Origin of the sequence: Roseicella frigidaeris, from assembly GCF_003258945.1 — a bacterium.
GTDB classification, from domain to species: Bacteria; Pseudomonadota; Alphaproteobacteria; order Acetobacterales; family Acetobacteraceae; genus Paracraurococcus; species Paracraurococcus frigidaeris.
In genome coordinates, this window is the sequence record NZ_QLIX01000027.1 from 1 (window position 1) to 54,517 (window position 54,517).

Sequence of the window (54,517 nt, forward strand, 5' to 3'; positions counted from 1 at the left end):
CACAACTCACCTGACCAGACCGAAAACCCCGCTCCTCCATCCACAACCCGGGTCAATTCCTCATGGCAATCCCGGGTCAGCTCTCACTGGCATTCAACAGCGGGTGAAGATGTCCCAGCCGTTCACGAGCGCGGCCTCCGCGCCTCGGCCTCGGCGGCGCGCGCGGCGTCGCAGTAGAAGCGGGCCTGCTGCTCGGCCGTCATGCGGCCGCAGTAGCTGAGCTGGCGCGCCCGCTCGACCGGCCGGGTAGCCCAGTAGCGCGGGCTCGTCGGCGAGGTGAGGTCGCCCTGGTTGCGGCGGGCCTCGGCCTCCGCTCGGCGCGTCCGCTCCGCGTCGGGCGTGGCCGCAGGCGCCTCGGGCCGCATCCCGGCGCGGGCCCGCGCCTCGCGCTCGGCGACGACGATCCGGGCCTGGTCGGCGTTCACGCAGTCCGGGGTGCCGCGCAGCCGGCCTGGATCGTCCCGGCAGGCACGCGTGACGGCCTCCAGCGCCCAGGGGTTGGCGACGTACCAGGAGACCGTCCGCCGCTCCTGCGGCGGCAGCGGCTGCGCCACCCCGAGCGCCGAGCTCAGCGCCAGGAAGGCGAGCGTCCACAGCAGCAGCCCCAGCCCCCCGAGCAGGTCAGGGTCGAGCAGCCGCGGTGCCTGGCACCGCGGCACGAAGCACCCGCGCCGGATCATCGCCACCACCCCCGGCCGCGCGCCTCCTCGAGGATCTCGTCGATGCTCTGCTGGAGGCGCTCCTCGCGCTGCTGCTCGCGCACCTGCGTCTGCGCGATGAGGTAGGTCTGGATGTTCTGCGCCTGGACCTGCTGGTTCTGGATGTAGGCCTGCTCGACGCCGAGCCGGGCGATCAGCGCCTCGCGCTCCGACGGGTCCGGCGCGCCGTCGATGCGGCCTTGCAACTCCGCGAGGCCGGCGACGCGCTCCGCCGCCGACTGGTAGAGCTGGAGGGCGAGCGCCTGCGCGCCGGCCAAGCCGCCGCCGTTGGCGGCGATCTGGCGCGTGGTCCAGGTGTCGTCGCGCGGCGCGTAGACGGTGTTGCCGTTCAGCGTGCCCGTGTAGAGGCCAGACAGCGAGTTCAGCATGCCGCCCGCGCCGCCCGTGCCGTTCATCAGGCTCTGCGCGGCGTAGGGGTTGATCGGCAGCGGGTTGCGGATGCCGAGCATGTTCAGCGCCGAGACGGCGCTGCCGAGGTCTGTGACCCGCGTGATGGCCTGGTAGGTCATCACGAGCTGGTCGTACTGCTGCTTCATCTGCTGAAGCTGGCGGACCATGTCGGCCGCCTGCTGCGCCCAGGCGAGATTGTCGGTCAGCTCCTGCCGGCAGGTCGGGCAGACGACGGTCCACTGCGCGCGGGCCGGCGGGGCTGCCGCGGCGGAGAGGACAGCGAGCGCGGCGGCCACGGCCGCCCTGGTGGGGACGCGCGTCATGCGGGGACCTCCTCCTCCGTGGCGGCACGGCGCCGCCGGAACTCGTGCTCGAGCCGGCGCGGGTCGGCCCGCACCTCCTCGGGGAGCGCCTCGTAGGCGCGAAGCGCGGCCTCGCCGGCCGAGAGCGCGGCGAGCTGCGGCAGGCCGCGCAGGCGCAGCTCCGCGACGAGGCTCTCGCGCCCCTTGCACACGAGGAACTGGCCGGAGCCCTTCCCGAGCGCCCGCAGCGCGGCGAACTCACCCGGCGTGCGCTTCAGCCGGCCGACGTAGTCCTCCTCCGAGGCGCGCGGGTTCGGCAGGTGGATCTGGTTCGGGCACTGCTCCAGCAGCTCGGCGGCGATCGCGCTGTTCGCCGCGTCCGAGGGCGACTGCGTGATGAACACGACGACGCCGTTCTTCGAGCGGATGGTGCGCAGCTGCGCCGCGATCGGCCGGTAGAAGGCCGGGTCCTCCAGCACCCGCCAGCCCTCGTCCACGGGCAGCAGCAGGCGCCGGCGGCCGTCGAGGTGCAGGCCGATGCGGTGGAAGAGGTAGAGCAGGGTGGGCGCCGCCGCGCGGCCGTTCTTCAGGACGTCGGTGGCGTCGAGGCCGACCGTGCCACCCGAGAGGTCGAGCGCGTCGCGCGGCGCGTCCAGCACCCAGCCGAGCTCGCCGCCCCAGCACCACTTCAGGAGGCGCGCCCCGGCGCCGTCCACGTCCACGTCGGGGGCGAGGAAGGCCGCCACCTCCGCGAGCCGCCGGTGCTCGGGCGGGTTCTCCATGACGGTGCGGATGCCGAGCGCCAGCAGCCGCTCCTCCTCCGGCGTCAGGTCGCGCCAGCCGCCCTGGAGGATGCAGCCGCGCAGGAGGTCGAGGAGGAAGTCGAGGTTCGCCGGGGTCGGCTCCAGCCCCTTGAGCGGCGCGAACATCGGGTTGCCGCCGCCCATCACCGCGTAGGGCGCGCCGAGGTGCCCGAACAGCACCCGCCAACCCTGCTTGTGGTCGAGCCCGACGACGTCCGCCCGCCCCGCCGTGCAGGCGATGAGCGCGCCGACGAGCGTCGTCTTGCCAGAGCCGGTCTCCCCGGTGATGAGGGTGTTGCCGACGGCGTCGTCGCCCTCCCCGTCGTGCCAGTGGAAGGGGTAGGCCGTGCCGGCCGTGGTGCGAAGGGTGAGGATCGGCGCGCCCCAGCGCGAGCGCGGCACGCCGCGCGCCGGCCCGTGCAGCGGCGCCATGGCGGCGAGGTTGCGGGTGGACAGCGCCCCGGGCCGGGCGCGCAGGCGGTGGTTGCCCGCGAGCTGCGACAGCCAAGCCGCCATCAGCGCCTTGTTCTCGCGCGCGACCGCCGCCCCGCAGTTGGCGAGCGTCTTCCAGGCCGCGTTCACCACGTCGTCGAGCGGGTTCCGGCCTGGCCCGCCGGTCGCGTCGTCCAGCGCCGCCTCGACCCGAGCCGCGGCGACGGAGCCGAGGCCGGCGCCCCGCAGCGCCGCCGCGAAGCGCCGGTACCACGGCAGCGCGCCGCCGGCGCGGTCCGAGAAGACGGCGAGCGAGACGCTGTGCGCCCCCATGGCCATCCGCCCGGAGGCGACGCGGTCCGCGGCCTCGTCGAGCTCGGCGATCTGGCTGCGCGCCTTGTCGCCGGCCCAGACCATCTTGTTCTGCTGGCGGGTGAGCAGGCCGATCCCGCCCGAGCGGGTCAGCGGCTCGAAGTGGTGGAGGAGGGTGCAGCGGAACGGGGCCCGCTCGACCTCACCGAGCATCCCGGGGAAGGTGAGCGAGGGGTAGCCCTTGAAGGTGAGGATAGCGGCGAACTGGGTGTAGCCGGGGCCGCGCAGTTCCACCGTCTCGTAGTGGAACGCCACCTCCTCGGCGAACATTGCCTCGGCGAGCCGGCCCGTGGTGAGCGGGACGGGGCGCCAGACGCCGGTCGCCGCGAAGGCGAGGGCCTCCCCGATCTCGCTGAAGACCTGCCGGCCCCGCTCCGCCAGGCCGAGCGGCCGGGGGCCGTAGTCGGCCAGTTCCGAGAGGAGCCAGTCGCAGACCCGCTCAAGGTGGCGGGCGCGGTCGATCGCCCGCTCGCCGGCGGCGTCCGCGCCGCGCTTCCGTGCCCTGCGCCGCGCCCACCACTCCGCTCCGGCGCCGGCGGCGGGCCGCAGGTGGAGCCCGAGGAAGAGCCGGTTCTCGTAGAGGAGGCCGTCCAGCAGGCGTTCGCGGTAGCCGGCGGCGAAGGCCCGCGCGAAGGGGGTGAGCCGCGGGTCGGGCTCCGGGACGGTGTCGGGATCGGCGAGGCTGCGGCAGAGGTAGACCGAGACCACGAGCCGGTCGCCGGCGGGCACGTTGAGCAGGGTGCCGTTGAGGCGCTCCACCCGCTCGAGCAGGTCGGCGTCGCTCGCCGTCTCGGCCGACAGGCCATCGAGCGCGAGCATGGCGTAGGCGCCGTCGTCGGAGAGCCGCAGCACGCGGTCGGTGAGGTGGCCCTCGATCGGGACGTGCTCGCCGAGCGTCGGCGCACGGGGCGCGAAGCGGCTAGACACCGGACACCAGGTCCTTCGCGCGCCGCGGCGCGCGGTCCGGCAGGGCACGCAGCACGCCGCCGATCGTCTGGCCGCGCGTGACGTACCACATGCGCAGCTCGTGGAAGAAGTGCGGGTTGCGGTTCGTCAGCGCCACCATCGGCAGGTGCCAGACGAAGAAGGTGGCCCACCAGAGCGGGCTGCCGAGCACCATGCCGAGGAGCCAGGTGCCGAAGAGGTTGAGGTAGTAGCCCTCCATCGGCACGCCCCACCGCATCGCCGGGCGCGTCGCGGCGAGGAACAGCGTGTCGCGGCTGGCGGCGGGGGACATCGCTCAGCTGCCGATGAAGGTGTTGACGAAATAGGCGCCGGTGAAGGCGGCGGCGCCGAAGAACATCGCGACGAAGCCGGCCGAGGGCGGCGCCATGCGCGCAGCGGCGGCGAGGAAGGCGATGACGACGCAGGCGATGATGAAGGCGATCCCGAAGGGACCGACGAGGAACTGCGCGAGGGCCGTCAGCGCGCGGGTCAGGACGTCTCCGCCACCCATGGGCGATCTCCTACCGGCCGGTCACGAGGTCCCGTCCCGGGCGGCCGCGACCCAGGTCGGGGAGGAGGGGAGGGGGGACCGGCGCCTGGCTGGCGCCGGCGAGCCCGTCGGGGCCGGCGGCGAGCGCCGCCGCGTGCTGCCCGACGCGGCGGGCGACCGCGGCGGCGTAGCCCGGCGCGCCGCCGACGCGGCCGCTGTTGTAGAGTTGGAAGGCGGCGTCCCGCAGGTTGCCGGCCAGGTGCGCCGCGCCCGCGCGCATGTTCTCGCAGGGGTCCAGCGCCGTCTCGACGGTGAGGCCGTGGCGGCGCCAGTTGGCGCGGTGCGTGATCTGGAACCAGCCGAGCCCGAGCGTGCTGCCCGCCGCGTCGCGCGCGGCGGCGACCGCCACGGCCTCGGCCCGCGTGGTCGGGAACAGGCTCTCGCCCGTCGCCTCGTCGCGGATGGCGAAGGGGCGAAAGCCGGATTCCCGCTCGGCGACGGCCGCGAGCTCGGGCAACAGACGCCGGTGCTCCTCGGGCAGGCAGCGCGGGTCGCGCGCGACGCACAGGAACAGCGCCAGGCCGGCGAGCGCCTCGCAGCCGGTCACCGCGCACCGCCGGCGCGGCGCGGGTCGCTACTCGGGCGGCGGCGGGTCGGGGACGTCCACGCCGGCCGGCAACGGGCTGTCGTTGGCCTTGACGTGTTTCGTGGTGGCGCCGCGCGGCAGGACCGAGCGCAGCCGCGCGAGGCGGGGGCAGTCCTCCTCGTGGAGCGAGACGGGCAGCTTGTAGGACATGTCGTCGCGGAGGAAGCGCAGGAGCCGGTCGAGGTCGCGCCAGCCGCGCACGCCGGGGCCGCGGAAGAGCGCGATGGCGACGTAGCCGCGCCGCCAGGAGGGCAGGAGGTAGGGCACGTGGTCCACGCCGCCGTCCGGGTCGCGGCGCGCGACCACGACGGCGGCCTCGATCCGGCCGCCGCGGAGCAATCCCTCGCGCAGATCCGCTTCGCCGAGCGTGTCGCCCAACCCCCGACCGCTCCTCCGATTCGTGCCGGCGGGAGGCTAGCGAATTCCGCAATCCGGGCGAGGCCCTGGCTGGGCGGGGAGAGGGACGCGGCGGGGGCGCAAACTACCGAAAGCTGCACTGTGGTCCGGCTCCGAAGGGGCGGAGACGGGCGATGCTACCGATGGTGGTAGAGCGCATACAAGATGCAATCCGATCCAAGTTCGGCCCGAGAGGTAGGACTTTTCTTCACTCTGCCGTGAAGAACAAAACTGGACTCGAAAGAACGGTCAGAAAGTCGAGACGGGACTCAGCCGCCGCGCCGGGTCAGTGCAGCAGCCAGTGGGGGTGCCAGTCCAGCCCCGGCGTTCCGTCGGGCTGGAGATGACAAGTCCGCGTTATCGAGCGGGACCGGCCAGAAACACTCCACCTGGCCCTCCTCGCCGCGGAGCGCGAGGAAGACGACCCGCGTCACCTCGCCGTCCTCGCCCGTCTCGACGGCGAGGCGGAACATCAGCCCCTCCGACCCGCCCGCGTCGCCGAGGGCCAGCGCCAGTTGCTGCGCCTCGCTCTCCTGCTGGCGGAGCGTGCGCTTCGAGGGCTCCTCCGCGTCGCCGCGGAAGAAGCGCACCGGCACGCCGTCGATGAGGAAGACGAAGTGGTGCGTGTGATCCAGCACGCCGAGCCAGCGGTAGCGCCCGCCCTCGGCCGCCTGGCGCAGCCGGTTGCGTGAGAAGGAGTAGGCTCGGCAGCCGATGGACCAGGCGTCGTCGCCGGCCCAGGGATCGGCCATGGCGACGGCGTCGGCGCGACCGCGGGCCAGCAGGCGCGCGCAGGCCGAGAGGCGCTCCTCGGTCAGCGCCGGGTGCAGGTCCCAGGGCGTCCGCTGCCCACCTCCTGTCGTGGCGTCCTCTGGCTTGTCCATGCCCGCGCAGTATCGGCTCCGTCGGCCCTGCGTCCAAGCGGCCTTTGGGCGTCTCCCCCGCTTCCGGGGGCCGCACCCTACTCGCAGCCGCCGGCCGCTCCCGGAGCCATGCCGGGCATGTCTCCGCCCTCCGGGTCACGGCCGCTGACGCAGGACATTGGCCGCGGACGCGGCCCGCGCGGGGCACCACGGGGCGCCGCCCCAAGGTGCCCCTCGGCACGCGGTCTACGGCGCGGCAGGACCCCTCGCTCGCATGGCCCAAAGGGCCACGCTCCCTCCGGGGCCCGGCCGCGCCCGCCCGCATGCCACCCCTCCTTCCCCGGTCTCGGCGACGCCAGGGAAGCAGCGGGGCTGCTTCCCGCTGCGCAGGAAGAGAAAGGGTTGGCACCAATGTCTTTCATCGGTCGCACCACGATCCTCCGCCCGAACGGCGTCACCCCGCTGTCGGACGAGGACATCCGCAAGCTCGCGCCCTCCGCCTTTGCCACGGAGGCGCACGAGAGCCGCAGCGCGCGCTACGCCTACATCCCGACCTCCGAGGTCATCCGCGGCATGCGCGAGGGCGGTTTCCTGCCGATGGCCGCCGGGCATCCTGAAGGCGCTCGGGGTGGTGTTGGTGATCGCCGGCGTGAAGCTGATCGGCGTCTATTGACCGGCCCGACGGTGCAACAGGCCGACCCGTGCGGCGGCGCCTTGACCTTCCCCCCATGGAAAGGGCCAGGCTTGCGCTATGGCAGCGCCGCAACCCAAAGGACCGATAACGGCTGAAGGGATCAACTGGATCGGCCTCTGGACCCTCTATCGCCGCGAGGTGCGCCGCTTCCTGGCGGTAGCGGCGCAAACGGTGGCCGGGCCGGTGGTGACCACGCTCCTCTTTCTCGCCGTCTTTGCCGTTGTCATGAGCCGGCGCGGTCCGCCGCAGCCGATCGGGGATGTATCCTATCTGGAGTTCCTGGCAGCGGGGTTGGTCGTCATGACCATGGCGCAGAATGCGTTCGCCAACACCTCCTCCTCGCTCCTGATCGCCAAGGTCCAGGGCAACATCGTCGATCTTCTGGTGGCGCCCCTCTCGCCGATGGAGCTCGTCGCCGGCTTCGCCCTGGGCGCGGTGACGCGTGGCCTGCTGGTCGGTGCGGCCGTCGCCCTCGCCATGGGGCCGTTCGTCTCTTTCCGTGTCGCGCACCCGGGCTTCGTCGTTTTCCACGCGTTGGCGGCCTGCCTGCTGCTCGGGCTGCTCGGCATCCTCGGCGGGCTGTGGGCACAGAAGATGGACCACCTTGGCGCGGTGACCAGCTTCGTCGTGACGCCGCTTACCTTCCTGTCCGGCACCTTCTACTCGGTCGCCGACCTGCCACCGTCCTTCCAGGCGGTGGCGCATGCCAATCCGTTCTTCTACATGATCGACGGCTTCCGCTACGGCATCACCGGCCATGCTGATGGCTCGCTGGCCGTCGGGCTGGCGGTCATGGCCGGCGCCAATCTTCTCCTGGCCGTGGTGAGCTGGCGGCTCATGACGGCCGGTTGGCGGCTGACCGCCTGATGGACGGAATCTCCGGCGTCCTCTTGCCCCTGGGCCTGGGGCTGCTCGGCTTCATCGAGCCCTGCTCCATCGGCTCCAGCCTGCTGTTCCTGCAGCTGGTGGAGGGCCGCCCGGCTGCCACGAAGGTGATGCAGGCGGTGGTGTTCACGCTCACCCGCGCCGTCATGGTTGGCCTGCTCGGCGCAGCGGCCGCGCTCGTCGGCACTGCGTTCCTCGGCTTCCAGCGGGCTGCCTGGGTGGGGCTGGGCGCGCTCTATGTCGTGCTCGGCCTGGTCTATCTCACCGGCCATGCCGGGCGGCTCATGCGCCCCCTCGGGCCAAGTCTGGGACGCCTGTCGGGCACCGGCGGGGCGGCGGCGCTGGCGGTGCTGTTCGGCCTGAACATCCCGGCCTGCGCCGCGCCCCTGCTGGCTGTGGTGCTCGGATCGGCGGCAGTCGGTGGGTCGGCGCAGGTGGCCCAGGGATTCTTCATGCTGGCGCTGTTCGGCCTGGCGCTGTCGCTGCCGCTGACCCTGGCGCTGCTCTGGGCACCCGCGCGCCGCGCGATCGACCAGCTGATGGGGCTGTCCGCCCGCGTGCCGGTCGCCATCGGCCTTCTGCTCGCCCTGTTCGGCGCCTGGTCGATCTATCTCGGCCTGAAAGGCTGACCGATGGGGGAAGGCGCACCGGCCGCCGCCATCGAGATCGCAGGCCTCGAAAAAGTCTATTCCGGGAGTGGTGGACGGGCCGGCAAGCACGCCCTGAAGGGCGTGAGCCTGACCATCCCACGGGGCAGCATCTTCGGCCTGCTCGGGCCGAATGGGGCCGGCAAATCGACCCTCATCAACATCCTGGCCGGGCTGGTCCGCAAATCGAGCGGCCAGGTGCGGGTCTGGGACATTGATCCCGACGTGGCGCCCCGAGCAGTGCGCGCATCCATTGGCGTCGTGCCCCAGGAACTGACCCTCGATCCGTACTTCCCGGCGCGCGCGGCGCTCGAACTGCAGGCCGGCCTCTTCGGCATCCCCAAGTTGGCGCGACGCACCGACGAGCTACTCGCAGCGCTCGGCCTGGCGGACAAGGCAGACGCGCCCGCCCGCAGCCTGTCCGGGGGCATGCGCCGGCGGCTCATGGTCGCCAAGGCGCTGGTCCACCATCCGCCGGTTCTCGTGCTCGACGAGCCGACCGCCGGCGTCGATGTCGCGCTGCGCCAGCAGCTCTGGGCCTATGTCCAGGACCTCAACCGCGCCGGCACGACCGTGCTGCTGACAACGCACTACCTCCACGAAGCCGAAGCCTTGTGCGACCGCATCGCGGTGCTGGCCGATGGCGAGATTCGGGCGAACGACACGACCGACGCCCTGCTGCGGCGGGTGGAGGACAAGGCACTGACCATCGAGCTGGCCGTCCCCCTGGCGGAGGTGCCCGAGGCGCTTTGCCGCTTCCATCCGGTACTGGCGGGGCCGCAGGCGCTGGTCTTCCGCTACGGGCGAAGCAGCGGCGCGGCGGACGAAATCCTTGCGGCCGTCCAGTCCGCCGGACTGGTCGTGCGCGACCTCACGACCAGCCAGGCGGACCTGGAGCAGGTCTTCCTCGATCTCTTTCGCCGGAGCTGATGGGCTTCCGAGCGCAACGGAATTCGAGGAAAAGCCTATGATTTCCTACAGTTAGCCGAGGATTTGGTGTATAATCAGCTCCAGGATCAACCCCTTCAGGAGCTCTCCGATGAAGCCGAAGAAAAATTTTCGTACCCGCAACCAAAACAAGGCTTTGCCAAACGGCAAAAAAGCCTTTAAGATCAGTGGTTTGCGTCGCTTTTTCCTGGCACTGCCCTTCAGTGCAGCGGGAAAGGCCGCTGCACTGAAGGGCAGTGCCATATAGCACATTTTGCGGCAAAAGTCAATCTTGAATACCACATATTGTGTCGATATGCTGCACTCCAGCGCAGTAGGGCATAGCCCGCTTTCCCATAAAATCTGATACTGGCGTCTGGCCTCAGACCGTTCGCTCAGTGACGGAGGGGCGAACAGGCCGAAGCGCCATCAAGGCGATGAAGGCACTCAAGCAGCACGCGGCCGAGACGGCGACCGACGCCGCGCCGTACCAGTCGATCAGCAGCCCCAACAGGAACGGCGCACAAGCCTGGATGAAGCGCGACGGCGCGCCGAGCAGCCCCTGGCGCAGGCCGTAGCCCTCCGGGCCGAAGATGGCGAGCGGCAGCGTGCCCTTCACGATGGTCAGCACGCCGTTGCCGGCACCGTGCAGCAGCACGAACGCTGCCGCCGCCGGCGCGCCGATGAAGAACAGGGCCGCCGCGCCGATCGGATGCGCGATGCAGGCCAGGCGCGCTGAGATCAGCGGATGCGCCTTTCGCAGCAGGCCGAACTCTGCCACGTGCGCATCGCCCGGCGGACCCGGGGCTGGTATGAGGCCGGGATGTCCCAATAGCGCTCGAGACCGTAAGGCCATCATTTCGCCGTTGCTGTCGGCCAATGGCGAAGTGTGTGCCATGGGCGTAGTCTTCGGCAGCGCAGGGAGCTAACGGCCTCTCGGCGGTCGGTCAAAGTAGCGGTGCAGGTCGTCAAAGATCTCCGCGCCACGCCGCAGCCGCTCCTCGTCGTCCGAGGTCGCGGCGCAGAGGCCCCCAATCAGGGTGCGGACGCCGTCGGCCTCAGGCCGGCCGAACTTGCCGTCTTTGAGATCGATGTCGTGCACGATCTCCGCCACTGCCGCGAGCGCCCGGTCGCCTGAAAGGCCAGCACGGCCGAGCAGCACCTCAAAGGTGCAGCGGTCGCCCTCGTGGGTGACCTCAGCCTCCGCCATGTCGAAGCGGACCTCGCCCGGGCCTAGCTCGGCGGCCTTGCCGGGGACGAAGCGGAAGCGCGCTTCTGGGTCGATGAAGCGACGCACCAGCCAGGCCGAGGCGATGCGGTCCACGTGCACGCCGGCACGGGTGACCCATATCAGGCCTCTCAAGGCTTCGGCCGGCGCCGCCGTCGCCTGCGGGGGAGGGGCCGCCTGGGCCTCGTCCTGCGCGGCCAAGCGCGCCGTCAAGCTGGCGAGCAAGCCCTCGACCGCCTGCCGCCCGTGCGCGCCGAAGAAGTCGATGGCCGCGACCTGGTCCAGCCGCGAGCGGAGCCGGCTGAGCCGGGAGCGGGCATCGCTGCCGGGAGCCTCCCCGGCCTTGCCCGCCTCCTCGGCCTCGGCGGCGAGCTGGCGGGCCTCCTCGGCCAGCGCCTCGTAGTCGGCGTCGCGGGCACGGTCGAAGAGGGCACGCACGTCGGCATCAGTCATGCCCTCCACCAGCCGCGCCTCGCAGACCAGCGGCTCGCCGCCGGCCTCGGTGATCTCCTTGGCCAGCCAGCCGAAATCCTCCTGCGCCTCGGCGGTGGCGGGCAGGGCGTAGGCCGCGTTCTTCACCGCCACCGCGCCCAGCGCCTGCAGGCGGCGCCAGACCTTGACCCGCAGGTAGGCCGGCTTGGCCGGCAGCTGGAACACCAGCAGGAGCCAGCGTTCGCCCGTCCCGCTCTCGGCGGAGATCGCCGCGGCAGGGTCGGGCGGTCGCGGGGCCTTGGACTTGGAGCTCATCCCGACCGAGTATCCTCCATCCGCGCCGGGACGGCACCCGGTGGCGGCGTGACGCTGCTCCCGCGCAGCCTGGCTGTGGCCCGGGCGGTCTCCTCGGGCGGCCTCACCCGCGCAAAGGCCCGCAGCAGCAGCAGGTCGTAGGTGATCTTCACGGCTCCGGCGAGGACGAGCGGCCAGCCGAAGGCGCTCAGCCCCATCAGCCAGCCCGACAGGAGGGGGGAGGCGGCGGAGGCGAGCCCCCGCGGCACGGCGGTGACACTGGCCGCCGCCGGCCGCTCATGCGGCTCGACCACCGCCATCACGTAGGAGGAGCGGGTCGGCACGTCCATCTGCGACAGCAGCGCGCGCAGGACCAGCAGGGCGAAGGCCAGGAACGCCGTCGGCGCGAAGGCGGTGGCGATCAGGAACACGCTCGAGGGCAGGTGGGTGAAGACCATGGTGTTCACCAGGCCGAAGCGGCGGGCGAGTGGCACGGCGGCGAAGTAGGACACGGCCGAGCAGAGCCCCGTGGCGAAGAAGACCGCGCCCACGGTCGCGACCTCAAGACCGAAGCGCTCGGAGAGCCACAGGGCGAGCAGGGAGTTGACGACGAAGCCGCCGCCGAAGCTGTCCAGCGCGAAGAGGGCCGCCAAGCCGTAGACGCGGCGGCGCGACGGCCCGAGGGGCGCCGGCGGCGCCTCGCCCGTGGCCTCGGCGCGCGGAGACAAGCCGCGGTAGAGGAGGAAGCTCACCAAGCCCAGCACGCCGTAGAAGGCGAAGAGGGCATCGGTGACGGCGGCCGGGCCCAACCACGGGCCCAGCCAGTCCACCAGCCCGGCCGCGAGGGCGCCGGCGGCCCCGACGACGGAGCCCACGAAGGCGTAGCGCGCGAAGGCCGCCGTCCGGTCGGCCTCGGCCACGGACTGGGCGAGCACCGTGTGCTCGAGCGGCAGGAAGACGCCGGTATCCCCGCCGGTCGGGCTGATCGTGCCGACGAAGGCGATCAGCAGCAGCGGCCAGAAGCCCTCCACCCCAGCGAAGGCGAGGCCGGTGGCGGCCATCAGCAGGCTGGCGGCGAGCAAGGCGGGACGCCGGCGGATGCGGTGGCCCACCGCCCCGAGCGCCAGCGTCAGCAGCGACGAGCCCAGCAGGGTGGCGGTGGAGATCGCCCCGACCGCGAGCGCGTCCAGCCCGAGCGCGGCTAGGTGGACCGGCAGCAGGATGGCGACGTAGCCGTCGCCGAAGGCGCGCAGCGCCCGGGCCCACAGGATGCGGCGGATATCGCCCGTGGCGGCGTCCATGCCGTGGTGTTCCTCCCTGCGACGTCCGGGCGGGCCTGCCCGGTGCGGTCACTTCGCAACCGATATGGCATATGTATCTCATATCAGTAAACATGAAACACTTGTATCTTGATCAATTTTCTGCCTACCCTCCGCGGCAACCGACCGATCACCCCGGAGGAAGCGCCCGTGCCGCACACCGTGACGCCGCTGCCGTTCAAGCCCCCGCGGCTGCAGGGCCTCTCCGAGCGGCTGCTCGCCAGCCACTACGAGAACAACTACGGCGGGGCGCTGCGACGGCTGAACGCGATCGAGCGGCGCCTGGGCGAACTCGACTGGGGATCGGCGCCCGTCTTCGAGATCAATGGACTGAAACGCGAAGAACTGATCGCCGCCGGCTCCGTCATCCTGCACGAGGTCTACTTCGACGGCCTCGGCGGCGAGGGCGGCGACCCCGCCGGGGACCTCGCCGCGGCACTCGAGCGCGATTTCGGTTCAGTCGGGCGATGGCGGACGGAGTTCACCGCTATGAGCAAGGCGCTCGCCGGCGGCTCGGGCTGGGTGGTGCTGGCCTGGTCGCCGCGCCTGGGCCGGCTGGTGAACCATTGGGCGGCCGACCACGCGCACGGCCTGGCCGGCGGCGTGCCGGTCCTCGCGCTCGACATGTACGAGCACTCCTACCACCTCGACTTCGGCGCCCGCGCCGGCGACTACGTGGACGCGGTGATGCGCAACCTGCACTGGGAGCGCTTAGGCCGGCGCCACCAGGCCGCCGTGAGCACCCCTGCCGCCTCGGGCGAGAACCACGGCGGCAGCGATGCCATCGCACCCGAGCGTGTGCGCGACATGCTGGCGAGCGGCGAGCCCGTGACGGTGCTCGACGTGCGCAAGCCGGAGGATCTGACCCGCGCCGCCGACCGGATCGCCGGGTCCAGCTGGCGCGATCCCGAGGCCATCGCATCCTGGGCGGAGGCCCTGCCGCACGACCGGCCTATCGTCGCCTACTGCGTCTACGGCTTTCAGGTCAGCGGCGATGTGGCCGCCGCGCTGCGCCGGCGCGGCCTCAACGCCCGCGTCCTCGCCGGGGGCATCGCCGCTTGGCACGCCATCGGGGCGCCGGCCGCGCCTCTGCCCCCCAACGTCACACAGGGAGCCTGACGCCATGGCCACGTGGATCACCCGCGAGCGCCCGAAGATCGACCGCATCGCCTGCCCCTGGCTGATTCGGCGCTTCGTCGACCCGGCCGCCGAGTTCCTCTACGTACCGACCGACCGAGTCTTTGCCGTGGCGAAGGAGACCGGCGCGACGCCGTACGACATTCCGGGCGCCGATCCCTTCTCGCACGACGGCGAGCTCTGCACCTTCGATGCCTTCCTGCAGCACTACCGGCTGGACGACCCGGCGCTGCATCGGCTGGCGGTGATCGTGCGCGGCGCCGACACGGCGCGGCACGACCTCGCCCCGGAGGCCTCCGGCCTGCATGCGATCTCGATGGGCCTGTCGGCGATCATCCCCGATGACCACGCCATGCTGGAGCAGGGCATGGTGATCTACGACGCCCTCTACGCCTGGTGCCGCGGCGACGCCGGCGAGGTGCACAATTGGACGCCGCCGAAGGCCGCCGCATCCGCCGAAGGGCCGGTGAACGCAGTGGGCCAGGACGTCGTCGAGGAGGCGTCGGAGGAGTCCTTTCCGGCGAGCGATCCGCCCTCCCACACGCCGATAGCCAGGCCCGGCGCGCCCAAGAGCCGGTGAAGCCAAGGCAGATGGGGCACCTGCGTTCGCAGAACGAGAATCCGGTAGCACGACAGCGGCGGACCCACAGATGAAGACCGACGCGTCCGCGTCCACCGCCGAGGGCGGGGCGGAGGCCGCTCCCCCGCGGCTCTCGCAGGCGCAGATCTTCTGGCGCTTCCTGCACTTCGGTTTCCTCGCCTGGGGAGGACCGGTGGCGCAGATCGCGATGATCCGGCGCGAGCTCGTCGAGGAGGAGCGGTGGGTCTCGAGCCCGAGGTTCAACCGGCTGCTCGCGGTCTACCAGGTCCTCCCGGGCCCGGAGGCGCACGAGCTGTGCGTCTTCCTCGGGACGCTCCCGGGCGGGCGGCTGGGCGGCTTCCTCGCGGGCCTCGGCTTCATGCTGCCGGGCTTCGTGCTGATGTTCGCCCTCTCCTGGCTCTACTTCTCGACCGACCTCGCCCGGACGGCACTCGGCGCCGCCTTCCTGGGCGTGCAGCCGGCGGTGATCGCGCTGATCGTGGCGGCCGTGCACAGAATTGGCAGCCACATCGTCGTCGACGGATGGCTGTGGGGGATTGCGATCGCCACGGGACTCGCCGCCTTCGGCGGCACGCCGTTCTGGATCGCGCTGCCCGCCGCCGGCCTGTTCTACGTCCTGGCGGCTAGCGGCCGGCGCGCCCTGGCCGTTCTTCTGGCCGTGGCGTTCGCCGCCGTGGCGCTGTACTACGCCTGGCTCCTGCTGGGTGCCCCGGCGCAGCCTGCCGGAGGCACGGCCGCGCCGGCCGAGTCTGTTGGCCAGGGCGCATCGCTCATCGGCCTGTTCCTCTCTGGTCTGAAGGCGGGCCTGCTGACCTTCGGCGGTGCCTATACCGTCATTCCGTTCCTGCGCGACGACGCGGTCGGCAACGGCTGGATGACCGACGCGCAGTTCCTCGACGGCCTCGCGCTCTCGGGCATCCTGCCGGCGCCGCTGATCATCTTCTCCACCTTCGTCGGCTACTTCGGCGGAGGGCCGCTCGGCGCCGTCGCGATGACGGTCGGCATCTTCCTGCCGGCCTTCAGCTTCTCGCTCCTCTTCCATGACCAGCTCGAGCGGCTCGTCGAGAACAAGGCGATGCGGACCTTCCTGGAGGGGGTGTCGGCGGGCGTGGTGGGCCTCATCGCGGCCACGACGGTCGAGCTCGCCCACAAGACGCTCGGGAACGTGCCGGGCGTGCTGCCCGCCGTCGCGATCTTCGGCGCGGCGCTGGCCGTCCTCTATCTCTGGAAGGCGAAGACGAACGTGGTCTTCGTCGTCCTCAGCGCCGGCCTCGCCGGGTGGCTGCTGTTCGGGGGCCAGGGATGAGCGAGGGAGGTCCGCGATGAACAGAAGGCCCGCCGGATCCCACGCGTGTCGCCGGGGGTGGATCGGGGCGGGCGGCGGCGCGGCGCGGTTCGGCCGCCTCGAGATCAGGACCCTGCAGCGAAACGGGAGGCCCGAATGCTCTACGCCATGAAGCCGCTCGCCTGCGATCCCGCACGGATCAAGGGCATGTCGGAGCGGCTCATCGTCAGCCACTACGAGAACAACTACGGCGGCGCGGTGAAGCGCCTCAATTCGATCGCCGACCAGCTCGCCTCGCTGGACTTCGACGGCGCGCCGGGCTTCGTGGTCAACGGGCTCAAGCGCGAGCAGCTGATCGCGATGAACTCCATGATCCTGCACGAGGTGTTCTTCGCCTCGCTCGGGGAGGAGAGCGGGCCGGACGATGTCCTCCAGGAGGCGCTCGCGCGGGACTTCGGCTCCGTCGAGCGCTGGCGGTCCGAGTTCGTGGCCATGGGCAAGGCGCAGGCCGGGGGCTCGGGCTGGGTGCTGCTGACCTGGTCGAAGCGCGACCGGCGGCTCGTGAACGCCTGGGCCGCGGACCACACGACGACCGTGGCGGACAGCACGCCGGTCCTGGCGCTCGACATGTACGAGCACTCCTACCACATGGACTACGGCGCCAAGGCCGGCGACTACGTCGGTGCCTTCATGGCCGCGATCAACTGGGGCAGCGTCAGGCGCCTCCTCGACGAGGCGCGCGGGCCATGAGCCGCGCGGCCCTCAGAGTGCCGAGGAGGGCCGGCACGGTCGCGCTCCGCGCCGTCCGGGTGGCCATGGGGGTGTTTCTCCTGCTGGCCGGCGGCGGGGCGGCGGCCGCCCGCGCGCCGGACGGCCGCACGACGCTCGCGCTCGAGCGTGCCTGCCAGGCCGAGAACGGCGAGGCGGGGAGCTGGTGCGCCGCGTACCTGATGGGCGTCGCCGACACGCTCACCGCCTTCGGAAAGGGGGGGCACCGGGGCGGATTGTGCAATCCGAACTACGACCCGGAGACCCTCGCGCGCGCCTTCGTCGCGTGGGCCCAGCGGCACTCGGAACTCCGTAACCTCGACATGCTGGCCGGCGCCACGGCAGCGCTCCGGGAGCGCTGGCCGTGCGCCTGAGCCGGCGAACGTGGTGCGGCCCGCATGGGGCCGCACCACGCCCGGTCGGCCGGGCGTCAGCGACGCGGCTCGGTCTCGCGGCGGACGACCGTTCCGTCCGCGGTGACGTAGACCTCGACCTCGCGACCGGAGGCGTCCTTGCCTTCCAGCTCGTAGAGCTGGCGGCCGTCGACGGTCACCCTCGCCGCTTCGGTGATCTGCACCCCACCGAGCGCCCGCTGCGCCGCCTGCATCGCCGCCTGCGGCACCTCGGAGAGCTGGATCTCCTGCTCGTTGTGCTCCCTCGCCTCCTGGCCCTGCCGCTGCTGCTGCGCCAGGGCCGGCGCGGCGGCGAGGACCGCCGCGAGCGTCGCGATCATGCCGAACTTGGTACGTCTCATGCTCTGCCTCCTGGGTTTGGGAGTCCTGCCCCGCGCCTGAGGCCGTGGGGTCGGTCCATCGCGCCACCGAGCGGGGTGGAGGAGAAACTGATACAGGTGAAGCGAGTTTCCAATGTGATAGGCAAGATGTATCATCGCAACCTTCCACCGCTGGCTCGCCCGGCATCCCTGCCGGGTCCGGTGGTGGCTTCGCGATGGTTTTTTGCCGAGACCGCCCACCGGCCAGGGCGGGCAAACCGACAGGGGTAAAGGACGCATGACGGCTTCGAAAATTACCTGCAGCCACACGCTGCCAGACGCGCGGGTGCCGCAATGACGGCGGCGGATGGCTCGGCAGCAGCGGCCGCGGAACCGGCCTCCGCCGGCACCGCCTCCGGCGCGCCCGCCACAGCGCCGGCCGAGGTGCCGGGTCTGCCCACCTTCGGCGAAGCCTTGCGAGTGTGGTTGAAGATCGGCCTGCTCTCCTTCGGCGGTCCGGCCGGACAGATCGCGCTGCTGCACCGCGAGGTGGTGGACGACCGCCGCTGGGTCTCCGACGCGCGTTTCCTGCATGCGCTCAACTTCTGCACCCTGCTTCCTGGGCCGGAGGCGCAGCAGCTCGCGACCTATCTCGGTTGGCTGTTGCACGGGGTGAAGGGCGGCATCGCCGCCGGCGCGCTGTTCGTGCTGCCGGGCGTGGCAGTCATGCTGGGGCTGTCCATCCTCTATGCGACGCTGGGCGAGGTGCCGATCGTCGCGGCGCTGTTCTTCGGCCTCAAGGCCGCGGTGCTGGTGCTGGTGATCGAGGCGCTGCTGCGGGTGGCCAGGCGGGCGCTGAAGACGAACGAGGCATGGGCGCTGGCCGGCGCCGCCTTCCTGGCGCTCTACGCCTTTTCCGTGCCCTTCCCGGTCGTGGTGCTGATTGCGGCGCTGATCGGCTATCTGGCGCCTGGGCACTTCCGCGCCGGCAGCCATGGCTCGGCGAAGGACGGTTCCCCGGCCGTGCTGGACGCGGTGCTCGCCGCCGACCCTGGGCGCCCGGCCCGGCTCGCGGCAAGCGCCTGGCGCGCCGGATGGGTCGCGGTCGCGCTCTGGGTCCTGCCGGTGGCGGCGCTGATGGCCCTCGGCGGCGGGGTCCTCGCCGATGTCGCCTGGTTCTTCTCGAAGATGGCGGTGGTGACCGTCGGCGGCGCCTACGCCGTGCTCGCCTACGTCGCGCAGGAGGCCGTGCAGGGCTACGGCTGGCTGACCGCGGACCAGATGCTGGTGGGCCTCGGCCTCGCCGAGACCACGCCCGGCCCGCTGATCCTCGTCCTCCAGTTCGTCGGCTTCCTGGCCGGGTATGGCGCCGGCGGGCTCGTCTTGGGCGTGCTGGCGTCGTTGCTCACCGTGTGGGTCACCTTCGCGCCCTGCTTCGCCTTCATCTTCCTCGGCGCCCCCTACGTCGAACGGCTGCACAACAACCGCGCACTGACGGGCGCCCTGGCCGCGGTGACGGCAGCGGTGGTGGGCGTGATCGCCAACTTGGCGCTCTGGTTCGGTCTGCGCGTGCTGTTCGCAGACGTCCGCCGGGTGGAGATCGGCCCGGCGACGCTTGACATGCCGGTCCTCGGCAGCCTGGACCCGCTCGCCCTGGCGCTCGCGGCCCTGGCCGCGGCCTGCCTGTTCGGCTTCAAGATCGGGCTGCTGCGGACCCTCGGCGTGACGGCTGCGGCGGGCCTTGTCCTGAGGATGGCGGGCTTGTGACGCGCCGGCTCCGCCTTCCCGCCTTCGGGATCCCCGCTGCTGCGGCGGCCGGGCTGTTGCTCGGCGCGGCGTGGCTCGGGGCCGTCGCGGCGGCCGAGCCGCAACGGGACGGTTTCCGCCGTCTGTCCGCCACGGAGATCCGCGCGCGCGTCGTCGGTCGCGAGATCACCGACGACTTCCATTGGGGCGAGTACTACCGCGGCGACGGCGTGCTGGTCCTGACCGACATGGGCCGCCGCAGCTTGGGCCGGTGGCGGATCGAGCGTGACCGGTTGTGTCGGCGGCGCGACCCGGCCGCCACCGGGTACGAGTGCTTCCAGGTCTGGGTGTCCGGCGACGAGGTCAGCCTGCGCCAGAGCGAAACGGACCGACCTTTCCCGGTCTTCATCCGGAGGCACGAAGGCGGCGCCGGCGGCTGACCGTCACCGGGCCAAGAGTTTGGGCGAAAACAACAGAGGAGAACGGCAATGTCATTTAAGCTCATGTTTCACGCCGCGCTGGCCGGGCTCGCCCTCGCGGCGTCGGTCGGCCTGGGCCACGCGCAGCACCAGGGTGCCGGTGCCGGCGGCCCACCCGATTGGCAGCGCACCGTCGCGTCCACGCTCGGCAAGCCGGGTACCCAGCAGGATGGCGGCGTCTATCGGGTGGCGCTGCCGCGCACCGACCTGAAGGTCACGGTGGACGGCGTCGAGATCCGCCCCGGCCTCGCACTCGGCTCCTGGCTCGCCTTCCACCCGCACGGGCAGGAGCTGATGGTGATGGGTGACCTCGTCCTGCTGCAACGTGAGATCGCACCGGTGATGCGCCGCCTGACCGAGGGCGGGATCGAGGTGACGGCGCTGCACAACCATCTGCTGCGTGCCGAGCCCACGACCATGTACCTGCATGTCGCAGGCCAGGGCGATCCAGCGCGGCTCGCCACCGCGCTGCGTGCGGCGCTGCAGGAGACGGCGACACCGCTGCAGGGTGCAGCCGCGTCGGCTGGCGATGACCGCATTGAGGGGCTCGACACCGCGACCATTGCCCGCGCCCTCGGCCGAGAGGGGCGCGCCAGCGGCGGGGTGTACCAGGTCAACGTCCCGCGTGCCGAGCGCATCACCGAGCGCGGGATGGAGGTGCCCACCGCCATGGGCATGCCGACCGTGATCAACTTCCAGGCCGCCGGCGGGGGTCGTGCCGCGACCACGGGCGACTTCGTGCTGACCGCGAACGAGGTCGTGCCCGTGCAGCGGGCCCTGGTCGAGCACGGCATCGAGGTGACCGCGCTGCACAACCACATGCTGCACGAGGAGCCTCGGCTGTTCTTCATGCACTTCTGGGGCGTGGACGACGCGGAGAAGCTCGCCCGCGGCCTGCGCGCGGCGCTGGAGCGTACGAACTCGGCGCAGGCGTCTCGCTGAGCGAGCGCTGCCGCCGCGGCGCAACAGATTCCGAACGGAGTGCCGCCCTTGTTCCTCGAAGTGAAGATCCCGCTCGGCGAGGTGCGCGGCCGCATCGACCACCTCGCCGCGGACATGGCTCGCCGCCGCCTGTTCGTCGCCGAGCTCGGCAACGACAGCATGGCCGTGATCGATGTGGATACCTGGGTGGTCGCGCACCGGATCCAGTGCCTGCGGGAGCCGCAGGGTGTGGCCTACGCGCCCGGGGCGGACATTGTCCTGGTCGCCAACGCCCGCGACGGTACGATCGAGCGCTTCCGGGGCGCCGATCTCGCGCCGCTCGGCCCGACGTCCCTGGACGCCGCCGCCGACAACCTGCGCCCCGATCCCGCCGGCGGGGGTGTCGTCTGGGTCGGTCACGGCGGCGCCGGGCATGGGGCACCCGGGGGCGGGGGCGGCCTGACGGCGCTCGATGCGGCGAGCGGGCGGCCCGCCGGCGCGTCGATCCCCCTCGCCGCCCATCCGGAGTCCTTCCAGCTCGAGGCGGGCGGGCCGCGCGCCTTCGTCAACATCCCGGGCGCGGGCGGCGCCATCGCGGTCCTCGACCGGGCCGCGCGGCGGCACGTCGCCACCTGGTCCGTGCCGGGGCTCGGGGCCAACTTCCCCATGGCGCTCGACGAATCCCGCGGGCGCCTGTTCGTGGCCTTCCGTGAACCGGCGGCCCTCGCCGTCCTCGACCTGAAGGACGGCTCGGTGCTCGGCCGGCTTCCGTTGAGCGGCGACGCGGACGACCTCTTCCTCGATGCGCACCGGTGCCGCCTCTACGCCGTCTGCGGCGAAGGCGCCGTAGACGTGTTCGAGGACCAGCCGGCACCGGAGACGCCAGGCAGTGGGCGAGGGCCCGCGCCGTCCCCGCACCGGATCGCCCGCGTGCCGACGGCGGTCGGCGCCCGCACCGGGCTGTTCGTGCCCGAGCTGGACCGGCTGTTCGTTGCAGCGCGCGCCGGCCCACACGGGCCGGCCGCCATCTGGGTGTTCCAGCCCGACCCCCCGCCCTGAACCCAAGGAGGTACGCACGATGCGCAACCGTCCCCTGCCGGCCGCCACCACCGTTCCCGCCGGCCCGAACGGCCCGGGTGGAATGCCGGCGCCGCGGCACCGGCCAGGACGCCGGTCCGGTCGCCAAGCCGAACCCCGCTCGGGACAGCGGACCGCCGCCTTCATGCGCCGGGTCGCACTGCTCGCCCTGGCTCTCCTCACCACCGTGGGGGGCGCCGCCGTGGCGCAGGGGCAGCAGCAGCCCCGCACCTTCGAGGACGCACCCACAGGGGCGCCGCCGCCCGGCTTCTCCTTCGCGCTGACGGGCCGAGGCGAGCCGGTGCGCTGGGTGGTGCTGGAAGATCCGTCCGCGCCGGCGGGCGCGAAGGTGGTGGCCGAGACCAGCCAGGATCGCACCAGCGACCGGTTCCCGCTGGCGATCCTGGACGGCTTCAATGCGCGCGACGTGGCGGTCTCGGTGCGGTTCCGGCCGGTGTCCGGCACGGTGGACCAGGCGGCGGGGCTGGTGGTGCGGCTGCGCGATCCGCGCAACTACTACATCGCGCGGGCGAACGCGCTCGAGAACAACGTCCGCCTCTACCGCGTCGTGGACGGCCGCCGGACCCAGTTCGCCGGCGTCGACGTGCCGGTGCCGCGCGATCGGTGGCAGTCCCTTGGGCTGCGGGTCGAGGGCGACCGGCTCGCGGTCTCGCTCGACGGCCGCGAGCTCTTCACCGCAACCGACCGCACCTTCCGCGAGGCGGGGCGGGTCGGGCTGTGGACCAAGGCCGACAGCCTCACCCACTTCGACGGCCTCGAGGTTCAGATCCTGCAGTAGCCGTGCCCCTGGTGGTCCGGAACGCGGCTGAGCCACACCCAGAGCCGACGTCTCGAGCCGGAGTTCGGGACCAGGGACGTGGGGACGACACCGAGGCGCGAATGCCCGATCAGAAGCCCACCACGGTCCCCTTGGTCCCGGCGACGACGCCCGGGCGGGAGGAGCCGAGCGGACCGCCCGGGTCGCGTCCACCCGACGGCCGGGGCCCGGGCAAAGCGGGGTGGGATTGGCTCGCCACCTTCCCCCCCGGCTACTTCGCCCTGGTCATGGCCACCGGCATCGTCTCGACCGCGACGCACCTCCTCGGGGTGCCGCTGGTGCCCGGCGCGCTGTTCGCGGTCAATCTCGCCGCCTACCCGGTCCTCTGGGTGATCACCTTGGCGCGCCTGGTGCGGTTCCCCGCCGCCTTCTTCCGGGACATGGGCGACCACGCGGCGGGTCCTACCTTCCTCGCCAAGGTCGCCGCGACCGGCGTGCTCGGTACCCAATTCGCCCTCATGACCCCGTACCGGGGCATCGCCCTGGCGTTGTGGGTCCTCGCCGCCCTGCTCTGGCTGGTCCTGACCTACGCGCTCCTCGCGGCCGTGACGCTGGCCGACCCGAAGCCGCCCATCGAGCGGGCGCTGGGCGGCGCCTGGCTGCTCGTCGTGGTCTCGACCGAGTCGATCTGCGTGCTGGGCACGGCCGTCGCGGACGTGACGCCCCGACCGGACGTCGTGGCCTTCGCCTGCCTGTGCGCCTTCCTGCTCGGCGGCCTCTCCTACGTGATCCTCATCACGCTGATCGCCTATCGCTGGCTCTTCCACCACATGACCGCGGAGGCGCTCGCACCGCCGTACTGGATCAACATGGGCGCGGCGGCGATCACCGCCCTGGCGGGGGCCAGCCTCACGCTCTACACGCGCGCCCACGCGGACGGTGCCGTGTCGCCGGAGCTGCTGCAGGTCCTGCCCGTGCTGACGGCGGGGGCCTGGGCCGCTGCCACCTGGTGGATCCTCCCTCTCGCCGCCGCCGCGGTCTGGCGGCACGCGGTCCGGCGCCTCCCGCTCGCCTACGACCCGCAGCACTGGTCGGTGGTGTTCCCGCTCGGCATGTACGCCGCCGCCACGGCGACCTACGCCCAAGCCGCCGGGCACGACTTCCTGATGCCCTTGGCGCGGCTGTTCGCGTGGGCCGCGCTCGCGGCGTGGCTCGCCGCCGGCGCCGGCCTGCTGCTCCGCTGGGCGCGGCACGCACCCCGGCTCTGCGGTCGGGCACTCGACCGGGCCGACGCGCGGTAGGGCGACGCCCCAAGGACTTGGCACGGTTCAGTTGCTCGCGCCGTCAGCGCCCACTCCGGACCGGCGCCGAGCCGCTGCCGGTCGGATGGAGCAGACCGGGCCGGGCACACCGGCGCGCAAGGCGCCGCCCTCCTCCACCGAGCGGCCGACGACGCCGCGGGCGTGCTGCCGACGCCGACGACAGCCGAAGGGGCGATCTCCTCCTGGAGCTCCTCGCTGGCGTTTTGCGGGCCGCGGTCGTGCCGGACGGGCAAGTCCCAGGCGTTGCCATCGCCGAACGCGCCGAAAATCGCGCGGCTCCAGCCGCGGCGGCGTTCCCGCGGAGGCCTCCGGTCGGGATCAGAGGCTGCGGACCTGCAGGTTCCGGAACTGCACCGTCGATCCCGCGCCGTGGTTCTGCAGCCCGATGTGGCCACGCCGCGGCCGCACGTCGTCGACGATGAAGTCCGTCACCACCTTGGTGCCGTTGAGCGTCACGTTGATCTTGTCGCCGCGCGCCTCGATTTCGTAGGCGTTCCAGTCGCCGGGTGCCTTCGACGCCAGCGCCGAGGACGGCGCGAAGGAGTAGACCGCGCCGGTGCGGTGCTTCGCGTCGCCCTGCTGCCCGGTGTCCGGGTTGAAGCCGGTGTCGTCGATCTGGATCTCGTAGCCGCGGTTGACGGCGCGCCGCCAGTCCACGCCCGCGTCGCTGCTGTTGAGCGGCGGGAACCGGATGAAGACGCCGGAATTGTCCTCCTTCTTGCCGGCGCGCCATTCGAGCCGGAGCAGGAAGTCCCCGAACTGCTCGCGCGTGTACCAGAGCAGGCCGATGCCGCCGAAGCCCTCCAGCACGCCGCCCGGCAGGACGCGGAAGCCGCCGCTCCCCGCCATCAGCCAGCCCACCAGCGAGCCCCCGGCGGCGAGGGGCTTGAAGCTCGCATCCGGCTTCGGCAGCAGCGCCTTGGCGGCCGCGCGGGCCGTCTTGCGCGCGAGCGCCAAAGCCGTCAGCGAGGGATTCGCCGAGCCGACGGTCGGGAACAGGGCCGGGCCAGCGACGTAGGCGTTCCCAACGTGGTGGAAACGCCCGTCGGCGTCGGTGAGCCCCGCGCCGGGCGGGCCCATCCAGAGCGTGCCGGCCTCGTGGTGGGTGGAGCCGATGTTGTCGCGGACCTTCCCGTCGGGCGGGGGCTCATCCCCGGACTTCCAGCCGCCGTCGTAGAACCACTGGAGGTCCTCGGGCTTGTTCTTCGCCAGGGCCCTCGCCGTGTCGGCCGCGGCCTTGTCCATGGCCTGCCACACCTGGCGGTCGCCGGGCGTGTCGACCAGGTTCACCCAGGCGCGGGGCATGCCGAACTGGTCGCGCTGGTCGGCATCCTTGGCGAGGTTCATCCAGCTCCTGGCCAGGTCCTTCGGCCCGTCAGGCGGCGCGATCGTCCGGTCGCCCTCCATCTCGCCGATGCCCCGCAGGATGACGACGACCCAATTGGGGTTCTGGCTCGCCTTGAGGTCCTGCAGGTGGTCCAGGTCGGGGATGGCGGTGAAGAGGTTGCCCTCGGCGTCGGTGCCCTCCGACGGCGCGCAGGTGACCTGGATGTGGAACTGCCGCGGCTCGCCGCCGACCTTGACCGAGCCACGCAGCAGGAAGGCCGCGGTCTCGAGCTCGGCAGGCTTGGGCGGGAGGCCCAGCGCGGAGCGCCGGACGCGCACGACGGTGTTGCTGCGAAGGTGCGCCATCAGGTTGGCGCCCATGCCGTCCGCCGGGAAGGAGGCGAGTGCGAGGCGGGTGGTCTCGATCGTGCCGGCGGCGAGGACGACGACGGGGTCCTCGACGAGCTCCTGGCCCGCCCGTAGGAAGCGCTGGACCCCGTTCTCGCGGACCTCGATCCGACGGACCCGGCCCGTGCCGTCGGTCTGCAGCCCGGTGACCTGCGTGCGCGGCACGAGCATGATCCGGCGCCGCGAATTGTCGTTCAGCGTCCAGCGGCGGGCGACGTCGTCGCGCAGGGCGTCGATCAGCAGGTTGGCGCTGCTGTACTTGTCGAAGCTGAAGAGGGCGCCGTCCGGGGCCTGCCCTTGGATCGCGAGGGGCGTGTTGTCCTCGAGGGCGAGCTTCAGGCCCGGGATCGCGGCGGCGAAGGCCGCTCGGACGACCTTGCTGAAGTCGGTCTCGAGGTAGTCCGTCGGCTCGGCGACACCGATCTCCTGCTCCACGAAGACGTAGTTCTCGGCCGCGTCGTCCAGGAGGTGCTTGCGCACCTCATCGGGCCAACGCTTGAGGTCGTCCGCGACGAGCCGCGGCGCCCAGCCGCCCCAGAAGACCGAGCGCCCGCCGACGCAATAGGCCAGGCCGGGGAAGGCGCGGTCGCTGTGCCAGGGGAAGCCCCAGACGACGTTCTGCGTCCCGGGGTCCTCGGCGTTGGTCCGCACCACCCGCGCGCCCGGCGCGTTGAGTCCGATCTTCGGCAGGTTCTGCAGGTGGGTGGTGACGAGGAGTGCGCCGGCGTCCAGCACAAGGATGCGCAGGTTTCCTTCGTCGCCGAAGCGGTAGAGCTTGTCGGCGCAGTAGCCGCCGAACATGCCGGCGCCGACGACGACCGCGTCGAACGGCGCGCCGCCGTTGCCGGTGACCGCCTCGTCCCAGGTGCTGCAGACGTAGCGCCCGACGAGGTCGTGCGCGAAGGCGGTCTGCTGGAAGTCCTGGGGGATGCTCGGATTCGGCACCAGCAGCGGCAGTTGTTGCGGCATCGAAGCGGCCCTCCTCCGGCTCACGCTATGCCACTCGGCACCCGGCGGTCACGAACCGTCTGTGACCAGGCGCACGTCGCGCCACCGTGCGGCCAGGCGACGGACGGCGGGCCGAGAGGCTGGCTCCGTCGCGCCCTCCCCAGGTGCGCCGCACCCGCGCAAGGGCGACCCCAGACGCGACCAGAGCCGCTCTTGGGCCGAGTGCCGCTCAAAACGAGCTTGAGCCTATGCTCTCCCCTGGGATAGGATGAAAGACATGACCGAGCCTCATGTCCACCGTAGCCACCCCGATGTGGTGAAGCGCCTTAGGCGCGCCGCCGGACACCTGCAGGGCGTGATCGAGATGATCGAGGCCGGGCGCTCCTGCCTCGACCTCGCCCAGCAGCTGCATGCGGTCGAGGCGGCCATCGCCAACGCCAAGCGGACGCTGATCCACGACCACCTCGACCACTGCCTCGACCACGTCGTCGGCGCCGTGCCGCGCGCCGAGCGCGGGCCGATCGACGAATTCAAGGCCATCACGAAATACCTCTGACCCGCCCGGCGATCCGACGCACCCCATGCCGAGCCCGCTGCAGCCTCACCGTGCCCGCTCGCCCCTGTTGAGGGCGATCGCGCTCGCCGCCATGCTCGTCCTGCCCGCGGCGGCACCGCCTGCCCGCGCGGGCGGCGGGGACGACCACACCCACGGCCCGGCGGAGCACGAGACGGTCACCGCTGCCGCCGCCCGGACCCGGCTCGCCGTGCAGTCCGAGACCTACGAGCTCGTCGCCATCCGCACCGGCCCGGAGACCCTGACCCTCTACCTGGACCGCACCGCCGACAACGCGCCCGTCGCCGACGCGGCGATCGAGGCGACGCTGGGAGAGGAGACGCTGCGCGCCGAACCGCAGCCTGACGGCACCTTCCTGCTGCGCTCGCCGCGCCTGCTTGCCCCGCCGGCATCCCTGGAGATGGTCTTCTCCATCACGGCGCCGGGCGGCGATGACCTGCTCATCGGCGAATGGCCGGCGGAGCCCGTCCCGCCCCCCGCGGCGAGCCTCGCCCACGTCCACGAAGGCCTGATCGACGACCTGCTGCACCATCCCTGGCTGGCGCTGGGCGGCATCTTCGGGCTCGGTCTGCTGTTCGGTATCCTGCTGCGGGGGGGTGGACGCCCGTCGGGCGGACGCCGCCTGCCCCGGGAAGTCCTCTCCGCCCTCCTGGCGTTCGGCCTCGGCGCCGCGCCCGGTGCCGCGCGCGCCGGCGACGGCGACCATAGCCATGGTCCCTCGGCGCCGGCGGCAGCGGCGGGCCAGCGCCCCACGGTGGACACGCCGCGCCGCCTGCCGGACGGCACCGTCTTCCTGCCGAAGCCGAGCCAGCGCCTGCTGGAGATCCGCACCGCCATCGCGGCGCCGGAGACGGCGCACCGCACCATCACGCTGATCGGCCGGGTCGTGACCGACCCCAACCGCGGGGGGCTGGCGCAGAGCGCGGTTGGCGGCCGGGTCATCCCGCCCGAGAGCGGCCTGCCGCGGCTGGGCCAGGCGGTCAGGCGGGGCGAGGTGCTGGCCCTGGTGGAGCCGCCGCTCCCCGCCGCGGACCGCACCACCATCGCCGAGCGCCTCGGCGAGATCGACCAGCTCATCGCCGCGGCCGAGGCGCGGCTGCAGCGCGCCCGCAGCCTCGCCGCGACCGGCGCCGGCACCCGCGTGCAGGTGGTGGACACCGAGATCGAGCTCGAGGGGCTGCGCCGCCGGCGGGCCATGGTGCGGGAGAACCGCGTGGCGCCCGAGGAGCTGCGCGCGCCCTCGGACGGCGTCATCGCCAGCGCCCGCGTCGTCGCCGGCCAGGTCGTGCAGGCGCAGGACGTGCTGTTCCAGGTCGTCGACCCCAAGGGGCTCTGGGTCGAGGCGCTGGCGCACGGCGCCGATGCCGCGGCCCTGAACATCCAGGGCGCGACCGCCTCGGCCGCCGGCGGCGCGCCGATGCGCCTCGCCCTGCAGGGCTTCGGGCGGGCGCTGCAGCAGCAGGCGACGCTGGTGCAGTTCGCCATCCTCGACCCGCCGCCGGGGCTGAGCGTCGGCCAGCCCGTCACCGTCTCGGCCCAGCTCGGCGCGCCGGTGGAGGGGATCGTGGTGCCGCGCTCGGCGCTGGTGCGCGGCGGCAACGGCGAGGCGATGGTCTGGCGCCACACCGCCCCGGAGGTGTTCGAACCCGCGCCGGTCCGCACGGAGCCGCTGGACGCCGGCCGCGTGCTGCTGGCGGCCGGGGTGCCGGCCGGCTCACGCGTGGTGGTGCGTGGCGCCGACCTGATCAACCAAGTGCGCTGAGCCGATGTTCAACCTGCTGGTCAGCGCGTCGCTCCGCAACCGGCTGCTCGTGCTGGCCGCCGCCGCCGTCCTCGTCGTCTACGGCGCGCTGACCCTGCCGCGCGTCCCGGTCGACGTCTTCCCCGACCTCAACCGCCCGACCGTCACCCTGCTGACCGAGGCCGAGGGTCTCGCCCCGCAGGAGGTCGAGCAGCTCGTCACCTTCCCCATCGAGACCGCGATGAACGGCATGCCGGGCGCGGTGCGGGTGCGCTCGGTCTCCGGCGTCGGGCTGTCGGTGGTCTACGTCGAGTTCGACTGGAGCGCCGAGATCTACCGCGCCCGCCAGCTCGTGGCCGAGCGCCTCGCCCTGGTGCGGGAGACGCTGCCGCGCGGCGCCAACCCCATCATGGGCCCGGTCACCTCCATCATGGGCGAGATCATGCTGCTCGCCGTGACCGGCGAGGGGGTGGGCCCGATGGAGGTGCGCGAGGTCGCGGACTTCGTCCTCCGCCCGCAGCTTCTGGCGATCCCCGGCGTCGCGCAGGTCATCCCGATCGGCGGCGAGGTCCGGCAGTACCGCGTCACCCCGGACCCGGCGGCGATGCTGGCGCTGGACGTGACGCCCGAGCAGGTGGAGGCCGCGGCGCGCCGCTTCGGCACCAACACCGGCGGCGGCTTCATCGACCAGCACGGCCGGGAATACCTGATCCGCAACGTCGGGCTGACCCGCCGGCTCGAGGACCTGCGCGACATTCCGGTGGCGCAGCGCCCGGGCGAGGCGCACCCGATCCTGCTGCGCCAGGTGGCGCAGGTGGAATTCGCGGCGCGGCCGAAGCGCGGGGACGCCGGCTACCGGGGCGCGCCCGCCGTCGTCGTCAGCATCCAGAAGCAGCCGGCGGCCGACACGCTGGCGGTGACCGCGCGCATCGAGGCTGCGCTGGCCGAGATCCAGCGCAGTCTCCCGCCCGGCATCACCGCGACCAACGTGAAGTTCCGCCAGGCGAGCTTCATCGAGGCGTCGATCGACAACCTCCGTGCCGTCTTGGCCGAGGCGACGGTCGTCGTCGCCGTCATCCTGATCCTCTTCCTGATGGACGTACGGGCGACCGCCATCTCGCTGGCGGCGATCCCGATCTCCATCCTGGTCACCGTGCTGGTCTTCCAGGCAATAGGCCTGACCATCAACACGATGACCCTCGGCGGGCTCGCCATCGCCATCGGTGAGCTGGTGGACGACGCGGTGGTGGACGTCGAGAACATCCTCCGGCGCCTGCGCGAGAACGCCGCGCTCGCCGCGCCGCGCCCGGTGCTGGAGGTGGTGGCGACGGCAAGCCAGGAGGTGCGATCCGGCATTGTCTACGCGACCATGATCGTGGTGCTGGTCTTCGTCCCCCTCTTCGCGCTGCCCGGGATCGAGGGGCGGCTCTTCGTACCGCTCGGCATCGCCTACATCGTGGCGATCCTGGCGAGCCTCCTCGTCTCCATCACCGTCACCCCGGTGCTGTCCTACTTCCTGCTGGCGCAGCGGCGGGAGGCGGCGCATCGCGGTGACGGCGTCGTGCTGCGCAGCCTGAAGCGCGGCAACGAGGCACTGCTGCGCTGGGCGATGGGGCGCCCGCGTGCGATCTTCCTTGCCGCGGGGCTGCTCGCCGCCGGCGCGGCCGTGGCCGCGACGCAGCTGCCGCGCGCCTTCCTGCCGCCCTTCAACGAGGGCACCGCGCTGGTGGCGCTGACCTTCCGGCCCGGCATCTCCCTCGCCGAATCGAGCCGGCTCGGGGCGGTCGCGGAACGGCTGGTGGCGGAAGTGCCTGAGGTCGCCTCGGTCGGGCGCCGCACCGGGCGGGCGGAGCTCGACGAGCACGCCGAGGGCGTGCATTTCAGCGAACTCGACGTCGCGCTGCGCCGATCCGGCCGGCCGCGCGCTGAGGTGCTGGCCGACATCCGCGCCCGACTCGCCGTCCTGCCCGGGGCGGTCAGCCTCGGCCAGCCGATCCAGCACCGGCTCGACCACATGCTCTCCGGCGTGCGGGCGGAGATCGCGGTCAAGCTCTTTGGCCCGGATTTCGACGCGCTCGGCACGCTCGCCGAGGGGCTGCGCGCCCGCTTCGCCCGCATCCCCGGCGCGGTGGACGTGCAGGTCGAGCGCCAGGTGCGCATCCCGCAAGTGCGCATCCTGCCCGACTACGCCCGCGCCGCGCTCTACGGCATATCCCCCGCCGTGCTGACCGAGGCGCTGGAGGGGCTCGCGAACGGGCGGACCGTGTCGCAGATCGTCGAGGGTAACCGGCGCTTCGACGTGGTGGTCCGCCTCGCCGACCGCGACCGATCGACTTCTGGTCTCGGCGACCTGCTGCTGCCGACACCGACCGGCCATGTCCCACTGCGCCTCGTCGCCGACATCGAGGAGACGGACGGCCCGAACCAGGTCCTGCGCGAGGGCGGGCAGCGCAGGATCGTCATCTCCGCCAACACCGACGGACGGCGCGACGCCGCCTCGATCGTCGCCGAGATGCGCCAGGCGATCGCGGAGGCGCGCCTGCCCGAGGGGTACTCGGCGCGCATCGAGGGGCAGTTCCAGGCGCAGGAGGAGGCGACGCGCATCATCGCGCTGCTTTCCCTCGTCTCCCTCGCCCTGGTCTTCATCGTGCTCTACAGCCGCTACCGCTCGACAGCGCTGGCGCTGATCGTCATGGGCAACATCCCGCTGGCGCTGATCGGCAGCGTCGCCGCGCTCTGGATCGCGGGGCTCTCGCTCTCGGTCGCCTCCATGGTGGGCTTCATCACGCTGGCCGGCATCAGCGCCCGCAACGGCATCCTGAAGATCAGCCACTACATCAACCTGGCCCTGCTGGAGGGCGAGCGCTTCGGCCCGGCGCTGGTGCTGCGCGGCAGCCGGGAGCGCCTGGCGCCCGTGCTCATGACCGCGCTCTCGGCCGGGCTGGCGCTGATCCCCCTGCTCTTCGGGGCGGGGGAGCCGGGGCGCGAGATCCTCCACCCGGTGGCGGTGACCATCTTCGGCGGGCTGGTCAGCGCGACGCTCCTGGACGCGCTGCTGACGCCGCTGCTCTTCCTCGCCTTCGGCCGCAAGCCTCTGGAACGCCTCGCCTTGGCTCGGAAGGCGGACCGCACCGCGCCGTCCGCCGTCGAGGCCTACTGAACCAACCTGGAAGGAAACCACGGCATGATCCGGCGCACCCTGATCCTTGGCCTGACGCTCGCTATGCCCCTGGCGGCAATCGCTCAGGAGCAGCGCGGGCCGAATGGCGGTCGCGTCGTCGTCGCCGACGGCCACCCGGTGGAGTTCGTGCCGAACGGCGCCGAGCTCGTCTTCTACCTTCGGGACGACGACCGCGCGGGCAGCCCAATGCGCACGCGCGGCCTGACCGGGCGCGCGGTGGTGCAGCAGGGCGGGCAGACGATCACCGTGCAGCTTGCCGGCGCCGAGCCCAACCGGATGGTGGGCCAGATGGATCAGCCGCTCGCGCCAGGTGCGCGGGTGGTCTTCTCGGCCTCGGCCGGTGGCCACAGGCTGCAGGCGCGGTTCACCAACGACTGAGGCAGGGCAGTGCTGTCGCCCCTCGCCCACCGCACCTACCGCCACCTGTTCCTGGCGCAGGTGCTCTCACTGCTCGGCACCGGGCTGGCGACGGTGGCGCTCGGACTGCTCGCCTACGAGGTCGCGGGCGCCGACGCGGGCGCGGTGCTGGGAACGGCGCTGACGCTGAAGATGGTGGCCTATGTGGGGCTGGCGCCCGTCGCCGGCGCCTTCGTCGGCCTGGTGCCACGCCGCGCCCTGCTGGTTGCGCTCGACCTGCTGCGCGCCGGCATCGCCCTGCTGCTGCCCTTCGTCACCGAGGTCTGGCAGGTCTACGTGCTGGTCTTCGTGCTGCAGGCCGGCTCGGCCGCCTTCACGCCGACCTTCCAGGCGACCATCCCGGACGTGCTGCCCGACGAGGCCGAGTACACCAGGGCGCTCTCGCTCTCCCGCCTCGCCTATGACCTGGAGGCGCTGGCAAGCCCGGCGATCGCCGCCGGGCTGCTGGGCCTGGTCGGCTTCCACTGGCTGTTCGCGGGCAACGCCCTCGGCTTCCTCGCCTCGGCGGCGCTAGTGTTGTCCGTGCAGCTGCCCTCGCCGAAGCCGCCCGAGGCAGCAGAGGGCGCCTGGGCGCGCATCACGCGGGGCAGTCGCATCTATCTCGCCACGCCCCGGCTGCGCGGCCTGCTGGCATTGAACCTGACCGTGGCGGGGGCGGGGGCCATGGTCATCGTCAACACCGTGGTGCTGGTGCGCGGCGAATTCGGGCTCGGCCAGAGTGAGGTGGCCTGGACGCTCGCCGCCTACGGGTTCGGCTCGATGCTGGCGGCGCTGGCGCTGCCGCGCCTGCTGGACCGGGCGGCGTCGGACCGCACCGCCATGCTCGTGGGCGCGGCGCTGCTGGTGGCGGGCCTGCTGCTCGGCACCACGGTGCCGTCATGGCCGGTGCTGCTGCCGCTCTGGGCGCTGCTCGGGCTCGGCAACGGACTGGTCCTGACCCCGGCCGGCCGGCTCCTGCGGCGCTCCGCCGCCGCGGGCGACCGGCCCGCGCTGTTCGCCGCGCAGTTCGCGCTGAGCCACGCCTGCTGGCTCGTCGCCTACCCGCTGGCCGGGCACATGGGCGCGGCGGCAGGGCTCGACGCGACCTTCCTCGCCCTCGCCGCCCTGGCGGGGCTGGGCTGCGCCGGCGCGGCGGTGCTGTGGCCGCGCGGCGACGGCGCGGCGGTCGAGCACGTCCACCGGGACCTGCCGGACGAGGACGCGCACATCGCTGAAGCCGAGTCGGTTCCGGGCGGCGGCTTCCGCCACCGGCACGCCATGGTCTTCGACGCGCGGCATCCTGACTGGCCGTGATCACCGATGCGCGTTTGGATTCGCTGCGCTGCGGGCGAGTCCAGCCTTCGTCCTATGGCGTGTCGCCGCTTGTTCGTGTTAACGCCCACCGCGAGCGTGTCGCGGCAGGAATGCGACACTGGCCCCGTCCTCACCTTGCCACCCGGTCCAGTACGCGCCTCACCTGCTGAGGCATCCAACGCTCGCCACCACGCGGCGTGCGCACGCCGCGCGCGGTGAGCGCGTCGGCGAGCTGCTGCAGCGTCGTGGCCCCTGCCCTGCGCGCCGCGTCGAGGTAGGGCGCGACCTCGGCCGCGCGCCGCGCCGCGCCCGCCGACCAGGCCGCGCGCGCGTCCGCCGCAGTGGTAGCATCGCCTGGCCTGAGGCGCGGGTTGCCGAGCCGCACGCCGCGTGCCCGTGCCGCCGCGAGCGCGGCCTTCGTGCGCGCGCTCGTCATGCGCGCCTCCTCCTCGGCGACGAGGGCCATGACGCCGACGGTGAGGCGGTTGGCGTGCGGCATGTCGGCGGCGACGAACTCGACGCCGGCCTTCTCGAGGCCGAGCAGGAAGTGGGCGTCGCGGGCGAGGCGGTCGAGCTTGGCGATCAGCAGCACGGCGCGCCGCGCCCGGCACTCGGCGAGGGCCAGGGCGAGCTGGGGCCGGTCGCCGCGGCGGCCACTCTCCACCTCCTCGAAGGCAGCGGCCACCGTCCCGCCGCGGCCGGCGGCGTGCCGGGCGACGGCCTCGCGCTGCGCCTCCAGCCCGAGGCCGGAGCGGCCCTGCTTGTCGGTGCTCACCCGGTAGTAGGCGACGAAGCGGGGCCCGGCAGGGGCGGGGGTAGGGTCCATCGGCTGTCAAGCTGCCCCATCCGGCACGTTTTCACAATCTGAAAGGAGCGTTTGAAGGAATGTGAATTACGCCATCAGGGTCGGTTTGCTGCGAAACTCGTATTTCATGGCTAACCGAGCTATATCAGCCAAAACGGCTTTCAGGTGCTCCGCATGGAAGACCCCATCCCCGTGCCCGCGGGCGAGGTGCAGCGGCACTTCGCCCTCTGGCAGGACCGGGCGCTCACGCGCCCCGTCGCCGTCACCAGCCGCGGCCGCCCGCGCGTGGTGATGCTCTCCGTCGAGGAGTACGAGCGCCTCCGCCGACGCGACCGCCGGGCACTCCGCGTCGAGGACCTCCCCGACGAGCTGGTGGACGCGATCGCGGCGAGCGAGCCGCCGGAGGAGGCGCGCCGCTTCGACGGCGAGGTTGGCTGAGCCGGCGCGGCGCCGCGGACCGCCGCCGCCGCGGCCGGGCGAGGTGATCCGCTACGCCTACCTCTGGACGCACGAGGCCGACGCTGGCGCGGAGGAGGGCCGCAAGGACCGGCCCTGCGCAGTGGTGCTGGCGCTCGCCCGCGCCGCAGGCGTCGTGGAAGTGGTGGTTGCGCCGATCACCTCCAGCGCGCCGGCACGCGACACCGATGGTGTCGAGCTGCCGGCCGAGACGCGGCGGCGCCTCGGGCTGCAGGACGCGCCGTGCTGGGTGGTGCTGACGGAGGTGAACCGCTTCGCGTGGCCAGGTCCCGACCTCCGCCCCGTCGAGACCGCCGACGGCCCGGCGTGGAGCCATGGCCTGCTGCCGGCGCGGATCTTCGAGCGCGTCCGCGACGCGGTCGTGGCCCGCGCGAGGGCGCGCAGGCTGCGCGCGGTGCCGCGATCGGAGTAGCACCGCCACAGCGAGGGAGCGCGCCGGCGCGATCTACGCGGCGCCGGTGCGGAAACTGCGGCGGGCCAGCGCAGCTCGGCTGCTATGGTCACGGTGCCGCTGTCACCTCGCATGGAAGGGTGGGGCAGTAGGCCGGCTCGGGCGCCCCATGGCAGGGCATCATGATGCTCCATGGGAAGACGATCGGGTCGGAACGCTCGTGCTGATAGACCTGCACCGTCGGCATGTTGCGGATGTCAATGCACCTGCCCAAACGAAACACCACGCTGTTCGGCGCGGCGAGGAAGAGGTGAACAGTGCGTACCCCGCGGTTCGCCAGCTGGCTCAAGGTGCGGACGAAGGTCTCCGCCATGGCGCACTGCTTGTCCTCCGACCAGTGATTCCCGACGAACACCTTGCCCATCCGCAGCGCGAGCATGGGCCGGGAGGGATCCAGGCGGCGGGCGGCTTCCACGTCCACCTCGTAGGAGACGGAGATTGCGATGCTGACCTCGTCTGTGCCGTCGGATACGGAGGACAAGTCGGGCTCGGAGAGGCGATCGCCATCGTCCACCCCGTCCAGCGTGCGCCACCCCTCGGCCGTCCGGTCCCAGTCCATCACGACCACGCGGCTCTCGTCGTCGAAGAACGTGCCGGCCAGGAACGTCAGCGGGACGGGCGACACGCCTCCGTACACCACGGTCACATCGGCAGGCTGGGCATCGCCCAGGCCCTGGCGCAGCACGGCCCGCGCGTCCCGGACGTGCATGAACGCCGCCGCCTGCTCGGCGAGCACGCCGTCGCGGAAGTAGGGCGTGACGTCGATCACCTTCTCAACGATTTGCCCGACGAGGGCGCGGGGCAGGGCTTCCCGCAGCGCCGTGCTGAACCTGCGCTGCAAGCCCCTCTGCTCGACCACGAGGACGCGCTTCCGCTCGCGAGCCTCCCGCTCTTCGCGCCTGTCCTGGAGAAGGAGCCAAGTGCCCAGGCCGACGAGCGCCGCTCCCACGGCAAGGCCGACAGCCGACAGGGCGAACGAGGCCCCGCCGCCGAATTCGAACTCGGTGTCCCCCGACCTGAACCGCACGGCGAGCCCGCCGAGCGCCGCCACGAGGATCGACACACCGAGCCCGATGAGCGCCAGACTGGCCGAACGCTTCCGGAACCGCCACTCGATGAACGCCGCGACGGCCCTCCGCAGCAGCTGGTTCCACTCCGTGATGCTCGACATCCAGAACTCCCGCTATCTCCAGTCCAGCAGCAGGGACGGCACGCGCCTACCTGCCGACGCGCGGAGGAGAGGCTCACTCGCCTCCGTTCCAGCCTCACGCGCCACGCGGCGCACCTGCGCCGGCGTCGGCACCGCCGGCGCGCGGCTCTCCATGGCCGCGCCCGGCGCGGGGCCCTTCGCTGGCTCGGGGTGGCGCTCGGGACCGGTCCACTGACCCGTGACGCGCCAGAGCTCGTAGAAGGCGAGCCACTGCGCGGCCCAGGGCACATAACTCTCCGCCAACAGCATGTCCGACCTCCACTCCCCCGCGTCGGGATCGAAGAGGCACAGGTCAGGGTGCGGGTGCGCCCCATACAGGTGCGGCGGCCACCCGTCGCACTCGGCGAGAAGGTCCGGCGCGAGCACCTGCGCGCGCGGCAGCATGCCCCGCCACGTCAGGTCGCAGCCCCCGAGGGTGGGCATGTCAACGTGCGTGATCCGCACCTGATAGGGCCGGTCGAAGCCCCGGAGCGGCCCTACCCAGATGCAGCCCCACCGCCCCACGGCGGTCAGGCGCATGAGCGGATAGGCCGCCTGCATGGCGGCGATCTGCTGGTCCAAGGTCGCCGCCGTGGCCCTCACCGGCGCGGGGCCCCGTAGAATTTGTGCGCCGGAGCCTGCTGCACGTTACCAGGGGACGGCCGTGGCGTGGCGCCCGTCGCGATCACAGGGGCCGCGAGGATGCTGCCCGTGCCGGCCCGCTGTAGCAGCCCGCCGCTGCTCGCCCGCTCGTGCAGCCGCTTGCGGAACTCCTCCATGGCGAGACGCGTGGCCCGCTCGCCGAACATGTCGCTGAGAAGCCTGTCCCGCGCGGGCAGGTCCAGGTCGGGCGCACCCAGGGCTGAGAGCTTGGCGCGGAAGTCGTCGAGATCGACGATGAACTGGTCCTGGTCCGCCGGGGAAGCAGGCCAACGGTCGGTCAGCACCTCGTCGCGCGGGCAGGCTGGGTTGGCGCGGTGGATGAGGGCCCTCATCACGCGCGCCTTCTCGAACTCGCCCCTGGCGTAGGCGATGAGATCCACAAGCACCGCGTGGAGGGACGATTGGGTCCGGCCTGCGCGGAGGAGCGCTCCGGACCGCTCGCCGACGAGGCAGGCGAGGAGGACGGAGGGCGGGCAGCGACCCGGCCGCCGGTCGTACTTCTTATTCCGCCACCGCTTGATGAGCTGGAGCGCGATCAGGGGAGGGCTGCGCTCGAAGAGCTTCGGCTGCTCGTCCACAGGCACCGCGTCGGCGCGCTTAGCGAGGACCGAGAGGCTCACGAGGCTGCCCGGCGCGTCGGGAAGCTGGTCCTTGAACCACTCCGCGAAGCCCCAAGGGTTGGCCACGATGCGCCGGTCCTCGGCGCGCGGCCGCTCCAGCTTGCTATGGAAGATATTGCTCACGCGCTCCACGCGGCCTGGGATCAGGACGGACGGCGTGACGTCCAAGTGCATACCCGCGTACTGCACGGTGACGCAGCGCGTGTGGCGCGCCACCTTGCCGTGGTACCGCGACCCCTCCTCGCCGTTCAGCGTCAGGAAGTGCAGGTCGAGGATGTCGCGCGGGTGCCACGCGGCAAACTCCGGGACGAGCTCAGACATGATGTCGATGTCGAACTCGTCATTCTCCAGGCTGGACGAGATGGTGCAGCCCATCGCCATGGACCCCTGCGGGTACATCAGGGCAACCTTGCCGCGCAGGGGGCTGCCCTCGCGGTCAAGCCAGTCGTTGATGGCCCGGTACCGCTCGACGGCCTGGTCGTACTCCGTCGGCGTGAGCTGGATCTTCCGGGCCACGTCCAGGAGCAGGACGTCCGTCACGCTCGGCTGCCCCCCGATCCCCATGTAAGTCAAGCCCGACTCCTTTCATCGATTCGGCTCCGGTAGAGAACCATACACGCGAAAGTCTTTCAACAACAGTTGGGCTGTTTGTTTAAGAAACGCATACGAAGGTTGTCCTGCGTTGCTGTTTCCCTGGTTGACGCCAAATGCGGATACGGACAGTGTTCCCTCAGGCGGACGGGAGAATCGAGCCATGGCGATCAGACGAACGGGGAGGGCAGGGGCGCTCTACGCGGCCGTGGGCCGGGAGCTGAAGGAACGCAGGGAAAGCCAGCGCATGGGGCAGGAGGAGTTGGCCGCACGCGTGGCCCTCTCGCGGTCCTCCATCGCCAATGCCGAGGCCGGGCGCCAAGCCATCCCCCTGCACCACCTCGTCGAACTTGCCGAGGCCCTCGGCACGACCGCGTCCGCAGTGCTTGAAGCGGCAGAGCGCCGGAACGCGCAGATGGCGTCCCTGCCCAAGGGCGACCTCCCCCGGTCGGTGGTGGCCTTCCTGGCCGCGAACGCGAGGATGGGACGGTGACCCCGCGCCGCCCACGGTACACCTACATCGAGAAGCTGGCTGACCGCCTCCTCGACGAGGCCGGGGTGACGAAGGCACCTGTGCCGGTCGAGCGCCTCGCGCGGCTCAAGGGCTGCCGGGTCGTCAAATCGAATCTCAAAGAGGTTTCGGGAATCCTGTTCCGCTCGGACGAGGGCGCCATCATCGGGGTCAACGACGGGCACGCCCCGACCCGGCAGAGATTCACCATTGCCCACGAGCTGGGTCACCTCCTCCTGCACGCGGGCCAAGAGGTCCACTACGATAAAGACTATCGCGTCAGTTTGCGGACCGAGGAGTCGTCCACCGGGACGAACCTGGAGGAGGTGGAGGCGAACTTCTTCGCCGCATCCCTGCTGATGCCGGATCGGCTTCTCCGGTCCGACCCGCGCGCCTCCCAAATGGATATTGAGAACGAGGAGATCATCCTGGCGCTGTCGCGGGCCTACGGGGTCAGCGCCCAGGCCATGACGCACCGGCTGTTGAGGATGGCACGCCGCAGCGGGTTATGAGTAGGCGTGGTAGGCGCGTTCGCGCAGCCTAGGCCAGAGGTAACGGAATGCGCGGCCGCGTAGCATAGCGGGACGGAGCGGGAACGCGGCGGCGCGTTCCGTTATCTCTGGCCCACCCTGGAGCGCGCCGAGGAATAGGCCCGGCACCTGGCGCTGAAGCATCCCGGCCACAAGATTTTCGTGCTCGCGCCTTGCAGCGCGACCGTGAAGACGGACGTGCAGGTCCGGCGCTTCGACACTCAGATCGCGCCGTAGATCGTCTTCAGCTCCTCCGCCTGGTCCGGGTTGATGCCCTCGACGTAATGCACGATCGCCGCTTCCCGCAGCCCCGTCTTGGTCCGCTCCACCGCCGCGAACTGATCCATCCGCGCGTCGGTGACCCTCGCCTCCCCGGTGGTCAGCCGCAGGTTAAATGCCTCGACCACGGTGCCGAGCTGACGCTTGTGCGGATGCAGCTCGAAGCCGGCTTCCTCTGCCGCCGCGTCGAGGGTGACGACATGCCGTGCCAGCGCCTCCTCGCCGTCGGCCGACATCAAGACATCGTCCATGTAGACCGCCAAGCGGATCTCGCCCGCCGCGGCGCTGAGCGCCTTGCCGAGCGCAGATTGGTCCAGGGCGATCGAGGCCAGGACGGGCGACTGCACGAAGCCGAACGGCAGGCTGAACCCCGTCGCGCCTGGCTTGCGCACGGTGCTGACCTGCGCGGTCTCCCAGGCCGACTTCTGTGAAAAGCCCACCTTGCGGAGCGCGCGGTGGATCTTCGGCCGGGTGACGCTATCGAAGAACGATCTAATGTCGAGGCGCGCGAACTCGGGGTTCGAGAGGTGAACCAAGCTCGCCGCGACGTGCCCGCCCTTCTGGAAATGGAAAAAATAGTCGGGCGGCGACCAATGCTTGAGTACGGCCTTGATGATCCGTCTGCCGTCCTCCTGGCCCTTTTTGGTCGGGACGAAGATCAGCAAGCCTCGGTCGGTCGTGAACTTATGGGTGAATGCGTCGTAGTTCATAGTTAGTGGCCCCGCCCATCAGCTTCATCACGGCATCAACCAGCTTTACCAGCCAGTATGACACCTTGATCCACATCAGAGCGAGGCCAAGCCTGCGTTCAGTTTTCATGAACAGGGGACCCTACTTGCCCCAGCGGCCATGCCATGGCTGCGTAGCCACTAACCAAGTCGTAACGACCTTCCTAGAGTGATCCTCCGGGTCGGCCGTGACGGTCCATGCCTCCTCATGGGTGAGCCATGAAGACGCGCGAGAGTCCCCCCGTAATGCTGGGGTGGTAGCGACATAGCACGGTCATTGACCGGATTGGAATGAAAAACTGGAAAGTCCCCGAGAGTCGATCGCCTTACAGGGGATCGCCGGGCGCCCACGATATCACAACGCCCCGCCGCCTCAGTCGGCCTCTCCGACCGCCACCGGGCGCTTCCTGACCGGAGGCTCGGAATGGTGGAGCGTCATGCCGGCGCCGTCGACCTCGAAGTGTGCCTCCGGATACGCGGAAAGCTGCCGGCGCTTGGTCGCCTGCCTGCGCAACAGAACAATTGCGAACCAGCAGCGAAGCGCTTCCTAAGCGATATAAAGGCGCAATCAATCGCACATCTCTGCACCGTGGGCCTATGCTGATTTCCCGTTGATCGTCGCCTCCGGCGCCGCCGGCGCGGGGCACCACGGGGCGCCGCCCCGAGGTTCCCCCGGCACGCGGCCTACGGCGCGGCAGGACCCCTCGCTCGCATGGCCCGCGGGGCCACGCTCCCCCCGGGGCCCGGCCGCGCCCGCCCGCATGCCACCCCTCCTTCCCCGGTCTCGCCGACGGGCAGGGAAGCAGCGGGGCTGCTTCCCGCTGCCACGAAGGAGGATCACCACATGACCGACACCATCGTCCGCGCCACGGCCGAGATCGTGCTCGGCAGGCTCGACCCCTCCCCCGCCAACGTGCGCCGCACCGGCGCCGGGCAGGGCGTCGAGGCCCTCGCCGCCTCCATCGCCGCCCACGGGCTGCTGCAATCCCTCGTCGTGCGCCCGAAGGGCGGGGGCCGCTACGAGGTGGTCGCCGGCGGGCGGCGGCTCGCGGCGCTCCGGCTGCTGGCGAAGGCGAAGCGGCTGCCGAAGGGCGCCGCCGTGCCCTGCCATGTGCTCGACGGCGACGCCGGGGAGGATGCGGCAGAGGCGAGCCTTGCGGAGAACGTGGTTCGGCAGGACATGCACCCGGCCGACCAGTTCGAGGCCTTCGCCGCGCTGCACCGGGGCGGCGAGGGCCTGGGCGTGGAGGAGATCGCCGCCCGCTTCGGCGTCTCCGCCCACACCGTGCGCCAGCGGCTCCGCCTCGCCGCCGTCTCGCCCGCCATCGTCGCGGCCTACCGCGAGGGCGCCCTCACCCTGGACCACGTCACCGCCTTCGCCGTGACCGACGACCGGGAGGCGCAGGAGCGCGTCTTCGCGGGCCTCGCGGATTGGCAGCGCACGCCGGCGACCATCCGCCGGCTGCTGACCGACGCGCTGCTGCCCACCACGGACCGGCGCGTGGCGCTCGTCGGGCTGGACGCCTACGAGGCGGCCGGCGGGCGCGTGCAGCGCGACCTGTTCTCGGAGGACGGCGGCGGCTGGATCGCCGACCCCGCCCTCCTCGAGGAGCTCGTCGGCCGGCGGATGGAGGCCGAGGCCGAGGCGGTGCGCGCGGAGGGCTGGCGGTGGGTGGCGGTCGGGGCGGAGGCGTCGGACGCCCTCTGGCGCTGCCGCCGCATCTGGCCGGCCAGGGCGCCGCTGACCGAGGCGGAGGAGGCCCGCCGCGACGCGCTCTCGGCCCGCTACGACGAGCTCGCGGAGGGGCACGGCGGCACCGACGACGACCTGCCGGAGGCGGTCGCCGCCGAGCTCGATGCCATCGAGGCGGAGGTCGACGCCCTCGAGGTCCGGGAGGCGGCGTGGCGGCCGGAGGACCTCGCCCTCGCGGGCGCGCTCGTCACCCTCGCCGGCGACGGCCGGCTGGCCGTGACGCGCGGCCTCGTGCGGCCGGAGGACGAGCCGAAGCCGGCGGCCCCGCATGGCGCCGGGCGGGACGAGGAGGACGGCGACGCCCTGGACTCTCCCGGCACGGAGGGGGCCGAGGCCCCGGCCGCCGAGGAGGACGCGGAGGACAAGGCCCCTGCCCTCTCCGCCGCGCTCGTCGCCGAGCTCCGGGCGCACCGCACCCTCGGGCTCCAGGCCGAGCTCGCGGGCCGGCCGGACCTGGCGCTGCGGGTGCTGCTGCATGCCCTGGCGGGCGACGCCTTCTACGGCCGCTACGGCGACGCGGTGGCGAGCTTCCCGGCCTACCCGCCGGCCTTCGCCGGCGTGGCCGGCCTCGCCGACAGCCCGGCCCGGCGGCGCGTGGAGGAGGCCGAGGCCGCGCAGCGCGCGCGCCTGCCCGCCGACCGGCGCGGCCTCTGGGCATGGCTGGCCGGGCAGGACGAGGCGGCGCTGCTGCGGCTGCTGGCCGTCCTCGTGGCCCGCGTGGCGGACGCCGGCGCCGGGGACTGGACGGCGCCCGGGGACACCGTGGCGGCCAGGGTCGCCGCGGCGGCGGGGCTGGACATGCGGCGGTGGTGGTCGGCGACGCCGGCGAGCTACCTCGCCCGGGTGCCGAAGGCCGCGATCCTCGCCGCGGTGCGCGAGGGCGCCGGCGAGGACGCCGCGCGCCGCCTCGCCGGCATGAAGAAGGAGCCGATGGCGGAGGCGGCGGCCGCCGCCCTGGACGGCCGGGGCTGGCTGCCCGCCGCGCTGCGCGTGCCCGGCGCGGTGGCCGCGAACGACGCCGCCGCGCCCCCTGCCCTCGCCGCCGAGTAGGGGCACGACCGGGCCGCCCCGACCGGGCGGCCCTCCCTTCCCCGCACCCATGCGCGCGGGCCGGCACCGCCGGCCCGCGCGGCTCCGCTTCCCCGGCGGCGCGACCCCGCCGCCACCGGCCGCTGTCGTCCCGCATACGCTTGTATATCGTCCCGAATGCCAACCGATTCTGCTACGCCAGCGAAGCGGCTGCGCGGTGCATCCTCAGCACTCCACCGCTTCGAGGTAGTCGGGCGCCGACACGGCCAGCGCCAGCATGCGGCCGTCCCGCGTGACGACGGGCAGCCGGCGCACCCGCGCCGTCGCGATGATGAAGCAGTCGCCGGGGTCGCCGCTGCCGTAGACGGCGGGCACCGCGGAGGCCTCCGCCGCCACCGCGACGCTCACCGTCGCGAGCCGGGCCCCGGTCAGCGCCAGGGCTGCCGGAACCACCGCGCCGCCGGCATGCCGAGTTCCGGCCGGTCGCGCCGCTTCAGCTCCGCCACCCCGAGCTCCCAGGCCGAGACCGCGGAGACGTAGAGCCGCCCCTCGTCCTGCGCCGCACGCACCGCGGCGATCGCCGCCTCCGTCCGGAACTCGCCCCGCACCAGCCAGAGCAGCGCGTGGGTGTCGAGCAGCACCAGGCGCCGGCGTCTAGCGCGGCTTCCCTGGGCGCTTCGGCGCTGCCTTCCGGAGCGCCGCGGCCTGTTCGTAGATCGGCTTCGTCAGGTCGATGCGCGGGTCGAGTTCCAGCGGCACGTCCCGCATCGCGCCGTAGCCGCGCGGCAGGCCCGCGCGTGCCGGCGCCGCCGCGCGCGGGCGCGCGGCCCTCGTCTTCCCCGTGGCGTGCGGCTTCGTGGGCATCGAGACCTCCGGCCACTGACATGATGGGCGGCGCGCGGCGTTTCAACGCGGCGCCGGCCCGGACGCCTGCACTTGTATATCGGTCCGCATGCGTCACGCCAGCCCCCAGGCGTCCGGTGCCCACCGGGTGCGCGGCGTCGGGAGGCCGGCACCAGGGCAGCCGCAGCGCTGTGCAATGGCAGCGCATTGCGGGCGATCCGATAGCGCTCCGCTTTACACAATCAATCGTTACGCTGTGCCCCTGCCCCGCGGCTCGCGGGCGGCTGCGCGGTGCCTTCCCCGTTGATCGTCGCCTCCGGCGCCGCCGGCGCGGGGCACCACGGGGCGCCGCCCCGAGGTTCCCCTCGGCACGCGGCCTACCGCGCGGCAGGACCCCTCGCTCGCATGGCCCAGGGGCCACGCTCCCTCCGGGGTCCGGCCGCGTCCGCCCGCATGCCACCCCTCCTTCCCCGGTCTCGCCGACGGGCAGGGAAGCAGCGGGGCTGCTTCCCGCTGCGCAGGAAGAAGGAAGCGGAACATGGCGGATCGGACGGCGCGCGGGGCCGGCGGCGAGGACGCGGAGGCGCGGGGCGACATCTACGCGCGCGTCACGGAGCGCATCGCGGCGGCGGTCGAGGCGAGCACGGACGACTGGCGCATGCCGTGGCACGGTGGGGCGGACGGGCGCGCCTCGGCCCTGCCGGCGAACGCCGCGACCGGGCGGCCCTACCGGGGCGTGAACGTGCTGGTGCTCTGGGCGGCGGCGCAGGCCGAGGGCTACGCGGGCGGCGCTTGGGCGACCTACCGGCAGTGGCGCGAGCTCGGCGCGCAAGTGCGCCAGGGCGAGCGCGCCTGCCCCGTCGTGTTCTGGAAGGCGCTGGACGGCCGCGGCGACGAGGACGAGGCCGGTGACGAGGCGGAGGGGCGCGGCCGGCCCCGTCTCCTCGCGCGCGGCTACAGCGTGTTCAACGCCTCCCAGGTGGACGGCTACGACGCCCCTGCCCTCCCCGCGCTGCCCGAGGCCGAGCGGATCGCCCACGCGGACGCCTTCTTCGCCGGGCTCGGCATGGCGGTCCGGCACGGCGGCGCCCGCGCCTGCTACGCGCCGGCGGCCGACGAGGTCCGGATGCCGCCCTTCCAGGCCTTCCGGGACGCCGTCGCCTACTACGCCACGCTCGCCCACGAGGCGACGCACTGGACCGGGCACGCCTCCCGTCTCGCCCGCGACCTGCGGGGCCGCTTCGGCGAGGAGGCCTATGCGGTGGAGGAGCTGGTGGCGGAGCTCGGCGCGGCCTTCCTCTGCGCCGACCTGCGCCTCGTCCCCGAGCCCCGGCCGGACCACGCCGCCTACGTGGCGTCCTGGCTGAAGGTGCTGCGGTCGGACAAGCGGGCGATCTTCGTGGCGGCCGCCAAGGCCCAGGCGGCGGCCGACTGGATGCATGCGCGCCGGGCATCGGCGGACGCCGCGGCGTAGCGGCGGGGCAGGGCAGAGGGGGCGCTGCCCCCTGCCCGGTCTGAAAACTCGCGCCGGCCGTCCCGGCCGGCGCTTTGCGATGTATATCGCCCCGATGGCGAATCGCCCCTATAGTGCGTGCGGGGCGGCATCGGAGCGGGATCATGATACTCGTGGTCGGGAACACCAAGGGCGGGGTCGGGAAGACTACCCTCGCGGTCAACCTGGCGATCGCGCGCGCCCTCGACGGCCGGGACGTGCTGCTGGTGGACGGCGACGAGCAGGCCACCGCCATCGGCTTCACCGAACTGCGCACTGAGCAGCTCGGCCAGCCCGGCTACACCGCCGTCTCGCTGCACGGCGCGGCCATCCGCACCCAGACCCGCCAGCTCGCCCCGAAGTACGCCGACGTGGTGATCGACGTCGGCGGGCGGGACACCGGCAGCCTGCGCGCCGCCCTCACCGTCGCCGACACGGTGCTGATCCCGGTGCAGCCGCGGAGCTTCGACCTCTGGGCGATCGACAACATCGCCGCCCTCGTGCGCGAGGCCCGGGAGATCAACGACCGGCTCCGCGCCGTCGTCGTGCTCAACGCCGCCGACGCGCAGGGGGCGGACAACGACGCCGCGGCCGAGGCGCTCGGCGAGGCGGACGGGCTCGAATACCTCCCGACGCCGATCGGCCGGCGCAAGGCTTTCCCGAACGCCGCCGCCGCCGGCCGCTCGGTCCTCGAGCTGACGCCCCGCGACCCAAAAGCCGCGCAGGAGCTTGCGGCGATGGTCAAGGCAGTGTTTGTATAGCACAGCGAGATCGGAGCGACATCGTATGGCCATCGCACGTAGGCCGAACGGCAATCGCACCACCAGCCCGCCGGCGGCGCAGGAGCGCGCCGCCGAGGCGTTCATTCAGGGCGCCGCGAAGTCCGCCGTGGCCGAGCCGGAGGCGGGCGGCGGGCGCAAGACGCCCATCATGCTCCGCTTCGACGCCGCGCTGCTGCGCCGCGTCGACAGCGCCGCCCGGCGCCGGGGCATCAGCCGCAGCGCCTGGATCGCCTTCAAGGTGAGCGAGGCGCTCGACGCCGAGGAGGCATAGGGTGGCGACGCCGGGGAAGGCTCCCGCGAAGGCCGCCCGCGCCCCGCGCGGCGAGGGCCAGTTCGACCTTTTCGCGGCGCTGCCCGGCGACCTGCCGACCCACGACCAGATGGAGATGATGGAGCGGCCCTTCTTCAGCCTCTCCAAGGGCAAGCGCACCGAGCCGATCGACTACCGCGTCCGCAACGGCACCACGGAGGTCCGCGTCCGGGTCACGGCCAACTCCGAGACGGGCATGGCCACCATCTGGGACGCCGACATCCTCATCTGGGCGGCGAGCCAGATCCGGGAGGCCATGACCCGCGGCGTGCCGACTTCGCGGCGCTTCCGCGTCAGCCTCTACGAGCTGCTCCGCGCCATCGGCCGGCCGACCGGCGGGGCCGAGTACGGCCGCATCGTCGAGGCGCTGCGGCGCCTCAAGGGCACGGTCATCGAGACGACGATCCGCCAGAAGGGCACCAGGCCCCAGGGCTTCGGCTGGATCGAGGAGTGGTCCGCCCCGACCGACGAGGAGGGGCGGTCGCTCGGCATCGAGTTCACCATCGCCGACTGGCTCTACCAGGGCGTGCTCGAGGACAAGCTCGTGCTGTCCATCGACCGCGAGTACTTCGCGCTCACCGGCGGCATCGAGCGGTGGCTCTACCGCGTCGTGCGCAAGCACGGCGGCCACCAGGGCGGCGGCTGGGGCTTCACCATGGCGCAGCTCCACCACAAGTCGGGCTCGACGCGCCGGCTCGCCGACTTCGCGAAGGACGTGCGCAAGGTCGTCGAGCGGCAGCGCCTCCCGGGCTATTGGCTGGAGCTCTACCGCACCGAGGGCGGTGAGGAGGCCCTGCGCTTCTCGGCCCGCGCGATGCTGCCGACCAACCACCCCGGCTACGCGCCGAAGCGCCTACCGCGGCTGCGCGTGGCGGCGCGGCGAGAGCCCGGGGCGGCGGTGCCGGAGTGACGGCGGCGTCGGTGCAGGGCGCGATAGCCCGATAATCCGGGCAGGCGGCGACGCTCCCGCCGCCAGGGGGCACCCGCCAGGGCGTGATAGCCCGATAAAGCGGCCCCCGGACGTCCGCTGCTGTTGCTCGCCGCGCTTGAAAGCACTCCGGTATCGGGCGATCACGCCCTGACGCCCGGGTTCAGGCCGCGTCGTAGGCCGATCCCGGCCCGCCGGACGGCGACGGACACTTGTGCATCGGGCGATCACGCCCCGGAACGGGGTGCGGGCGGGTCCGGGCCGGTTGTGGACAGCGGCCGCCGCCCCTGTGAATCCTGTCGGGCGATCACGCCCCCACGACCACGGGCTATCGCGCCCGCCGAACCCGGGCTTTCACGCCCCGAGTCTCGTCGGAAAATCGAGCCGAAACAGCAGCGTCGAGAGTCCGTAATATCCTTAACCCTACTTACGTAGACTCTCCTTAAGGAAAACCGCCTGTGGATAAGCCGCACCGCTCCTCCACGGCGCGAGAAGAAGAGGCTCATGAAGGGGAGCCGGCTGAGAACGCAACTCCGAACGGCAGGGGAAGATAGGCGGGAGAGGGACACGGCTACCGGCTTCCAGGACCCACCCAGACGGGCGGCAGGGTGCAGGCACGACGGCCGCCGTGGTCGTAGGCGGTGCGCTCGCAGTGGCGGCGGAGGGCCGCGGCGTCGTTCAGCTCGGCCACTGCGGCGAAGAAGGAGGCGCCGCCCGGCGCGGCCGCCCGCGCCCCACCGTCCCACCGGCCCAGGGCGTAGCCCCCGCCGAGCAGCAGCAGGCCGGCGGCGGCAAGGAGGGCGGAGGTCCGCAGGTCCACCCGCCGGGCCAGGGAGGCCACCTCCCGCTCGGCACCAGCCGCCGCGGCCTCGGCGGCACGCCGCACCAGGTCGCGCTCGCCTTCCAGCGTCAGGCCCCGCACGCCCCCGGCCGCCTCCCGCGCTGCGGTGGCCGCTTCGAAGGTCGCCAGCAGGGCGGCACGCAGGGGGCTGTCGGCACGCATCCCGGCGCGCTCGCACCAGCCCCGCACGTCCTCCGGCGTCGGTGCTCCCGCCGGGACAGGGGAGGGGGCCGCGCCCGTCATCACGGCAGCCAGGCCGCGGCGCCGGCCTTGGCGCGCTTGCCCTCCAGGTCGGCGAGCCAGTCCTCCACCATGAACTGCTCCACCGGGTCGAGCGGGGCCTCGCCGTCGCCGGCCGCCGCCGCGTAGAGGCCCAGGCCCCGCCGGCGCACCAGGTCCATGCAGGCGAGGCGGGTCATGAGGACGGGCGCCGCGCCCTCGCGCACCATCCGCTCGAAGCCCGGGTCGGCCAGGGTGCGCTCGAAGGCGCCGGCGACCGTGCGGCCCTCGCGGATCACCCCCTCGTTCAGCACGAGCAGCGTCCGCTTCGGCCGGAAGTAGCCGGCCTCCCAGATCGACAGCACGTGCCGCAGGTCCTCGTCCTCCGGGCCGAGGAAGTAGAGCGCCAGCGGCTCGATCCCCCGCCGGGCGCAGAACTCCACCAGCCGGAGGTCGCGCCCGTACTCCTGTAGCACCCGGTCGCCACCGCCGAGGTCGAGCACCGCCGACCGACGCTCCTTCACCATCCGGTTCAGCACGCCCGTCAGCCAGGCCTTCACGTCGGGCAGCTCCTCGGTCGGCGGCTGCATCGCCTCCGGGAAGATGCCGGCGAGCGTGCGGCTCCGCGGGTCGCCGTCGGCGACGATCACCTCGCGCCCCCCATTGCGCGCCCGCCAGACGAGCTCGGCGAGGCCGGTGGACTTGCCCCCGAAGCCGCGCCCGAGCCCGACCGCCAGCACCACCTCGCCCGCCGCGGCGGGGGCGGCCTCCGCCCCGAGGGTCGCCGCCTGTCCGTTGCCCCTAGCCATGCCGCTTCCTTCCGCTGCGCTCGTCGATTTCGGCCCGCAGCCGCGCGAGGGCGTCCGCGCCGTCGGAGGCAGGGGACGTCGGCGCCGCAGTCGGGGCGGGTGGGGGAGGGGCCCGCGTCGCCGTCGGCGGGGGCGCCGGCACGGCCGCGGGCGGATGGGGAGGTTTCGCGCGCCGCGCCCGGGCGGCGGCCACGTCGCGCCGCACGCTCCACCAGGTCCGCCGCACGGTGGGGGCGGTGAGCGGCCGGCCGTCGGCGCCCGTCAGGCCGAGCCCGGCGAAGCCCTCGGCGAGGGCGCGCCAGTTCGGGCGGTTTTCCTCGACCAACTCGGCGAAGGCGTCGTGGCGGGCCCGGAGCCAGCGGTAGAGGGGCGAGCGCCCGGATCCCCCGCGGGCGACCTTGGCGATCCTGCGCAGCTCGGCGTCGGGCTTCATGGGGAGGAGTCTGCCCGAGGCGGCGTCCGCTGGCGTGAAGGCAAGCGTGTGCCGCGCGTGAAGTTTACCCGCTACGGTTGTGAAGAACGTGGTCGCCGCCCGTGAAAGGCAACAAGCTGCACAGACCAAGGCATTGGCCAATGCGGTCCGTGCCTGCGGCACGTGAGCGGAACGGGAGGCCCCATGGCAGCCACGGCGCGCGACGACGACCGGCTGACCCGGATCGAGGAGCGGCAGGACGCGCTCATCCGCGGCGTGGCCCAGATGAACGAGACGCTCGCGGCGCACACGGCGATGCTGGAGCGGATCCTGCTGGCCGCGGCCGAGGAGCCCCCGGCCGGCGGCGACCTGGCCGAGGCGCTGCGCGACATGGCGAACGCCCTCTCGGCCCAGGAGGCGGTCATGGCGCGGCTGGAGGCCCGCCTCGCGGCGCTGCCCGGCAAGATCGCCGAGGCCCTCGTGCCCGGGGCCTGACGGGCCATGCTGACCTACTCCACGATCGCCGCGGGCGAGCCGGCCTCTGCGACGGCGATGACGGACCACCTGCTGACGCGGACCCTGCCCCGCGAGGTCGCCGACCTCGCCCGCTACTACACGGGGGGCAGGGACGCCGCCGCCTCGGCCGAGGACCGGACGGTAGCCGAGCTGGCCGGGGAGATGGACAAGGGCAATCTCTCGTATAGCGAAGCGATATCGGAATTGATGCTCCGGCACGCCGACCGTGGGGCCGACCCCGACGATGAAGAGGCGCGCCTCGGCGAGCGGCTGGCACAGACCTTGGAGCGGCGCGACTTCGAGGCGGCCTACGGCCCGCCCGTGGCGGAGCCGCGGCGCGACATGCACCCGCTCGTCGCGCGCGGCCTCGGGCTCGACCCGGACCGGGGCGTGACGCGCGACGAGATCAATGCGCTGCTGGCCGGGCGCCGGGCCGACGGCGCGCGGATCGAGGGCAAGCGCTACGCCGTCGCCCGCCAGGTCACCGACCGGCGCACGGGCGAGGTGAAGGACCTTACCCCGATCGGCTCCGTCGATTTTTGCCTCACCCCCGACAAGTCCGTCTCGGTGGCCTGGGCCTTCGCCCGGCCGGCCGAGCAGGCCTCGATCTACGCCGCGCACCGCGACGCCGCGGCCGAGGCGATGGCCGCCATCGAGGGCCGCATCGGGCAGGCCCGGAAGGGCGACGGCGGGCGCGACGGCGCCGACCCTGGCCACGTCGCCTGGATCGCCTTCGACCACTACACCTCCCGCCCCACCCTCTGGACCGCGCGCCAGGAGGACGGGCGGACCGTCACCGAGAGCGTCTCCGTGCAGGTCCCCGGCGACCCGGACCTGCACACCCACTTCACCGTGCCGAACGCGGTGTTCTGCGAAAACGGCCGGGTCGGCTCGCTCGACCTCGACCGGCTCGACGGGCTGATCAAGGAGGCCGGCGCGCTCTACCAGGCGCACCTCGCCGCGAACCTCCGCCGGCTCGGCGCGGAGGTGGTGCTCGACGACCGCACCGGCATGGCCCGGCTCGCCGCGATCCCGGACCACGTGCGGGACCACTTCTCGAAGCGCACCCTCGGCGGCGAGGAGGCGGCGCGGGCCTACGCCCGGACGCTCGGCCTCGACTGGGACGCCTTGCCGCCCGAGCGCCGCTCCGGCCTGCTGAAGGCCGGCGTGCAGGGCACGCCGGCCGGGATCGACGCGGAGGCACGGGAGAAGCTCCGGAAGGACGACGTGGCCGACTTCGCCGACTGGCGCCGCCAGGCGCGCGAGCTCGGCTGGCGGTACGAGGGCATCGAGGGGCCGCGGCGGGCCGGGCCAGGGCCGACGCGGGAGGAGCGGATCGCCCGGGCCTACGAGGCGGCGCTGCCCTGGCTGGAGAAGGAGCTGGACCGCCGCGCGGTGGTGAGCGGCGCCGACGCGCGGACCGCCGCGCTGCGCGGCCTCATCGCCGCCGGCATCGAGGAGACGGCCGACGTCGGACGTGTGACCGCGCTCTTCCGGAGCGAGGGCGTGCGCCAGTACGGCGAGGCGACGGCGCTCGTCTGGGGCCGGGCCGGGGAGCGGGGCGAGGTCGGCATCACCACGGCGCTGCACGCCGCCGACGAGGCGGAGTTCATGCGGCTGGCCCGCGCCGCCGCCGCGGACCGCACGGGCGCGCTCCGGGCTGGCGAGATCGCCGCCGCGGCCGGGCGCATCGGCCTCGCCTTCGAGGGCGAGCACGGCGAGGCGCAGCGGCGCGCCATGCACCGCCTCGGCGAGGGCGGCCGGCTCGGCGTCGTGGTGGGTGCCGCCGGCAGCGGCAAGACCACGCTGCTCCAGCCCCTCGTGGCGGCCTGGACGGGGCAGGGGAGGGCGGTGCACGGCGTGGCGCTCGCCTGGCGGCAGGCCGACGACCTGGCCGACGCCGGGATCGCCAAGGAGAACGTTCGCGCGCTCAGCGTCTTCCTGGAGGGCGCGAAGGCGGGCGCCTTCGTACTCGACCGACGCTCCGTCGTGGTGGTGGACGAGCTCGGCCTGCTCGGCACCCGGCAGGGCCTCGAGCTGCTGCGCCTCCAGGAGGCCCGCAGCTTTCGCCTCGCCATGCTCGGCGACGACCGGCAGTGCCAGGCGATCGAGGCGGGGCCGATCGTGGACCTCGTCCGCCGCGCGCTCGGCTCGGACCAGGTGCCGGAGATCCTCACCACGGTCCGCCAGCGGGCGGAGCGGGAGCGCGAGATCGCCGGCCACTGGCGCGAGGGCCGCGCGGCCGAGGCCCTCGCCATGAAGCGCGAGGACGGCACCGCCGAGCTGGTGCCCGGCGGCACCCGCGAGGCGGTGGAGCGCGTCGCGGCCCTCGTCGGCGAGCGGCTGCGGGCGAACGCCGGCGACCCGTCCTACACCCTCACCGTCTCCGCGCCGACCAACATGGACGCGCACCGGCTGGGCGTCGCCATCCGGGAGGTGCGGCGGGGGCTGGGGCAGGTCGGGGAGGATCAGGTCCGGGTGCGCGCGGCCGACCGCGACGGGAACGCCTACGAGATGGCGCTCGCGCCCGGCGACCGGGTGCGTCTCTTCGCCAGCACGCGCGCGGAGGGAGAGGGTGGCAGCATCGGGCGCAACGGCTCGGTGCTCACCGTGCTCTCGGCCGACGCGAAGGGCATGCGCGTGCGCAACGCCTCGGGCCGGGAGGGACGGGTGGCCTGGTCCACCCTCGCCGACCGCACCACGGGCCGGGTGCGACTGGCCTACGGCGAGGTCATGACCACCCACACCGCGCAGGGATCCACGGCGACCGAGCACGTGCACGCCCTGCCGGCCGGAACGAAGGCGGTGACGGGCTTCGCGGCCTATGCCTCGGGCACGCGGCACCGCCGGGTCTCCTGGCTGCTGATCTCGGCTGGCGCAGAGCACGCCGAGGTGGTGCGGCGCCGGCCGCTGAACGACGTCCGGCCCGTGACGGAGACGGACGCCTGGGCGAACGCTGCGCGCAACCTCGGGCGGCAGCCGCGGCAGGAGGGCGCGCTGGAGTTCCTCGCCCGGGCCGGCGAGGTCCGGCGCGGGGCCACGCGGGCGCTCCGCCACGGGGTGCGGCCGGCGGAAAGGCGGGAGGAGAGGGGCCTCGCTCCGACCGTTCTGGAGAGGCGGCTAGCAGATAGCCGCGAGCGCCTAGCGGCTGCCCCGGTCGTCGCGCGCCTCGCCGAGGCGGTGCGCGCCCGCGGGGCGCTCGCCGATCGGCTCTCGCGCCTCGGCGCCGAGCTGGCGGGGGCGGTGCGGGAGCGGCTGGCGCGCCTGCGCGGGCCGGTGGCCGAGCGGGGACGCGAGGGCCCTTCCATGTCACTGCACCGCTGAGCCGCCGGTGGCCGCGGGAACGGCCGCCGGGCCGGCCTCTCCCGGCAGCGCCGCGTCGCGCTCCACCCGCACGGCGAGCGTCGGGACGGCCGGGGGCTCGGCGGCCAGCTTCCGGAACCACGGGTCCCGGTACCAGACGAGGCGGTCGAGCATGAGCAGCGCGAGCCGGCGGCGCAGCACGAGCAGCTTGTCCGCCGGCAAGCGTTGCACCTCCTGCGCCAGCATCAGCGCGCGCCGCCTCACCGTCTCGCTCTCGCTCTGGCGCGACGGGCTGAGCCAGCCGAAGAAGCGCGGCCGGCTCTGCGTCGTCTCCACGACCGTGTCGCTGCCGCCGCGCTGGCTCACCTCCTCCGCTTGGCGCTGGTCGAGGCCGCCGAGCGCGACCTCGGCGCCCATGTTGGCGTAGATGTTGCGCGAACCGTCCTCGCCGAAGGCGAGCCGGGTCTGGTCCTTCGACTGCACGACGATCGCCATCCGCAGGCCCGAGGAGCGGATGAAGGCTGTGGCGTCGGCCAGCACCCGGTGCTCGCCGAGCGCCCAGAACTCGTCGAGCAGGGCGAGGACGCGGTGCCGGTGCTCCCGCTTCTCCCCGAACTCCTCGCGCGCCATGGCGTCGATCAGCTGCTGGAAGAAGATTGCGTAGATCGGCCGCATGCGGCGCAGGTCGGAGGGCTGGGCGCAGAGATAGACCGACATCCGGCGCGACCGCAGCTCCCGCACGTCGAAGTCGCTCGCCGCCGTGGCGGCGGCGATGCGCGGCACCTCCCAGAGCGAGAGGGCGGTCAGGATCGTCTGGCGCACGCCGCGCGCCTCCTCGCTGCCCTTCTCGAGGCCGTCGGCCCAGCCGAGCGCCGTCTCGACGGCGGCGCGCGGGTAGGGGCGCCCCTCCCTTCTGGCATCCGCCACCAGGGTACGGA

57 protein-coding genes (1 of these 57 cut by a window edge) are annotated in these 54,517 nt (G+C 72.8%); 32 read left to right on the plus strand and 25 right to left on the minus strand.

What is annotated here, in order from left to right; genetic code table 11:
• Nucleotides 1–122: 122 nt before the first annotated feature.
• The 8 genes from DOO78_RS22675 to DOO78_RS22710 form a co-directional block, all read right to left on the minus strand.
• Nucleotides 123–680, minus strand: a complete 558-nt coding sequence (locus DOO78_RS22675) for an EexN family lipoprotein (protein ID WP_128080122.1) — start codon at nt 678–680, stop codon at nt 123–125.
• Nucleotides 677–1,432 carry a type IV secretion system protein gene (locus DOO78_RS22680; protein ID WP_111472172.1) on the minus strand — a complete coding sequence of 252 codons (756 nt, stop codon included), beginning with the start codon at nt 1,430–1,432 and terminating at the stop codon, nt 677–679. The genes DOO78_RS22675 and DOO78_RS22680 overlap by 4 nt, the downstream gene beginning before the upstream one ends.
• Complete coding sequence (locus DOO78_RS22685) at nt 1,429–3,945, minus strand: VirB4 family type IV secretion/conjugal transfer ATPase (protein ID WP_111472173.1); 2,517 nt, start codon at nt 3,943–3,945, stop codon at nt 1,429–1,431. The genes DOO78_RS22680 and DOO78_RS22685 overlap by 4 nt, the downstream gene beginning before the upstream one ends.
• Nucleotides 3,938–4,255 (minus strand): VirB3 family type IV secretion system protein, encoded by a 318-nt coding sequence (locus DOO78_RS22690; protein WP_111472174.1) that lies wholly within the window; start codon nt 4,253–4,255, stop codon nt 3,938–3,940. The genes DOO78_RS22685 and DOO78_RS22690 overlap by 8 nt, the downstream gene beginning before the upstream one ends.
• A gap of 3 nt (nt 4,256–4,258) precedes the next feature.
• Nucleotides 4,259–4,474: a hypothetical protein gene (locus tag DOO78_RS22695; protein WP_111472175.1), complete on the minus strand. Its 216-nt coding sequence runs from the start codon at nt 4,472–4,474 to the stop codon at nt 4,259–4,261.
• A gap of 10 nt (nt 4,475–4,484) precedes the next feature.
• The gene (locus tag DOO78_RS22700; RefSeq protein ID WP_111472176.1) at nt 4,485–5,060 is read right to left on the minus strand and encodes a transglycosylase SLT domain-containing protein; all 576 of its coding nucleotides are present in this window, start codon (nt 5,058–5,060) and stop codon (nt 4,485–4,487) included.
• Between the two features lie 27 nt (nt 5,061–5,087).
• Nucleotides 5,088–5,477 carry a hypothetical protein gene (locus DOO78_RS22705; protein WP_111472177.1) on the minus strand — a complete coding sequence of 130 codons (390 nt, stop codon included), beginning with the start codon at nt 5,475–5,477 and terminating at the stop codon, nt 5,088–5,090.
• Nucleotides 5,478–5,764: 287 nt separating this feature from the next.
• Nucleotides 5,765–6,379, minus strand: a complete 615-nt coding sequence (locus DOO78_RS22710; RefSeq protein WP_111472178.1) for a hypothetical protein — start codon at nt 6,377–6,379, stop codon at nt 5,765–5,767.
• Between the two features lie 390 nt (nt 6,380–6,769).
• Between DOO78_RS22710 and DOO78_RS28580 the strand changes: the two genes are divergently transcribed.
• The 5 genes from DOO78_RS28580 (at nt 6,770) to DOO78_RS27705 (ending at nt 9,779) form a co-directional block, all read left to right on the plus strand.
• Complete coding sequence (locus DOO78_RS28580; protein WP_128080123.1) at nt 6,770–7,147, plus strand: hypothetical protein; 378 nt, start codon at nt 6,770–6,772, stop codon at nt 7,145–7,147.
• Entirely contained in the window at nt 7,110–7,919 is an 810-nt protein-coding gene (locus DOO78_RS22715; protein WP_111472179.1) for an ABC transporter permease, read from the plus strand. Before DOO78_RS28580 ends, DOO78_RS22715 begins: the two co-directional genes overlap by 38 nt.
• Nucleotides 7,919–8,566: a cytochrome c biogenesis protein CcdA gene (locus tag DOO78_RS22720; RefSeq protein WP_111472180.1), complete on the plus strand. Its 648-nt coding sequence runs from the start codon at nt 7,919–7,921 to the stop codon at nt 8,564–8,566. The genes DOO78_RS22715 and DOO78_RS22720 overlap by 1 nt, the downstream gene beginning before the upstream one ends.
• Before the next feature lie 3 nt (nt 8,567–8,569).
• Complete coding sequence (locus DOO78_RS22725; RefSeq protein WP_111472181.1) at nt 8,570–9,514, plus strand: ABC transporter ATP-binding protein; 945 nt, start codon at nt 8,570–8,572, stop codon at nt 9,512–9,514.
• Nucleotides 9,515–9,623: 109 nt separating this feature from the next.
• Entirely contained in the window at nt 9,624–9,779 is a 156-nt protein-coding gene (locus DOO78_RS27705; protein ID WP_165839042.1) for a hypothetical protein, read from the plus strand.
• Nucleotides 9,780–9,893: 114 nt separating this feature from the next.
• Here the strand turns inward: DOO78_RS27705 and DOO78_RS22730 are convergent, their stop codons facing one another.
• From DOO78_RS22730 to DOO78_RS22740, 3 genes are all read right to left on the minus strand, one after another.
• The gene (locus DOO78_RS22730; RefSeq protein ID WP_111472182.1) at nt 9,894–10,292 is read right to left on the minus strand and encodes a hypothetical protein; all 399 of its coding nucleotides are present in this window, start codon (nt 10,290–10,292) and stop codon (nt 9,894–9,896) included.
• A 144-nt stretch (nt 10,293–10,436) separates the two neighbouring features.
• Nucleotides 10,437–11,486: a chromate resistance protein ChrB domain-containing protein gene (locus DOO78_RS22735; RefSeq protein WP_111472183.1), complete on the minus strand. Its 1,050-nt coding sequence runs from the start codon at nt 11,484–11,486 to the stop codon at nt 10,437–10,439.
• Nucleotides 11,483–12,766 carry an MFS transporter gene (locus DOO78_RS22740; protein ID WP_111472184.1) on the minus strand — a complete coding sequence of 428 codons (1,284 nt, stop codon included), beginning with the start codon at nt 12,764–12,766 and terminating at the stop codon, nt 11,483–11,485. The genes DOO78_RS22735 and DOO78_RS22740 overlap by 4 nt, the downstream gene beginning before the upstream one ends.
• A gap of 168 nt (nt 12,767–12,934) precedes the next feature.
• On the opposite strand from DOO78_RS22740, the gene DOO78_RS22745 reads away from it, so the two are divergent.
• The 5 genes from DOO78_RS22745 to DOO78_RS22765 all read left to right on the plus strand — a co-directional run bounded on the left by DOO78_RS22745 (nt 12,935) and on the right by DOO78_RS22765 (nt 16,949).
• A complete protein-coding gene (locus DOO78_RS22745) occupies nt 12,935–13,903 on the plus strand; it encodes a Fe-Mn family superoxide dismutase (RefSeq protein ID WP_111472185.1) in 969 nt (322 codons plus the stop codon).
• Nucleotides 13,904–13,907: 4 nt separating this feature from the next.
• On the plus strand, nt 13,908–14,501 hold the full coding sequence (locus DOO78_RS22750; RefSeq protein ID WP_111472186.1) for a chromate resistance protein ChrB domain-containing protein: 594 nt from the start codon (nt 13,908–13,910) through the stop codon (nt 14,499–14,501).
• 70 nt (nt 14,502–14,571) lie between these two features.
• Nucleotides 14,572–15,828, plus strand: coding sequence for a chromate efflux transporter (chrA, locus tag DOO78_RS22755; protein ID WP_111472187.1), 1,257 nt, complete (start codon nt 14,572–14,574; stop codon nt 15,826–15,828).
• 147 nt (nt 15,829–15,975) lie between these two features.
• Entirely contained in the window at nt 15,976–16,557 is a 582-nt protein-coding gene (locus DOO78_RS22760; RefSeq protein WP_207803022.1) for a superoxide dismutase, read from the plus strand.
• Entirely contained in the window at nt 16,554–16,949 is a 396-nt protein-coding gene (locus DOO78_RS22765; protein ID WP_111472189.1) for a Rap1a/Tai family immunity protein, read from the plus strand. The genes DOO78_RS22760 and DOO78_RS22765 overlap by 4 nt, the downstream gene beginning before the upstream one ends.
• Nucleotides 16,950–17,005: 56 nt before the next feature.
• Here the strand turns inward: DOO78_RS22765 and DOO78_RS27710 are convergent, their stop codons facing one another.
• The gene (locus DOO78_RS27710) at nt 17,006–17,329 is read right to left on the minus strand and encodes a PepSY domain-containing protein (RefSeq protein ID WP_165839043.1); all 324 of its coding nucleotides are present in this window, start codon (nt 17,327–17,329) and stop codon (nt 17,006–17,008) included.
• A gap of 438 nt (nt 17,330–17,767) precedes the next feature.
• Between DOO78_RS27710 and chrA (DOO78_RS22775) the strand changes: the two genes are divergently transcribed.
• The 6 genes from chrA (DOO78_RS22775) to DOO78_RS22800 all read left to right on the plus strand — a co-directional run bounded on the left by chrA (DOO78_RS22775) (nt 17,768) and on the right by DOO78_RS22800 (nt 23,589).
• The gene (chrA, locus tag DOO78_RS22775) at nt 17,768–19,054 is read left to right on the plus strand and encodes a chromate efflux transporter (protein ID WP_243634752.1); all 1,287 of its coding nucleotides are present in this window, start codon (nt 17,768–17,770) and stop codon (nt 19,052–19,054) included.
• Nucleotides 19,051–19,473, plus strand: a complete 423-nt coding sequence (locus DOO78_RS22780; protein WP_111472192.1) for a hypothetical protein — start codon at nt 19,051–19,053, stop codon at nt 19,471–19,473. The genes chrA (DOO78_RS22775) and DOO78_RS22780 overlap by 4 nt, the downstream gene beginning before the upstream one ends.
• Nucleotides 19,474–19,521: 48 nt before the next feature.
• Nucleotides 19,522–20,454, plus strand: a complete 933-nt coding sequence (locus DOO78_RS22785; RefSeq protein ID WP_111472193.1) for a DUF1259 domain-containing protein — start codon at nt 19,522–19,524, stop codon at nt 20,452–20,454.
• A 48-nt stretch (nt 20,455–20,502) separates the two neighbouring features.
• Entirely contained in the window at nt 20,503–21,492 is a 990-nt protein-coding gene (locus DOO78_RS22790; RefSeq protein WP_111472194.1) for a YncE family protein, read from the plus strand.
• A 163-nt stretch (nt 21,493–21,655) separates the two neighbouring features.
• Nucleotides 21,656–22,309, plus strand: coding sequence for a hypothetical protein (locus tag DOO78_RS22795; protein WP_111472195.1), 654 nt, complete (start codon nt 21,656–21,658; stop codon nt 22,307–22,309).
• Nucleotides 22,310–22,410: 101 nt separating this feature from the next.
• Entirely contained in the window at nt 22,411–23,589 is a 1,179-nt protein-coding gene (locus DOO78_RS22800) for a tellurite resistance/C4-dicarboxylate transporter family protein (RefSeq protein ID WP_111472196.1), read from the plus strand.
• A 339-nt stretch (nt 23,590–23,928) separates the two neighbouring features.
• Here DOO78_RS22800 and DOO78_RS22805 read toward each other — a convergent pair whose 3' ends face one another.
• Complete coding sequence (locus DOO78_RS22805; RefSeq protein ID WP_111472197.1) at nt 23,929–26,313, minus strand: family 16 glycoside hydrolase; 2,385 nt, start codon at nt 26,311–26,313, stop codon at nt 23,929–23,931.
• Nucleotides 26,314–26,569: 256 nt separating this feature from the next.
• Here DOO78_RS22805 and DOO78_RS22810 point away from each other — a divergent pair, with 256 nt between their 5' ends.
• From DOO78_RS22810 to DOO78_RS22830, 5 genes are all read left to right on the plus strand, one after another.
• Entirely contained in the window at nt 26,570–26,848 is a 279-nt protein-coding gene (locus tag DOO78_RS22810; RefSeq protein ID WP_111472198.1) for a metal-sensing transcriptional repressor, read from the plus strand.
• Between the two features lie 91 nt (nt 26,849–26,939).
• Nucleotides 26,940–28,628, plus strand: coding sequence for an efflux RND transporter periplasmic adaptor subunit (locus tag DOO78_RS22815; protein WP_207803023.1), 1,689 nt, complete (start codon nt 26,940–26,942; stop codon nt 28,626–28,628).
• 4 nt (nt 28,629–28,632) lie between these two features.
• Nucleotides 28,633–31,767, plus strand: a complete 3,135-nt coding sequence (locus DOO78_RS22820) for an efflux RND transporter permease subunit (protein WP_111472200.1) — start codon at nt 28,633–28,635, stop codon at nt 31,765–31,767.
• 24 nt (nt 31,768–31,791) lie between these two features.
• Nucleotides 31,792–32,166 (plus strand): hypothetical protein, encoded by a 375-nt coding sequence (locus DOO78_RS22825; protein WP_207803024.1) that lies wholly within the window; start codon nt 31,792–31,794, stop codon nt 32,164–32,166.
• Between the two features lie 9 nt (nt 32,167–32,175).
• Nucleotides 32,176–33,498 (plus strand): MFS transporter, encoded by a 1,323-nt coding sequence (locus tag DOO78_RS22830; protein WP_111472201.1) that lies wholly within the window; start codon nt 32,176–32,178, stop codon nt 33,496–33,498.
• 130 nt (nt 33,499–33,628) lie between these two features.
• Here DOO78_RS22830 and DOO78_RS22835 read toward each other — a convergent pair whose 3' ends face one another.
• Nucleotides 33,629–34,324, minus strand: a complete 696-nt coding sequence (locus tag DOO78_RS22835; protein ID WP_111472202.1) for a recombinase family protein — start codon at nt 34,322–34,324, stop codon at nt 33,629–33,631.
• A gap of 153 nt (nt 34,325–34,477) precedes the next feature.
• On the opposite strand from DOO78_RS22835, the gene DOO78_RS22840 reads away from it, so the two are divergent.
• Together DOO78_RS22840 and DOO78_RS22845 are read left to right on the plus strand one after the other, a co-directional pair.
• Nucleotides 34,478–34,741, plus strand: a complete 264-nt coding sequence (locus DOO78_RS22840; RefSeq protein WP_111472203.1) for a type II toxin-antitoxin system prevent-host-death family antitoxin — start codon at nt 34,478–34,480, stop codon at nt 34,739–34,741.
• A gap of 43 nt (nt 34,742–34,784) precedes the next feature.
• Nucleotides 34,785–35,192 (plus strand): hypothetical protein, encoded by a 408-nt coding sequence (locus tag DOO78_RS22845; protein ID WP_243634751.1) that lies wholly within the window; start codon nt 34,785–34,787, stop codon nt 35,190–35,192.
• A gap of 88 nt (nt 35,193–35,280) precedes the next feature.
• Here the strand turns inward: DOO78_RS22845 and DOO78_RS22850 are convergent, their stop codons facing one another.
• The 3 genes from DOO78_RS22850 to DOO78_RS22860 are packed head-to-tail and all read right to left on the minus strand — an operon-like array spanning nt 35,281 to nt 38,243.
• Nucleotides 35,281–36,402, minus strand: coding sequence for an SAVED domain-containing protein (locus tag DOO78_RS22850; protein WP_111472205.1), 1,122 nt, complete (start codon nt 36,400–36,402; stop codon nt 35,281–35,283).
• Between the two features lie 12 nt (nt 36,403–36,414).
• Nucleotides 36,415–37,002 (minus strand): hypothetical protein, encoded by a 588-nt coding sequence (locus DOO78_RS22855; RefSeq protein WP_128080125.1) that lies wholly within the window; start codon nt 37,000–37,002, stop codon nt 36,415–36,417.
• 17 nt (nt 37,003–37,019) lie between these two features.
• Nucleotides 37,020–38,243, minus strand: coding sequence for a cyclic GMP-AMP synthase DncV-like nucleotidyltransferase (locus tag DOO78_RS22860; RefSeq protein ID WP_128080126.1), 1,224 nt, complete (start codon nt 38,241–38,243; stop codon nt 37,020–37,022).
• Nucleotides 38,244–38,457: 214 nt separating this feature from the next.
• Between DOO78_RS22860 and DOO78_RS22865 the strand changes: the two genes are divergently transcribed.
• Both DOO78_RS22865 and DOO78_RS22870 read left to right on the plus strand, forming a co-directional pair.
• A complete protein-coding gene (locus DOO78_RS22865) occupies nt 38,458–38,787 on the plus strand; it encodes a helix-turn-helix domain-containing protein (RefSeq protein ID WP_111472208.1) in 330 nt (109 codons plus the stop codon).
• Entirely contained in the window at nt 38,784–39,317 is a 534-nt protein-coding gene (locus tag DOO78_RS22870; protein ID WP_111472209.1) for an ImmA/IrrE family metallo-endopeptidase, read from the plus strand. The genes DOO78_RS22865 and DOO78_RS22870 overlap by 4 nt, the downstream gene beginning before the upstream one ends.
• Before the next feature lie 239 nt (nt 39,318–39,556).
• Here DOO78_RS22870 and DOO78_RS22875 read toward each other — a convergent pair whose 3' ends face one another.
• Complete coding sequence (locus DOO78_RS22875; protein ID WP_111472210.1) at nt 39,557–40,324, minus strand: reverse transcriptase domain-containing protein; 768 nt, start codon at nt 40,322–40,324, stop codon at nt 39,557–39,559.
• An 862-nt stretch (nt 40,325–41,186) separates the two neighbouring features.
• Between DOO78_RS22875 and DOO78_RS22880 the strand changes: the two genes are divergently transcribed.
• Complete coding sequence (locus tag DOO78_RS22880; RefSeq protein ID WP_165839045.1) at nt 41,187–43,145, plus strand: ParB/RepB/Spo0J family partition protein; 1,959 nt, start codon at nt 41,187–41,189, stop codon at nt 43,143–43,145.
• 204 nt (nt 43,146–43,349) lie between these two features.
• Here DOO78_RS22880 and DOO78_RS28485 read toward each other — a convergent pair whose 3' ends face one another.
• The 3 genes from DOO78_RS28485 to DOO78_RS22890 are packed head-to-tail and all read right to left on the minus strand — an operon-like array spanning nt 43,350 to nt 43,988.
• On the minus strand, nt 43,350–43,577 hold the full coding sequence (locus DOO78_RS28485; protein ID WP_165839046.1) for a PIN domain-containing protein: 228 nt from the start codon (nt 43,575–43,577) through the stop codon (nt 43,350–43,352).
• Nucleotides 43,553–43,765: a PIN domain-containing protein gene (locus DOO78_RS28490; protein ID WP_165839047.1), complete on the minus strand. Its 213-nt coding sequence runs from the start codon at nt 43,763–43,765 to the stop codon at nt 43,553–43,555. Before DOO78_RS28490 ends, DOO78_RS28485 begins: the two co-directional genes overlap by 25 nt.
• A gap of 13 nt (nt 43,766–43,778) precedes the next feature.
• On the minus strand, nt 43,779–43,988 hold the full coding sequence (locus tag DOO78_RS22890; RefSeq protein WP_111472213.1) for a hypothetical protein: 210 nt from the start codon (nt 43,986–43,988) through the stop codon (nt 43,779–43,781).
• Between the two features lie 517 nt (nt 43,989–44,505).
• Here DOO78_RS22890 and DOO78_RS22895 point away from each other — a divergent pair.
• From DOO78_RS22895 to DOO78_RS22910, 4 genes are all read left to right on the plus strand, one after another.
• The gene (locus tag DOO78_RS22895; protein ID WP_111472214.1) at nt 44,506–45,441 is read left to right on the plus strand and encodes an ArdC family protein; all 936 of its coding nucleotides are present in this window, start codon (nt 44,506–44,508) and stop codon (nt 45,439–45,441) included.
• 143 nt (nt 45,442–45,584) lie between these two features.
• On the plus strand, nt 45,585–46,220 hold the full coding sequence (locus DOO78_RS22900; RefSeq protein WP_111472215.1) for an AAA family ATPase: 636 nt from the start codon (nt 45,585–45,587) through the stop codon (nt 46,218–46,220).
• A 25-nt stretch (nt 46,221–46,245) separates the two neighbouring features.
• Entirely contained in the window at nt 46,246–46,512 is a 267-nt protein-coding gene (locus DOO78_RS22905) for a hypothetical protein (protein ID WP_111472216.1), read from the plus strand.
• A gap of 1 nt (nt 46,513) precedes the next feature.
• Nucleotides 46,514–47,461, plus strand: a complete 948-nt coding sequence (locus tag DOO78_RS22910) for a replication initiator protein A (RefSeq protein WP_226611764.1) — start codon at nt 46,514–46,516, stop codon at nt 47,459–47,461.
• Nucleotides 47,462–48,050: 589 nt separating this feature from the next.
• On the opposite strand, the gene DOO78_RS22915 is transcribed toward DOO78_RS22910, so the two are convergent.
• From DOO78_RS22915 to DOO78_RS27915, 3 genes are read right to left on the minus strand one after another with little or no spacing between them, the layout of a single operon-like run.
• On the minus strand, nt 48,051–48,563 hold the full coding sequence (locus DOO78_RS22915; protein WP_128080127.1) for a hypothetical protein: 513 nt from the start codon (nt 48,561–48,563) through the stop codon (nt 48,051–48,053).
• Complete coding sequence (locus tag DOO78_RS22920) at nt 48,563–49,348, minus strand: hypothetical protein (protein ID WP_111472218.1); 786 nt, start codon at nt 49,346–49,348, stop codon at nt 48,563–48,565. The genes DOO78_RS22915 and DOO78_RS22920 overlap by 1 nt, the downstream gene beginning before the upstream one ends.
• Nucleotides 49,341–49,781, minus strand: coding sequence for a hypothetical protein (locus DOO78_RS27915; RefSeq protein WP_207803025.1), 441 nt, complete (start codon nt 49,779–49,781; stop codon nt 49,341–49,343). The genes DOO78_RS22920 and DOO78_RS27915 overlap by 8 nt, the downstream gene beginning before the upstream one ends.
• 183 nt (nt 49,782–49,964) lie before the next feature.
• Between DOO78_RS27915 and DOO78_RS22930 the strand changes: the two genes are divergently transcribed.
• A complete protein-coding gene (locus DOO78_RS22930; protein WP_111472219.1) occupies nt 49,965–50,255 on the plus strand; it encodes a hypothetical protein in 291 nt (96 codons plus the stop codon).
• Nucleotides 50,256–50,261: 6 nt separating this feature from the next.
• On the plus strand, nt 50,262–53,600 hold the full coding sequence (gene mobF / locus DOO78_RS22935) for a MobF family relaxase (RefSeq protein WP_111472220.1): 3,339 nt from the start codon (nt 50,262–50,264) through the stop codon (nt 53,598–53,600).
• Here the strand turns inward: mobF and DOO78_RS22940 are convergent.
• Nucleotides 53,586–54,517, minus strand: partial view of a type IV secretory system conjugative DNA transfer family protein gene (locus DOO78_RS22940; RefSeq protein WP_165839048.1) — the 3' portion only. Its footprint extends 862 nt past the window's final position; only the last 932 of its 1,794 coding nucleotides appear in the window; its start codon lies off the right edge, out of view; the stop codon is at nt 53,586–53,588. The two genes, mobF and DOO78_RS22940, sit on opposite strands and share 15 nt — an antisense overlap.

What these genes read in the sequence shown, in the direction of transcription:
- DOO78_RS22900 (WP_111472215.1), top strand. Translation starts at nt 45,585, where the DNA reads ATGATACTCGTGGTCGGGAACACCAAGGGCGGGGTCGGGAAGACTACC.
- DOO78_RS22890 (WP_111472213.1), bottom strand. Translation starts at nt 43,988, where the DNA reads ATGCCCACGAAGCCGCACGCCACGGGGAAGACGAGGGCCGCGCGCCCG.
- DOO78_RS22795 (WP_111472195.1), top strand. Translation starts at nt 21,656, where the DNA reads ATGCGCCGGGTCGCACTGCTCGCCCTGGCTCTCCTCACCACCGTGGGG.
- DOO78_RS22815 (WP_207803023.1), top strand. Translation starts at nt 26,940, where the DNA reads ATGCTCGTCCTGCCCGCGGCGGCACCGCCTGCCCGCGCGGGCGGCGGG.
- DOO78_RS22905 (WP_111472216.1), top strand. Translation starts at nt 46,246, where the DNA reads ATGGCCATCGCACGTAGGCCGAACGGCAATCGCACCACCAGCCCGCCG.
- DOO78_RS22920 (WP_111472218.1), bottom strand. Translation starts at nt 49,348, where the DNA reads ATGGCTAGGGGCAACGGACAGGCGGCGACCCTCGGGGCGGAGGCCGCC.
- DOO78_RS22735 (WP_111472183.1), bottom strand. Translation starts at nt 11,486, where the DNA reads ATGAGCTCCAAGTCCAAGGCCCCGCGACCGCCCGACCCTGCCGCGGCG.
- DOO78_RS22695 (WP_111472175.1), bottom strand. Translation starts at nt 4,474, where the DNA reads ATGGGTGGCGGAGACGTCCTGACCCGCGCGCTGACGGCCCTCGCGCAG.
- DOO78_RS22825 (WP_207803024.1), top strand. Translation starts at nt 31,792, where the DNA reads ATGATCCGGCGCACCCTGATCCTTGGCCTGACGCTCGCTATGCCCCTG.
- DOO78_RS22750 (WP_111472186.1), top strand. Translation starts at nt 13,908, where the DNA reads ATGGCCACGTGGATCACCCGCGAGCGCCCGAAGATCGACCGCATCGCC.
- DOO78_RS22675 (WP_128080122.1), bottom strand. Translation starts at nt 680, where the DNA reads ATGATCCGGCGCGGGTGCTTCGTGCCGCGGTGCCAGGCACCGCGGCTG.
- DOO78_RS22865 (WP_111472208.1), top strand. Translation starts at nt 38,458, where the DNA reads ATGGCGATCAGACGAACGGGGAGGGCAGGGGCGCTCTACGCGGCCGTG.
- DOO78_RS22760 (WP_207803022.1), top strand. Translation starts at nt 15,976, where the DNA reads ATGAAGCCGCTCGCCTGCGATCCCGCACGGATCAAGGGCATGTCGGAG.
- chrA (WP_111472187.1), top strand. Translation starts at nt 14,572, where the DNA reads ATGAAGACCGACGCGTCCGCGTCCACCGCCGAGGGCGGGGCGGAGGCC.
- DOO78_RS22895 (WP_111472214.1), top strand. Translation starts at nt 44,506, where the DNA reads ATGGCGGATCGGACGGCGCGCGGGGCCGGCGGCGAGGACGCGGAGGCG.
- DOO78_RS22800 (WP_111472196.1), top strand. Translation starts at nt 22,411, where the DNA reads ATGCCCGATCAGAAGCCCACCACGGTCCCCTTGGTCCCGGCGACGACG.
- DOO78_RS22835 (WP_111472202.1), bottom strand. Translation starts at nt 34,324, where the DNA reads ATGGACCCTACCCCCGCCCCTGCCGGGCCCCGCTTCGTCGCCTACTAC.
- DOO78_RS22765 (WP_111472189.1), top strand. Translation starts at nt 16,554, where the DNA reads ATGAGCCGCGCGGCCCTCAGAGTGCCGAGGAGGGCCGGCACGGTCGCG.
- DOO78_RS22710 (WP_111472178.1), bottom strand. Translation starts at nt 6,379, where the DNA reads ATGGACAAGCCAGAGGACGCCACGACAGGAGGTGGGCAGCGGACGCCC.
- DOO78_RS22875 (WP_111472210.1), bottom strand. Translation starts at nt 40,324, where the DNA reads ATGAACTACGACGCATTCACCCATAAGTTCACGACCGACCGAGGCTTG.
- DOO78_RS22810 (WP_111472198.1), top strand. Translation starts at nt 26,570, where the DNA reads ATGACCGAGCCTCATGTCCACCGTAGCCACCCCGATGTGGTGAAGCGC.
- mobF (WP_111472220.1), top strand. Translation starts at nt 50,262, where the DNA reads ATGCTGACCTACTCCACGATCGCCGCGGGCGAGCCGGCCTCTGCGACG.
- DOO78_RS22915 (WP_128080127.1), bottom strand. Translation starts at nt 48,563, where the DNA reads ATGACGGGCGCGGCCCCCTCCCCTGTCCCGGCGGGAGCACCGACGCCG.
- DOO78_RS22930 (WP_111472219.1), top strand. Translation starts at nt 49,965, where the DNA reads ATGGCAGCCACGGCGCGCGACGACGACCGGCTGACCCGGATCGAGGAG.
- DOO78_RS22740 (WP_111472184.1), bottom strand. Translation starts at nt 12,766, where the DNA reads ATGGACGCCGCCACGGGCGATATCCGCCGCATCCTGTGGGCCCGGGCG.
- DOO78_RS27915 (WP_207803025.1), bottom strand. Translation starts at nt 49,781, where the DNA reads ATGAAGCCCGACGCCGAGCTGCGCAGGATCGCCAAGGTCGCCCGCGGG.
- DOO78_RS22850 (WP_111472205.1), bottom strand. Translation starts at nt 36,402, where the DNA reads ATGTCGAGCATCACGGAGTGGAACCAGCTGCTGCGGAGGGCCGTCGCG.
- DOO78_RS22880 (WP_165839045.1), top strand. Translation starts at nt 41,187, where the DNA reads ATGACCGACACCATCGTCCGCGCCACGGCCGAGATCGTGCTCGGCAGG.
- DOO78_RS22680 (WP_111472172.1), bottom strand. Translation starts at nt 1,432, where the DNA reads ATGACGCGCGTCCCCACCAGGGCGGCCGTGGCCGCCGCGCTCGCTGTC.
- DOO78_RS22785 (WP_111472193.1), top strand. Translation starts at nt 19,522, where the DNA reads ATGTCATTTAAGCTCATGTTTCACGCCGCGCTGGCCGGGCTCGCCCTC.
- DOO78_RS22715 (WP_111472179.1), top strand. Translation starts at nt 7,110, where the DNA reads ATGGCAGCGCCGCAACCCAAAGGACCGATAACGGCTGAAGGGATCAAC.
- DOO78_RS22805 (WP_111472197.1), bottom strand. Translation starts at nt 26,313, where the DNA reads ATGCCGCAACAACTGCCGCTGCTGGTGCCGAATCCGAGCATCCCCCAG.
- DOO78_RS27710 (WP_165839043.1), bottom strand. Translation starts at nt 17,329, where the DNA reads ATGAGACGTACCAAGTTCGGCATGATCGCGACGCTCGCGGCGGTCCTC.
- DOO78_RS28580 (WP_128080123.1), top strand. Translation starts at nt 6,770, where the DNA reads ATGTCTTTCATCGGTCGCACCACGATCCTCCGCCCGAACGGCGTCACC.
- DOO78_RS22840 (WP_111472203.1), top strand. Translation starts at nt 34,478, where the DNA reads ATGGAAGACCCCATCCCCGTGCCCGCGGGCGAGGTGCAGCGGCACTTC.
- DOO78_RS22720 (WP_111472180.1), top strand. Translation starts at nt 7,919, where the DNA reads ATGGACGGAATCTCCGGCGTCCTCTTGCCCCTGGGCCTGGGGCTGCTC.
- DOO78_RS22725 (WP_111472181.1), top strand. Translation starts at nt 8,570, where the DNA reads ATGGGGGAAGGCGCACCGGCCGCCGCCATCGAGATCGCAGGCCTCGAA.
- DOO78_RS22690 (WP_111472174.1), bottom strand. Translation starts at nt 4,255, where the DNA reads ATGTCCCCCGCCGCCAGCCGCGACACGCTGTTCCTCGCCGCGACGCGC.
- DOO78_RS22820 (WP_111472200.1), top strand. Translation starts at nt 28,633, where the DNA reads ATGTTCAACCTGCTGGTCAGCGCGTCGCTCCGCAACCGGCTGCTCGTG.
- DOO78_RS27705 (WP_165839042.1), top strand. Translation starts at nt 9,624, where the DNA reads ATGAAGCCGAAGAAAAATTTTCGTACCCGCAACCAAAACAAGGCTTTG.